Raw genomic sequence first — 54658 nt, forward strand, 5'->3', positions numbered from 1 at the left:
AGCGGCCGAACGGCTCGGCGTACGTCATCGGCGAGGCCGGCCTCACGACGGCGCTGCACGAGGTCGGTTACGTGCTGACCGAGCGCGACCCCGACTACGTCGTGCTGGGCGAGACCCGCACGTACAGCTTCAGCGCCATCACGCGCGCGATCCGGCTGATCGAGGGCGGCGCGAAGTTCATCGCGACGAACCCCGACGCGACCGGCCCCAGCCTGGAGGGCTCGATGCCGGCCACCGGGTCCGTCGCGGCGCTGATCGAGAAGGCCACCGGCCGCTCGCCGTACTACGTCGGCAAGCCGAACCCGCTGATGATGCGCTCGGCGTTGCGCCGATTGGGTGCGCACTCGGAGTCGACGCTGATGATCGGCGACCGGATGGACACCGACGTGCACTCGGGCATCGAGGCCGGGCTGCAGACCATCCTGGTGCTCACCGGCATCTCCACGCAGGAGTCGGCCGAACGCTATCCGTATCGGCCCACCCTGGTGCTGGACTCGATCGCGGACCTGATCGGGCGAACCACCGACCCGTTCGGCGAAGGCTGACGGTGGCCCGGGTGCACGCAGGGCTTATCGTCACCGGATGAGCAAGTCCACCTACGTTGTGGGCGACGTGCACGGCCACCGTGACGAACTGGCCGAGGCACTGCGCGCCGAAGGCCTGGTCGACGACGAGGACAACTGGTCGGGGGGCGAGGACCAGCTGTGGTTCCTCGGCGACTTCGTCGACCGCGGGCCCGACGGCGTCGGCGCGATCGACCTGGTCATGCGGCTGGAGGCGCAGGCGGCCGAGGCAGGTGGCCTGGTGCAGACGCTGCTGGGCAACCACGAGATCCTCGCGCTGGGGATGTACCACTTCGGCGACGAGCCGGTGCCGTCCGACTTCGGCCCGCGCAGCTTCGCCCGCAGCTGGGAAATCAACGGCGGCCTGCTGTCGGACCAGGACCGGCTGACCCCGGAGCACATCGAGTGGCTGGCCGCGCGCCCGCTTGCCGCGCTCGCCGCCGACCACCTGCTGCTGCACTCGGACACGCTCGAGTACCTCGACTGGGGCTCCACGATCGAGGAGATCAACGAGGCCGCGGGCGAGATCCTCACGGGCTCGGACCTCGAGGCCTGGTGGGACGTCTGGCGCCGGATGACGACGCGCTACGCCTTCCGCGGCCCGGACGGCGAGGAGAACGCCCAGAAGCTGATGGACGCGCTCGGCGGGTCCCGGATCGTGCACGGGCACAGCGTCATCGCCGACCAGCTGGGGATCCACCCGACGCAGATCGAAGGGCCGTTCCTGTACGCCGGCGGCAAGGCGCTGGGCGTGGACGGCGGCCTGTTCGTCGGCGGGCCCTGCCTGGTGGTGAAGCTGCCCTACGAACCGGAGTCGTGATCAGGGGAGGTCGACGATCTCCTTGCCGAGCGGCATCAGCGACACCGGGATCATCTTGAAGTTCGCGACGCCGAGCGGGATGCCGACGATGGTGAGGCACAGCGCGACGCCCGTGAAGACGTGCCCGAGCGCCAGCCACAACCCGGCGAAGACGAACCAGATGACGTTGCCGAGGCACGACGCGGCGCCCGCGTCCGGCCGGTCGACGACCGTGCGCCCGAACGGCCAGAGCGCGTAGTTCGCGATCCGGAACGACGCCAGCCCGAACGGGATGGTGACGATCAGGATGCAGCAGATCACGCCGGCGAGCAGGTAGCCCAGCGCCATCCAGAAGCCGCACAGGACGAGCCAGATGATGTTCAGCAGGACGCGCATCAGACGTGCAGCTCCCCGCTGAGGACAGTCACGGCCTGACCGGCGAGGTGGACGCGGTCGCCGTCCTGGCGCGTGCGGACGATGCCGCCGCGTGCCGAGACCTGGTGCCCGACGAGTTCGGTTTTCCGGAACTGCTCGGACCAGTACGGCGAGAGGATGCAGTGCGCCGAGCCCGTGACGGGGTCTTCGTCGATGCCGACGCCCGGTCCGAAGAAGCGGCTCACGTAGTCCGTTTCGTCGCCCTTCGCGGTGACGAGCAGCCGTCCGGTCCAGGTGTGCTTCAGCTTTTCGAGGTCGGGTTTCAGGTTTTTGACCGTTTCGGCGTCGGGCAGGACGGCGAAGAGGTTCTCGACGCCGCGTCCGGTGTATTCGATCTCGACGCCGGGGAGGATGCCGGACAGGTCGTCGTCGGTGGCCGTCGGCGGGTCGGTGGGGAAGTCCAGCTCGACCCAGCCGTCCTTCGCCGTGGCGCGGAGTTCGCCGCTCTTCGTGGTGTAGGTCTGGTCGCCGCCGAGCACGTGCGTGGTGGCGAGGGTGGCGTGCCCGCAGAGGGCGACCTCGACCTCGGGGGTGAACCACCGGAGCGACTTGGGACTTTGTGAGGTGACGACGAAGGCGGTCTCGGCGTGCTTCATCTCGGCGGCGACGGCCTGCATCCAGGTGGGGTCGGCGGGCTCGTCCAGCAGGACGACCCCGGCGGAGTTGCCGGTGAAGGCCCGGTCGGTGAAGGCGTCGACGATGAAGAAGCGCATGCCCCCAATGTAGCCAGGGCGGGCTTCTCGGACCCGCTTCTCGTGACGGGATCGGGGAGATCTAAGGGGTTTCCCCGATGGTCGGCCGCACGATCTTCTCGCCGTCGGGCCCGCGTTCGGGCTTGAGGTCGAAGACCTCGTCGTCGACGGCGTACTTGTTCTTGTGCTCTTTGTCGTCGTCCTTCTTCTTGCCGGCCGCCGCGCCCGTCGCTCCTGCTGCGCCTTTGCCCTTGGCAGCCGCGGCGGCGGTGGCCCCGCGTTCGAGCCGCTCGCCGCTCTTGCCCACGCCGCTGCCCTTGCCCACGCCCTTGCCTTCGCTTTCGCCGGCCGCTCCCTTGGGCGTGCCGCCGGCACTGCCGGAAACGCGCGACCCGGCGAAGCCGCTGCCGGCCCGTCCGGGCTTGCTGCCGCCCCGAGTGGTGTCCCCGCCGCCGGTGCTGGTGCCCCCGGGAGTGGTCCCGGGCATGGCGAGGCCGTCGGGTGTCATGCGCGTGAAGCTGCTCGCCGCGGGGGCGGCGCGGAAGTTGGTGTTGCCCGCGAAGTTCCCGGGCCCGCCGGTGCCGCTGGTGCTGCCCGGCGGCACGAAGGAGGGCGGGGTCGTGCCTGGTGCGGTCCCGGTCGTGCTTCCGGGGACGTAGCTGCCGCTGGTGCCGCTTCCGCCGATGTTCGGGGTGCCGGAGAAGCCGCCGGTCCCGCCGGTGCCGCTCGTTCCGTGGAACCCGGAGACGGAGGTGGAGTCCCCTTGCCCAAGCTGCGGCGGCGGCGCGTAGGTGGGCTGGGAGCTGGCGGTTTCGTGGTAGGTGCCGTCGAGGTTCTGCAGCACCTGAACGGCCTGCTGGTGCGCGGCGTCGGCCTGCTGCTGCTTGACCTGGATGCCGGCCATGGTGCCGCTCATGCCGACGAGGTCGCCGGAGTTGTACTGCTGTTTCGCCTTGTCGAGTTCGGCTTGCTGGTTGAAGCCGGTGGGCTCGGGCATGTTGGTCTTGGCGTAGTGCGCGGCCGCGGACTGCTGGGAGTAGTGGTTGGACGCCAGCTGCATCGCGTTGCCGGTTTGTTCCGTGTGGCCGGCGGTGCTCTGGAAGAAGCTGTTCGCCTGTTCGGCCGCTGGTCCTTGCCAAGAGCCGCCCGCCGCGGTGGCCGCGTCGCGGAACTGGTTCGAGGCATCGGCGAGCCAGTTCCCGTAGACATTGGCCACCCGGCTGCGGTCGTTGAGGTCCTCGAGGTCCAGGTTCTGGTGCACCATGTCGTATAGGACTTCGTGCGGCTGGCTCGCGTAGTTCTCGTCCGGGGCCGGTGCCCCGGAACGGAGGGTTTGCCCTTCCTGCAGGAGCTTCCCTTGCGCGACCGAATAGTCCGACGCGGCCTGCTGGGTGAGCCGTTGGCCGTCGGCCCCATGACCATGGAGCTTCTGGGCGGTTTCCGCGTAGTAGTCACCCTCGGACTGGCGATGCTGCGCCCGGTGCGGCTGACTCATGGCTGGACTCCGTATCAGTTGGTCTTCGGCAGCAGCGGCTCGATCTTCTCCGCGAATCCTTCGACGAGCTTGCAGGCGTTGGCCGTGTCCGACCCCGAAGTCACCAGTACCAGGGCTCGGGACTGCGGTTTTACGTCCAGCCAGATACCGCACTGCCCGGGCGATTGCTGGGGCTCGCGTACTTCAACCGCCGCGCGTTCGTGGACCGTGCCTTCGCTCGCTTGGCTGGGGTTGCTCACGTTGTTCTTGTAACCTCGGCCAGGTTGAAGCGAAAGCGCCAGGTCGATCGGGCTCACGTCGCCTGCCCGCGGCTTGGTTGCGGCGCAACTTTCCTTCGCGTCGGCGACAGTCGGGACCGCAGCCGGAAAACCTTGGCCAGCAAGCGCTTGGTCCAGGAGCGAGCACGGTTTCATGGAGGCGAACGGATCGTCCGGGTCACCTGCGGATGTAGCCGCGCTGGACGGATCGGTACCGGCGGCGGTTGAACTCGGGTTTGCCTGGCCGCCGACCTGACTGGTACACGCGGCCAGGGCCAGCGCCGCACAGACGGCGACGGTCAAGATCGCGGTGATGCGGTGAGAAGTCACTTTTCCTGCAGATTCTTGTTCAGGTCGGCGAACGCCACCGCGTGGGCATCTTCGGTTTCGCGATAGTTCTTTCGTGCGATCACCATCGCCTCACGCGCGTCTTCGACGCCGCGTTTCATAAGGAGGAGGTTGGGAATCAACGCCTGCGGATCGCCGTCGGCCGCAATCGCGTTGAACTCGGCTACGGTCTTAGCGTAAGTGCTGCCGCCCATGCGGGCGGCTCCAGCGAGAACATGCACGTCCCGGAGCATCTTGTCGTAGCCGTCGATGAAGAAGTCGCAAGCTTTGATGTACGCCTGGAAACCTTCCTCGTTGACCGCGAACTGACCGCTCTCCGCGAGCGACTTCAGATGGCTGCCGCCGGTGCTGACCTGCTTGGCGGCGTCGGAATCCGTCGGTCCATCGAGCAGCCCCGACAGGAAGTTCGCCCCCGCGTCCCCAGCCGCGGGTGGGGGTGTGAACGAGCCCGGTGCGCCGAATTGCGAACCGCCCATGACGCCCTCCCCGTCGTCCGGCACCACCCTGCGTGGTCCCTTCGCACTGTACTAGTGACGAACCGGCCGCGTCAGTGGTTCCTGCCACGCTCGTGGAGCCAAGCGCGCAGGTGAGAACCATCCGAAGGGGTGAACGTCACTCGCGTCTCGTCGCCTGGCAGCGACTCGCTGAACATCAGGAACCGGCCGCCGTCGTTGTCGATGAACGTCGTCGTTCCCACCGGCTTCAGCGCTCCCGCGGACCGGACCGACAGCTCCACCGTGCCGTAGCGGTGCAGGGGCCAGGCCGAAAACTCCGCCGCCAGCTCCGCTTCACGCGCTGAACCGGGGGCGATGAACGCCAGCTCCGGCAGCGGCACCGGGGGGTACGCCGGCAGCATGCCGACCAGCAGGTCGACCAGGCGGTCCGGGCGGCTCTGGGCGAACAGGACCTCCTCGCCCGAGCCCGACAGCTCCGAAAACACCCCCAGCCCGTGGCCGATCGCCGCGCGGTAGAAGACCTGGCGGGTGTCCTCCGCCGCGCGGACGATGATCAGCACGTCCGGCTGGGTCCACGCCCTCAGCGTCTGCTCGACCTCGATGTCCAGCTTGTCCGGACCGGCCAGCCCGCGCGCCCGCATCGACTCCCAGGCCGCCGCCGCGATGCGGTCGTGTTCGGCCAGGGTGCGGCCCGCGCTGCGGATTTCGAACGGGTGCCAGTTCGCCGGGAGACCGGTGCGCCGGACCGCGGTGTCGACCTCCGTCAGGCCCAGTGAGAATTCCTCCGGCACGTCCCCGAGCGTAGCGGAATCGCCACCCGCCGCTTCAGATGTCGAGCTGGCGCACGCCCGTCTCGCGCAACGCCACCCGACTGGCCGTCGCCCGTCCGCGCAGGCGGACGATCTCGTGCGGCTGCAGGCCGATCGCGACGCCGAACGCCTCCACGTCCGGGAAGCCGCCCTGGCGACGGCGCAGCTCCAAGGCCGTCGTCACGCGCGACGGCGACAGCCCCGGCAACGTCGCCAGTTCCGGGCCCGAAGCCACGTTCACATCCACCAGCGTGGAAGCCACCGCGGGAGCCGACGTCGGAGCCACCGCGGGAGCCACCGTGGGCGGCGGCGCCAACGCGGGCATCGCGGCCGGGACGTACGCCTCGACGATGTCGTTCTCCCGCAGGTCCCGCGTCGCCAGCGCGACCGTGAACACCCGCGTCCCCGCGCTGTTCCGCACCGCCACCCCGTCCCGTGCCAGCGACAGGATCCGCAGGTCCGCGGAAACGACCGTGCTGCGCTCGTTGAACGTCGTCCCGATCGGCCGCAGCACCCGCGCCGAAGACCCGGCCGTGAACGCCGCGCCGCGCCCCTCCGGCACCTCGACCGCCGCCACGACGGAGCCGTTGCCCAGGTCGGTGACGCCGTGCACCACCACGGCCCCTTCGCGCCACTCCAGGGAGTCGTGCGCGGGCTCCTGGAACGCCACCAGCGCGTCGCCGGCCATGGGCGGCACGTCGCACTGGAAGCCCAGCAACACCGTGCCCGGCCGCCCGGCAGGCAGTTCTTCCACCGGGCCGGGACCGAACAGCCCGAGCACCCGCATCGGCTCGCCGGCCGGACGTCCGCCGCGCGTCAACGCCACCAGTGCCCCGGAACGCAGGACCCCGTCACGGACGACCACCGACGCGTGGAACCCCGTCAGCTGGTCGAAACCCGGCGCGAGCACCGAAGCGAGGCCCTCCTGGCGGCTGGTGTCCGGGCCGACGGCGTCGTCGGTGTACAGCTCCAGCGAGTCGCCCTTCACCAGATCGCGCCGCCCGACCGCGACGAAGACGTCCTTGAGGAACCCGGCGTCCGTGACCGCTTCGACGTCGCTGGAGAAGAACTTCTTCCGCACCATGATCCCGAGGCGCAGGTTGTCCGCGAGGACCCGGTCACCCCGCAGCAGCCGCGCGCGGGCACCGCGGACCGCCCGGCCCGCGCTGACCTGGCCGCCCGGGAGCTCGCCGAGGCCGGGGAGGGTGACGGAGTCGTTGAGCGCCTTGCCGAACTCGATCAGCCCGACCCTGACCTCGGTCACGACGTGGCGGCCAGCGTGACGCTGATCGACTGGTCGGCGTTCACCCGCTCCGACTCCACGACCATCCCGTTCGAAGCCGCGCGCGCCTTCAGTCGCGCGAGCACCGACTGCTGCACCTGGGCGGCGTACGCCTCGTCGACCGACAGCACCAGCCGCTGCGCTTCGGCCTCGGCGAGGCCCGGGCCGTCGACGTGCGCCAGCTGGACGCCTTCGGGACCGTAGACGAACGTGATCCGGCGCCCCTCCCAAGCTGCGACGACGGAGTTGCCGTCGTCGGTGACCTGCGCCCGCAGCCCGGTGAGCGCGCGGGCGAGCAGGTCGCGGTGCCGCATCCGGGTCCGCACGGTGACGACGCCGGGCTGCGCCTGCGCGTGCGCGGCGATCGTCGCGGCGTTGAGCTGGGCCAGTGCTTCGCTGCGCAGCTTCAGCGTGACACTCATCGGTGATCCCCTTCGAGCAGCGCTTCCAGTACTTCGGTGGTGGCGAACCCGTTCACTTCGATCCCGCCGTCCACCCCGATCGTCAGTTCCAAGCGGTTCGGCGTGGTGAAGATCGACTCGTCGTAGCGGTCGGTCAGGAAGTGGAACCGCTGGTTCACCGACCCCACCCACGGCCGCTCGGTCTCCGGCCGGTCCGCCAGGAAAGGCCCGTCCACCAGCAGATCCGTCGAGTCGAGCAGCTTCGACGGCGGCAGGTCCTCGAGGACGTGCCCGGTGAACGTCATCACCGAAAGCCCCGCTTCGCGCACGGCGGAAGCGAAGTGACCCAGCGGTTCGGGCTGGTCGAACGGCTCGCCGCCGAGCAGCGTGACGCCCTCGATCCCGGGAATCGCGAGGACGTGCGAAACCAGGTCCGGCCACGGCGTCAGCGTCCCGCCGCGCGTGGTCCACGTCTGCGGGTTGAAGCAGCCGGGGCAGCGCACCGAGCACCCCTGCGTCCACACCGCGCACCGCACACCGGGACCTTCGGCCGCGGTGACGTCGACGATCCGGTGGAGGTTCAGGAGTTCCATTGCTGCTGCGACGCCGTGTTCTCGGCCTCGGCGGACGTCCGGCGGTAGTCCTCGGTGAACTCCGACGACACCGTTTCCGCGCCGAGCAGGTCCTCGAGCAGCGGGATGTAGTCGAGGCACTTGGACCCGGTCACGCCGTGCGTTTCGGCGCTGATCGAGCCGTCCTTGGCGATGGTGACGGTCACGCGATGCGTCATACGTCGATCGTCCTTCCCCTCGGGGACTCCGGCGGCGGCGCCGCGACGGGAGCGGCGGTGCCGGCCTCGGTGGAGGTGTCCGTCGCTGCGACGGCCCGGGTCTCCGCCCAGTTCCGGATGGCCAGGATCTCGTCGGCCTGGGTGACCGACAGCGGCACGGTCGACTCGACCGCGCGCACGAGGTCGTCACGGCGCAGCGGCCGCTTCTCGGCGAACGCGTCGACCAGCCCGGACAGCACGGCCTGCTCGATCTCGGCGCCGCTGTAGCCCGCGCTGACGTCGGCGAGTTCGGCGAACAGCGCGTCGTCCATCCGCAGCTCACTGGCCACGAACGGGTCGGTGACGCGCTTGGCCAGGTGGATCCGCCAGATCGCGGCGCGCTCGGGCGCCGAGGGCAGGTCGACGAAGAAGATCTCGTCGAACCGGCCCTTGCGCAGGAACTCCGGCGGCAGCGAGCCGACCTGGTTCGCGGTCGCCATCACGAACACCGGCGCCGACTTCTCCTGCATCCAGGACAGGAACGTGCCGAACACGCGCCGCGCGGTGCCGCCGTCGCCCCCGCCGCCGGCGCCCGCGAGGCCCTTTTCGATCTCGTCGACCCACAGCACGCAGGGCGCGATGCCTTCCGCGGTGCGGATGACCGTGCGGATGTTCTTCTCGCTCGAGCCGACCAGCCCGGCGAAGACGCGCCCGAGGTCCAGCCGCAGCAGCGGCAGCCGCCACATGTTCGCGACGCAGACCGCGGACAGGCTCTTGCCGCAGCCGGGGACGCCGGTGAGCAGCAGCCCCTTCGGCGCCGCGAGGTTGTACGCCGACGCGGCGGGCGTCCAGGTGCCGGTGCGCTTGGTCAGCCAGCGCTTGAGCCGGTCCAGCCCGCCGACGGCGTCGAAGCTCGTCTCCGCGGGGACGATGTCGAGCATCCCGGACCGGCGGACGGCCTGGCGCTTCTCGGCGAGGATCAGCTCGAGGTCGCTGGGGTCGAGCCCGCCGCCTTCGACCAGGGCCCTGGCGAACGCGTTCTCGGCTTCCGGCAGCGTCAGCCCGCGCGCCGCGGCGACGATCATGTCCCGGTCGTCGCGGTCGATGCTGATCCGGACGTTCTGCCGGTGCGCGGCGACCATGCTGTCGAGCAGCTCGCCGATCTGGCGCTGGTCGGGCAGCGGGAAGTCGACGACGGTCGCGTCGTGCTCCAGCTCCGGCGGCACCGGCAGGGACGGCGACACGAGGATCAGGCTCAGCGGCACCGGACGCGTCTTGAACGCGGCGGCGAGCTCACGCAGCCGCCGGACGACGTCGGGATCGGGCCGGTGCCCGCCTTCGGACACCAGCGACGGGTGCAGGTCGGCGAAGACGAAGACGGCGGGCTCGCCCCAGCCGTAGATCCGCTCGAGCGCGGCGGCCGCGGTACGGGTGTCGCTGATCGGCGGGCCGCCCGCGGGCGCGAGCCCGGTGGTCGACGACCAGACGTACACCCGCCGCGGCGTGCGAAGGCGCTGCTGGTCCTCCGCGACCGCGCGGATCTCCCGCAGCACCCGCTGCTCTTCGTGCGTCTCGACGACCAGCAGCGGGTAGCGCGCCTGCAGCAACTGGGTCAGCTCGTCGCGAAACCCCTGGCCGGCCATCGATCGCCCCCTCGAAGTCCGTCCGGACCCTACCAGTCACGCGCCGACGAGAAGGACCTCGTAGGTCGGGCTGGTGGGCGGGTAACCGCTGAAGATGTGGGAGTTGACGACGGCGAGCCGGTCGCCGATCTTCGCCGCCGAAACCGGCTGGTCGAACCGCGGATCGGTGATCGTCCCGGCCGCGGTGCCGTGGCTCAGGTCGCCGTCGAGGCACCACCGGCTGATCGTGTCGTCGAGCTGCACCGCCCAGAGCCGGCGGCCTTCCAGCACGAGACTGGCGACGCTCGGCGCGTTCACCCCCGCGATCTCCGCGCTGACCCCGGTGACCGGGTCGATCCGGTACACCTTGCCGGGCGTCGTGGCGGCCACGAGCAGGGTGTCGCCGGACGGCGTGGCGATGATGTCGTTCATGAAGAAGGTGTCGGGGGAGCCGCCCGCCCCTGGTCCGCTCAGCTGGAGGGTGCGCGGCGTGCCGAGCACGCCGGACACGTTCGGCACGAAGAACAGCTGCGGGTGGTAGGAGTCGGTGAACCAGGCGCCGTACGGGGTCACGGCCACGTCGTTGACGTAGGACGTCTGCGGGTCGCCGAAGGTGAAGTCCGCGACCTTCGCCTTGGTGCGCACGTTGTAGACGTAGGCCTTGCCGCCCTTCCCTCCGGCGACGAACAGCAGGTCGTGCCGCCGGTCCAGGTCCACCCCGGCCGCCATCGCCCCGGGTGGCGCCTCGATGAAGCGCTCGGCGGTGCCGCGCTTGACGTCCTCGCGGAAGATCGTGCCGGCGATGAGGTCGCCGGTGTAGTAGGTGCCGCCGCCGGCCGGGGTGATCCCTTCGGCGGACGTGGCACCGGGCAGCACGATCACGCTGGTCGCGGCCGACGCCGGTGCGGCGGGCGCGAGCACCAGGATCGCCGCGGCCAAAGCCAGGATTCTTCGCATCGGGTTCCCTCCCTCTTCCGAGCGAAATCCTGCCACCGATCGGGGCCGCCGTAACGGTATTTCCCGGCGACTGGCTACCGGGTACGGCGGTTCTTAGACTCGGCGCCAGTCACCGCCGACTTCAGGAGGCACCATGCCTGACGCGCCCGCACTGCCGAGCTACGCCTCGGGAACGTCCGAGGTCCCGCTGCTGGGAGACACCATCGGGGACAACTTCGACCGGACGGTGGCCGCCTTCGGGGACCGCGACGCTCTGGTCGACCGGACGGCCGGGCGCCGGTGGACCTACCGCGAACTGGCCGCCGAGGTCGACGCGCTGGCGTTGGGGCTGGTCGCGCAGGGCATCGGCAAGGGCGACCGGGTGGGGATCTGGTCGCCGAACCGGGCGGAGTGGACGTTCCTGCAGTACGCGACGGCGAAGATCGGCGCGATCCTGGTCAACATCAACCCCGCCTACCGCTCGCACGAGCTGGAGTACGTCCTCAACCAGGCCGGGATCCGGCTGCTGGTCGCCTCGGACAAGTTCAAAACCTCCGACTACCCCGCGATGGTCGAGGAGGTGCGGGAGAAGTGCGCCGCGCTGGAGCACGTCGTGATCCTGGGCAGCGACACCTGGCAGGCGTTGATGACCGCCGGTGGGGACCCGGGTCAGCTGAAGCATCTGCAGGCGGGGTTGTCGGCGGATGACCCGATCAACATCCAGTACACCTCCGGCACCACGGGCTTCCCCAAGGGTGCCACGCTCAGCCACCACAACATCCTCAACAACGGTTTCTTCGTCGGGGAGCTGTGCAACTACACCGAAGCGGACCGGGTCTGCATCCCGGTGCCGTTCTACCACTGCTTCGGGATGGTGATGGGCAACCTGGCCTGCACCAGCCACGGCGCCTGCATGGTCATCCCCGCACCCGCATTCGACCCGAAAGCGACCTTGGAAGCGGTGGCGGCGGAGCGGTGCACCTCGCTGTATGGGGTGCCGACGATGTTCATCGCCGAGCTGAACCACCCGGACTTCGCCAGCTTCGATTTGTCGTCGCTGCGGACGGGGATCATGGCGGGGTCGCCGTGTCCGGTGGAGGTGATGAAGCAGGTCATCGACCGGATGGGCATGGGCGAGGTGTCGATCTGCTACGGCATGACCGAGACGTCGCCGGTGTCGACGCAGACCCGCGCCGACGACTCGATCGAACGCCGCGTGTCCACGGTGGGGCGGGTGGGGCCGCACCTGGAGGTCAAGGTCGTGGACCCGGAGACGGGGTTGACGGTGCCGCGCGGCGAGCCGGGTGAGCTGTGCACGCGTGGCTATTCGGTGATGCTCGGGTATTGGGAGCAGCCGGACAAAACCGCCGAGGCGATCGACGCGGCACGCTGGATGCACACCGGCGACTTGGCGGTGATGGACGGTGACGGGTACCTCAACATCACCGGCCGGATCAAGGACATGGTCATCCGGGGTGGGGAGAACCTGTATCCGCGGGAGATCGAGGAGTTCCTCTACACCCACCCGGACATCCTCGACGCCCAGGTGATCGGGGTCCCGGACGAGAAGTACGGCGAGGAGCTGATGGCCTGGATCCAGATGCGCGAAGGCGCAGAGCCGTTGACCGCGGAGAAGGTCCGCGAGTTCTGTGAAGGCAAACTGGCCCGCTACAAGATTCCCCGCTACGTCCAGCTGGTCAAGGAGTTCCCGATGACGGTGACGGGAAAAGTCCGCAAGGTCGAGATGCGGGAGAAGTCGATCACCCTCCTCGGTTTGGAGAATGCTGCGGCGACCAAGCACGCCTAAACCACTCGGGACGTCCGCGCGTTGGCCCTTCGCGACTGTGCGAAGGGAGGGCAAGTGATGATCCTCAGCTGGGATTGGTGAGCTGCTGAACCCACGAGCGGTGGGGTGGGACACAAGGTTCGTACGCATGAAGGGCCGGGACGTCGGGCAACCCGCCGTTGGGACGCCACGGCGTCCCGGTCCGAAAACCCTATGCAGTCAACCAAAAGGGGATGTTTTCATGCGTACGATCCGCCGCACCATGGCCGCCGGGGCCCTGGCGCTGCCGCTGACGCTCGGCGCCGCCGGAATCGCTTCGGCCGACAGCTTCGGCAGCACCCAGGTCCAGGCCGGTCCGGACGGCGCAGCGACGCACTCGGTGCAGTCCGGCACCCACCGCGGGGGGAGCACCTTCCACGAGAACTCCACGGCCGCGGGCCCGGACGGCGTCGCGACCAGCGACAAGGCCGCGTCGGCCGACCGGCACGGCGGCAGCCAGTACCGCGAGAACGCGGGCACCGCGTCCAAGGACGGCGTGGCCACGCAGGACACCTCGGCTCGGACCGACCGTGACGGCGGTTCGCAGTACCGGCAGCACACCGGCTGGGCGGGCCAGGACGGCGCCGGCTCGAGCGACACCCACGCGAACACCGGCGACCACGACCGGGGCAGCGCGGGCGTTCTGAGCGGCACCCTGGACGCGATCGGCCTCTGATCCGCGGAAAATTCGTGAAGGCCACCTTGTGGAACCACAAGGTGGCCTTCACACACGCGCGTCACCCGACCGCGGCGGCCGCCTCGGCGATCGCCTTGGCGTCTTCCTCGCCGAACGTTTCCTCCAGGTGCTCCGGCGAGTAGTCCAGGTCGATCTGCTCCACCGGCATCCCGCGCGCCGACTCGATCGCGCCCAGCCGGCGCTGGGCCCGGTCCGCCGCGTACTGGATGATCTCCTGCGGGTCGTTGTCGAACGGCAGTTCCTCGAACTGGTCCTGCACCCACTGGATCATGTTGAGCGCGTGGGGAAGCAGCTCGCCCATCCGCTGTTGCACCGCGTCCCACAGCGAGTCGTCCGCCGCGACGTGACGGCGGCACGTGAACGTGCCCCACGCCATGTGGCGGCGCTCGTCGTCGCCGATGCGGCGGACGAGTTCCTGCATGCCCGGCAGGATGTCGTGCTGGGTGCAGATCAGCTGCCACGAGTAGTAGCCGGTCAGCGCGAGGCTGCCTTCGATCACGTGGTTGTACGTCACGCTCGCGCGGATCTGGTTGAGCGGGCTGGGATCGTCCTCCAGCGCGCGCAGCGACTGCGGGAGTTCCTCGTAGAACAGCTTGCGGTAGTGCGGGTTCTCGGCGACGTAGGGGTGGAGGTCGGCCGTCAGCCCGACGGCGTCCATCCACCGCCGGAACACTTCCGTGTGCTTGGCCTCCTCGAAGCAGAACTGCGTCAGGTACATCTCGTCGCCGAACCGGCCGGTCGCCGACATCGCGCGCATGAACGGCTGGATGTCCTCGGTGACGGCTTCTTCGCCGGCGATGAACTGCGCGACCAGGTACGTCGTGCTTCGCTGCTGCTCCGGGTTGAGCGTGTCCCAGCCTTCGCGTTCGCGGCTGAAGTCGATGTCGGCGGGGTTCCAGAACTTCTTGTTGCCCTTGACGAACAGCCGCAGCGGGAAGGAGTCCCAGTTGAGCCCGCCCTTGCGCAGCGAGGAAAAGCCGGTCCGCAGCTCGGGCAGCGTGTCGGTCATCGTGTCACTCCATTGTGGACGAATTGGCGGATGGCGGGGGCCAGCACGGCGGTGACGGCGTCGGCCGCCTCCGTCGCGGAGTGCGTCGGGAGCACCAGGTGCGACAGCGAAAGCCGCACGACGGTCTCCGCGAGCAGGGCCGCGGCTTCGGCCGACAGGCCTGGTTCGAATTCCCGGTACTGCTCGGCGGCGAGGTCCGCGGCCGCGGTCAGGATCGGCTCGCCCCGGCTCGTGAGCAGCGGCAGCAGGTCCTCGCCCGCTTCGGTGCCGAGCGCCGCCGCGACCAGGCGGTTCTCCCGCGCGTGCTCGATCGTGTAGACGACGGCGTGGTGGATGCCCGTGAGCAGCCCGTCCGCCGTTTCGAACCGCTGCCGGATCCCGTCGAGGAACTCCGCCGCGGTGCGCAGCGCCACCGCCTGGGTCAGCGCCGCCTTGTTGCCGAACTCGTTGTAGACGGTCTGCCTGCTCACGCCGGCGCGCGCCGCCACGTCGGCCATCCGCAGGCCCGCGTGACCGCGGTCCGGCAGCATCTCGGCGGCGGCGTCCAACAGTGCTTCCCGCAGGGACGCCTTCGTCCGGTCAGTGAAGCTGGTCACACCCTCACCTTGACACAGATAACCCCGCTGTCAAGACGCTGTACATGATCAGCTGACGTGTAAAACTGTCGGTGGTCGCCAGTACCGTGTGGACCGTGGGCATCACGGTGGGGTTCGACCTCGACATGACACTGATCGACGCGCGGCCGGGCATGGCCGCGGCGATGAACGCGCTCGGCGCCGAATCCGGCCTGCCGCTGGACGGTGACGCGTTCGCGGCCAACCTCGGCCCGCCCCTCGACGACATCCTGCGCGGCTTCGAAGCCCCGGAGGAGCGCATCCCCGGGCTCGTCGACCGGTTCCGCGCGCTCTACCCCGACATGGTCGTGCCGAGCACGGTCGCGCTGCCGGGCGCGGTCGAGTCACTGCGCGCGGTGCACCGGGCCGGCGGCCGCACGCTCGTCGTCACCGGCAAGTACGGGCCCAACGCGCAGCTGCACGTCGACGCGCTCGGGCTGGAGGTCGACGAGGTCGTCGGCGAGCTGTGGTCCACGCGGAAGGCCGAGGCGCTCCTGGCGCACGACGCCCGCGTGTATGTCGGAGATCACGCGGGCGACATCCGGGGGGCGCTGGCCGCCGGCGCGATCGCGGTCGGCGTCACGACGGGTCCGTGCGATCGCACGCTCCTGCTGAGCGAAGGAGCGGAGGTGGTGTTCGAGTCGCTGACGGAGTTCCCGGACTGGTTCGAGAAGACGTTCGCAGCGGTGCCCTAGTTCTTGGCGCGTGCCTCGCGGACCAGCGCGATCAGGCCCAGCAGCAGCCCGAGCGGGGTGACGACACCGGCGCCGACGGAAAGCCAGATCGGCAGGTTCTCCAAGCCGGCGGCGAACATGATGAACACGGCGAGCACGGCCAGCATGCCGATGCCGAACAAGCCGATGCCGAGGCGCATCAGGAACGGTTTGCCGGGGGTAGCCACCGCGGCCTCCTTCGACGTGGTCTTCATGACGCAGAGGGTATCCGCCGGTATCGACTTCTCCCCAGGGCATGTGGCGAGATACCCTTTACCCAGCGCGCCCTGGGTACGCCCCCGGGCGCGTTCGTCGTGAGCGGGACACAGAAGGACTGGTGAGGGAAGTGCCGACCGGCAAGGTCAAGTGGTACGACGCGGAGAAGGGGTTCGGGTTCGTCACGCAGGACGGTGGCGCCGACGTCTACATCCGCAAGGCCGCGCTGCCGCAGGGCGTCGAGGGGCTCAAGGCCGGCCAGCGGCTGGAGTTCGGCGTCGCCGACGGCCGTCGCGGTCCGCAAGCGCTCTCCGTCCGGTTGCTCGACCCGCCGCCGTCGGTCGCCGAGGCCCGTCGCCGCCCGGCCGAGGAACTGCACGGCCTGATCGAGGACATGATCAAGCTCCTCGAGCTGAAGGTGCAGCCGGACCTGCGGCGCAACCGCTACCCGGACCGCAAGCACACCAAGCAGATCGGCGAGATCATGCGCGCGGTGGCGCGGGACCTGGACCCCTAAGCCTCCAGGCGCAGGCCCCACACGTCGCTGGGCAGCAGCCCGGACTCACCGGTGCTGGAGTTCAGCACGGCCGTGTACTTCTGCACGTCGACCGCCGAGATGCGGTCGGCGGGCGTCGGCGGCGTGACCGTGTACGCGTAGCGGTCCAGCGACGTGAAGGGAATCGGGTCGCTCTGCTTGTACTCGCCCTGCGGGGTGACGTACTCGTAGACGATCTGCCAGGGCGCGTCCGCGACCTCGCCGGGCACGGAGATCTGCACGGGCTTGCCCGGGCGGACCTTCAGCGTCTTCGTGTCGCCCTTGGCGCTGCACGGCTGGGCGAGCTGCTGCGAGTAGTCGCAGGAGAGCACCGGCGCGGTGTTGATCGTGTGGCCGTCGGCGTAGAACGTGACCTCGGCCGGGCCGGGTGCCGAGCAGCCGGCCACCGCGAACCCACCGGCCGCAAGCAGGGCCACCACCCGGGAACGTCGCATGGCCGGAGCCTACCGGCGGGGCGCCGGGTCCCTGGGCAGGCCCTGGGCCGGGAAGCTGCCGGTCGGCTCGGGGCGCAGCGGCCGGTCGCCGCCGAGGCCCGGCACGAGCGAGCCGCCGCGGCGCACGAGGTACGTCTGGGTCAGGCCGACCGCCAGCACGACCGTGATGACCAGGAAGCCGATCCAGTACGTCGGCGGCAGCAGCAGGCCCGCGCCGCCGCCGAGGCACCAGGCCAGCTGCAGCACGGTCTCGGAGCGGCCGAACGCCGACGCGCGCGACTCCTCCGGCAGGTCTTCCTGGATGACGGCGTCGAGGCTGATCTTCGCGAGCGCGCTGGCCGTCGCGCCGACCAGGCCGACGATCGCGGCCGTGGCCAGGCCGGGCAGGATCGTCGCGACCAGCGCGGCCAGCACGCAGCCCGCCACGCAGCCGACGATCACCTGGTCCGGGCTGCCGAAGTGCAGGCGCGAGCCCAGCGCGTTGCCGAGGAAGCCGCCGGCCCCCGCCGCGGCGCCGATCACGCCGAGCAGCAGCAGCTGCATGAACGGCGTCTGCCCGGTGCCTTCGGTCTGCGCCTTGACCGCGAACGCGGCGAACATCATGAGGAAGCCGGTGAGCACGCGCACCGAGCCGTTGCCCCACAGCGCGACGACGATGTGGCGCCCCATCGGCTGGCGGCGTTTCTTCTCGGTCGGGTGCGCCGAAAGCGACGTCGGGACCTCGCCCTCGGTCGCCTCCACCCAGGCCGGGATCCGCATCGACTGCACGGCGGCCGCGACGCAGATCAGCGCCGTGAACCACAGCGCGCCCGCCGAGCCGGAGATCGCGTTGATGCCGCTGGCCAGCGCGCCGAACGCGCCCGCGGCGACCAGGCCGAACGTCGTCAGCCGGGCGTTGGTCTTCGAAAGCGTGATCTCGGACGGCAGCACCCGGGGCGTCACCGCGGCCTTGAGCACGGTGAACGACTTCGAGAGCACCATCATCCCGAGCGCGGCCGGGTAGAGCAGCCAGTCGTCGAAGTGCAGCGCCATCACCACGGCCATCAGGCCCTGGCCGACCGAAGACGCGCACATCGCGAGCCGCCGGCCGCGCTGCACCTTGTCGAGCGCCGGGCCGATCACCGGCGCGACCAGCGCGAACGGCGCGATCGTGATGAGCAGGTAGAGCGCCACCTTGCCCTTGCTCTCGCCGCTGGTCGCGGCGAAGAAGAGGGTGTTGGCCAGCGCGATCGCCATCGCCGCGTCGCTGGCGTAGTTCAGCATCACGGCGTAGGTCAGCGAGGTGAGACCGGACTTCTCGGCGCCGTCGGCCTTCGTCGCGCGCTGGAAGGCGCCGACGGCCTGGCCGGTCAGCTGGCGGCTGCGCATCGCCGCCACGCGCGTGACGGTGATCTTCTTCGGCAGCTTCGGCGTGCCGCCGGGCGTCCGCGGTTCTTCGCGCGGCGGCAGCGGTTCGGCCTCCGGCGGCCGCGGCTCGCCGGCGTAGCCACCGGTGTCGTAGTGCTCGTACTCGCCGCTGCCGGGGTGCCGGTCGCCCTGGTAGAAGCCGCCGGGTTCACGGCGGACGGGCTCGGTGCGGTGCGGGTCGTGCGGCGGGTACGGCCGCGCCCCGCGTGGCGGCGGCGGCCGGTGCCCCATCGGCGCGGCGGCGGTCGGTGCCTCGTTCGCGTCCGGCGCGCCGTAGTACGCGCCGCGCGGAGGCGGCGGGGGCGCGGGCCGTTCGGCGCGGGTGGGCGGCGGCGCGCTGCGGTGCTCGACGCGGGTGTGCTCCGCGGGGCCGGCCGGCGGCGGGCCCGGGCGCTCGACGCGGGTGGGCTGCGGGTTGCGGGCGGCCTCGCGCCAGTTGCGCGCTTCCGCCGCACCCGGCTCCGGCGTCCAGCGTCGCTTCGACTTGCGGCCGCGCGATCGCGAGCCGGAGCCGTCGGAGCGGGAGCCGAAGAGTGCCACGTGTCAATCCTGCCTTACCGGGGGTCGGTTCCGCCTGCTCATCCGTGCTTTGCGGGCGAGACCGGGACGAACCTCACCCGGAACGTGACCGGCCACTGCTTCCCGGTGAGCAGGAAATCGCCGGTCCCCGGGACGGCGGCGATGCCGTTGAGCACGGCTTCGGCGTCCGTCGGGTTCACCTTGGCACGCAGCTGACCTGCGTCGATCGCGCCGGTGACGTGCCCGGTGGCGGCGTCGACCCGCAGGATCGTGTCGGTGTGCCAAACGTTTGCGTAGACGTCGCCGCCGACGCACTCGAGTTCGTTGAGCTGGTCGCGCCCGACGTCGACGCTCCCGGTCACGGCGAAGGTCTTCGGATCGCGGAAGGTGAGCCGCGAGGAACCGTCGCTCATGACGAGCCGCCCGTCGGCTTGGTGGCACAGACCCCAGCCTTCGCCCTGGTAGGGCACCCGGCGCAGCTCGGCGAGAGTCTTGGAGTCGCGTTCGATGGCGACGCCGTCCTGCCAGGTGAGCTGCCAGAGCGTCGGCCCGAGCACGGTGACGCCCTCGCCGAACAGCGGCGAAGGCAGCGTGGCCGTCGTGGTGGGTGGCCCGCCGGCCGGCCCGGCGGTGAGCATCGACTGGCCGGCGAGACCGGTGCTCTCGTACAGCGTGTCGCCGGCGAACTCGAGCCCTTCGGTGAACGCGACGGGGTCGTGCGCCAAGGTCGAGACCACCTCGACGGTGAGCTGTTCCGGGCCGGGTCGTTGTTCGGGGGCACCGGCACAGCCACCGAGTGCGGCGGCCAGCAGCAGCGTGGTGAGGATCGGCGTGCGCACGTTGAACAGCCTGGCACGGGCGCCGCGGATGCGTGCGGCACAATTGGCCGCATGACTTTGCTGCTGACCCTCGACGACGGTTCCGTGCAGCGCAAACTCGCCGACGCGGTGGAGTTCGCGCGAGCTGCGGTGCTGGAGGAAGCGCCCGCGGAGCAGCTCGGCACCCACGTGGGGGTCACTCGCGAGGACGCGGTCACGGCAAGTCACCTGTTCGAGGCCCAGGTCCCCGGCTACGGCGGCTGGCGCTGGTCGGTGACGGTCGCACTGGCGGGCGACGAAGAGCCGGTGACGGTCAGCGAGGTCGTCCTGGTCCCCGGCCCGGACGCGCTGATCGCCCCGCCGTGGGTCCCGTGGGAGCGCCGGGTGCGCGCGGGCGACCTGGGCGTCGGCGACATCTTCCCGACGGACGAGAACGACCCCCGCCTGGCCCCGGCGTACCTGCAGTCGGACGACCCGGCGGTGGAAGAGGTCGCCCGCGAGGCAGGCCTGGGCCGCGTCCACGTGCTGTCCCGCTTCGGCCGCACGGAAGCGGCCACCCGCTGGCACAGCGGCGAGTTCGGCCCCCGGTCGGATATGGCGCGCAGCGCGCCGGACGTGTGCGGGACGTGCGGGTTCTTCGTGCAGCTGGCTGGTTCCTTGAGTGGTGTTTTCGGGGTGTGCAGCAACGACATCGCCCCGGCGGACGGCCATGTGGTGGATGTGGAGTACGGGTGTGGGGCGCACTCGGAGGTCGAGGTAGAGGTGACGTCCTCGGTCCCGGTGGCGGAGCTGGTGTACGACGACTCGCTGCTGGACTTCACGCCGGCGGAGTCGGAGGCGTCGGTCGAGGCGCAGCCGACGGCCGCGGAGACGGTGGCGGCAGAGGCGCAGCCGGAGACGGCGGCCGAGCCGGAGGCGTCGGCGGTCGCGGAGCCGGAGGCGGCGGTCGTGGAGACTGCGGCCGCGGAGCCGGAGCCAGTGGCGGCGGAGACGGCCGCGGTGGAGCCGGAGGCGGCGGTCGCGGAGCCGGTGGCGGCAGTCGAGACGGCAGCGGCGCCGGAGACGGCAGTCGACGTGGAGACCGCGGCGGCGGAGCCGGAGACGGCGGTCGCCGAGGCGGATGTGTCACCGGCGGAGGTTGAGCCGGAGATGGCGGCGGCCGAGCCGGTGGCTGCGGAGCCGACTCAGGCTGAAGTGACCGATGTGGCCGAGGCGACTGGTGCAGTTGTGGAGCCGGAGGTCAGTGCGGCCGAGATGGAGTCGGCGGAGCCGACTCAGGCTGAGGTGACCCACGCGGCCGAGGCGACTGGTGCGGTTGCGGAGCCGGAGGTCAGTGCGGCCGAGCCGACGGTGGCAGAGCCGACGCAAGCCGAGGTGACCGATGCGGCCGTGGCTGAGGGCGAGGATGCGGTCGCCGAAACTGCTGCGCCCGTCGAAGCGGAGTCGCCCTCGGCTGAGGCAGCTGTGGAGCCGCTCGCTGTGGAGAGCGCTGAGCCGGTTGAATCTGATGTTCCCGAGCCGGCGGAAGCCGAGCCGACTCAGGCTGAGGTCACCGATGCGGTTGCCGAGCCCGCTGTAGAGCCGCGGGAAGCGCAGGCCGAGGTCGTTGCCGAGCCGGTCTCGGTGGAAGAGCAGCCGACCGACGTGGCTCCCGAGTCCCAGGTGGCGGAGAGTGTCGCCGAGGCAGAGCCGGTCGATGAGGTCGACCTGCCCGAAGCCGCTCTTCTCGACGAGGTGGTCACCGCGGAGCCGGAGCCCGCTCAGGGCGACGTGAACGGGGCCGACCAGCGTGACGATGCTGGGCGCTGAGCCCGTCGGGGGCGATCCGTTCGGTTCCGGTCGGCTTCGTGAGGCGACGCTGCGTGCTTGGCGGGACTCGCCGACGCGGCTCATCGAAGACACCAACGTCGAGCGCGATCTGCGGGTCGGGGCCTATCGGGATCGGCTCTTCGTCGAGCTGGCCCAGAACGCCGCCGATGCCGCCATGGCCGCCGGTGTGCCTGGGCGCGTGAAGGTGTCCCTTGTGGACCGGGAACTCCGGTTCGCCAACACCGGTGCGCCGCTCGATGCTCGGGGTGTTGCTTCGCTTGCCTCGCTTCGGGCTTCCGGGAAGACCGGCGAGACCGTCGGGAAGTTCGGGGTCGGGTTCGCCGCCGTGCGGACCGTTTCCGATGAACCTCGCGTTGTCTCCCGTACCGGTGGGGTCGCTTTCTCCGCCGATCGGACCCGGGAAGCCGCCGGGATCGAGGGCGAGGTTCCCGTTCTTCGGTTGCCGTGGCCGGTGGACGGGGATGTTCCGGAGGGGTTCGACACCGAGGTCCGGCTTCCGCTGCGGGATGACGTCGATGGCAACGCTCTTCTTGAAGAACTCGCGCGAGATGTCGCCGACCTGCTGCTCGCCCTGCCTTGGCTGGCCGAGTTCGAGGTCGGGGGTCGCGTTTGGACTCGGTCCTCCGAGGACGACGTCGTCGAAATTCGTGGGCCGGTAGGGGAAAACCGGTGGCTGACCCATCGTGGTGACGTCGTCTGGGCGGTCCCGATCGGACGAAATGGCGTGCCGGAGCCGCTGACGGAAGACGTTCTGCGCGCTCCCACGCCGACTGATGACGCGCTGTCGTTGCCCGCTCGGCTGCTTGCTTCCGTTCCCGTCGAACCTTCGCGCCGTCGGGTGTTGCCTGGACCCGAACTGACTGCGGCGCTGGAGAAGGCTGCCGCCGAGTATGTTGGGCTCGTGCGGGCACTGCCGGTCGAACATCGGTTCGCGCTTGTTCCGGCGCCGGGATTTCCGAAGTCTACTGTGGACGCCAAGCTGCGTGATGAAGTGCTTGCCGTGCTTAGCAACGAGACTTGGGTGTCCACTCAGGACAAGAGTGAGGTTTCCGGCAGGCAGGCAAGGGTTCTCGACGTCGATGTTCCCGGACTGCCGGGGCTGCTCGCCGACCTCGTGCCGGGGTTGGTCAAGGGTGACGTTCCGGCGCAGGCGCTGAAAGCCGTTTCGGGGCAAGTGATCGGCATCGAAGAGGTGCTGGAAACGCTTACCGGCGTCAGCCGGGATCCCGGGTGGTGGCGCGAGGTCTACGCCGCGCTCGCGATCGCCGTCGACTCGCACGCCGTCGCCGCGTCCAAACTGGACGGTTTGCCGGTTCCGCTGTCGGATGGCCGGACGTTGCCGGGGGCTCGGGGGTGCCTGCTGGTCGAGGGGTCGGCCGAGCTACTCGAACTGCTGTCCGATGTGGACATCCCGGGACTGCGGCTGGTGCACCCCGCCGCGTCGCACCCGCTGCTGGAACGGCTGGGGGCCAAGCACGCCGACGCGCGGGAGCTGCTCAACGCCGATCAGCTGCGGGACGCCGTCGAGCGCAGTGTCGAGGACGTGCGGTCCGGATTGGACGGTACGACGCTCGCCGGTGCCGTGCTGCGGCTGGTCGCCGACTGCGGGGACGACGCGCCGCGCTGGGTCGGTGCTCTTGCGCTGCCCGCCACCGATACCTGGCGCCGGGCCGACGAGCTCGTGCTGCCGTCGTCGCCGCTGATCGACGTCTTCGACGAAGAGGTCTTCGAGGAGGACGGCGCGCTCGACGTCCTCGACGAGGACTTCGCCGAGGACTGGCCGGCCGGCACGCTGAAAGCCGCCGGGGTGCTCGACTCGTTCGCGCTGGTCGTCGACGACGAGCCGCACGAACCCGACCACGACCTGCCCGACGAAGAAACCTGGTGGGACTCGCTGCCGGAGCCGCCGTCGACGCTCGTCGCGATCCGGGACCTCGATCTCGTCGCCGACGACTCGTGGCCCGCCGCGCTGCGCCTGCTCGCCGCGCGGCCCGAAACCTGGCACGCCCTGCGCGCGCCGCGGGGGCACGCCGCCTGGTGGATCGCGCAGTACGCCGTGCTCGGGGGACTCGCGCCGAACGAATGGCGCTTGCCGGACGCCGATCTGGCCGGGCTCTACGACGAGGTGCCCGATCTCGGTCTCGGCGAGCAGCTCCTCGCGGCCGCCGGGGTGCGGGCGGAGCTCAGCCTGTCCACAGTGGAGGAAGCGGAAGACCTCCTCGACCGGCTCGCCGACCCGGATCGCGCGGTTTCGGCCGGGCTGGTGGCCCGCGCTTACGACGCCGTCGTCGAGTCGGGGCTCGGGCCGCGCGCGCCGCGGGGAGTACGGGCCGCGGACGGGACCGTGGTGGACGACGCGCTCGTGCTGGACGTGCCGTGGGTGGCCGGGGCGCTCGAGCCCGATCGGTACGTGGTCGCTCCCGAGGACCCGGAGCGGCTCGCCGACCTGCTCGACCTGCCGCTCGCGAGCACCGCGCCCGCCGAAGTGGCCAGCGAGGGCGAGTACGCGCCCTGGGCCGAGCTACCCGCGCTGAAGCTCGTCGCCGACCAGCTCGGCGTCCGGCTGCCCGACGGCGGCGTCCTGGTGCACGACCCGCTGACCGTGTCGATCCAGGGCGCCGAGCACGAAGTCCAGTGGTGGTCCGACGGCCGGCTGCACGCGGCCGACACGTCCGAGGGCCTGGCCCGCGCGTTCGCCTGGGCGGCCGGGCGCTGGCCCGACCGGCACCTGATCACCGCGTTGCTCGACGACCCCTCACCGCGGACCCTGCTCGCCTGACGCTCAGAGCCGCTGGGCCGACTTCGAGCCGCGGCGGGCGGCGGCGCGCTGCCAGCCGATGATCGCCATGCCGACGAAACCCAGCGCGAAGCCGGACAGCGCGGTCTGCACCCAGAGCCCCGATGTCGTGAAGAAGAGCACCACCAGCGCGACAGCCCAGATCGAGGTGCCTACGATCACCACCGGCGTCAGGTCGGTCAGCTTCTTGGGCAGCTCCGGCGTGTGCCGCAACGAGCCCGTAACCTCCGGTGGATTGATCGGTTCACTCACGAGGTGCAGGGTACTCCGCAGCAGCGACAGAATGGGCAGGCGAATGGCGGAGCAGGAGACGACCCGCGCGGGGACGTCCACACTGGACCGGTTCTTCAAGATCACCGAGCGGGGTTCGACGGTGTCGCGCGAGGTGCGCGGCGGCCTCGTCACCTTCGTCACGATGGCCTACATCGTGGTGCTGAACCCGCTGATCATCGGCAGCTTTTCGGGCGACGACGCGGGCGCGCACAAGGACCTCCTCGGCGGCATCCTGCCCGTCTCCCAGGTCGCCGCCGTGACGGCGCTCGTCGCCGGTGTCATGACGATCCTGATGGGACTGATCGCGAACTACCCCTTCGCCATCGCGACCGGTCTCGGCATCAACAGCCTGGTCGCGGTCACCATCGCCCCGCAGATGACCTGGCCCGAGGCGATGGGCCTGGTGGTCATCGAGGGCGTGATCATCGTCCTGCTCGTGCTCACCGGCTTCCGCACCGCGGTGTTCCGGGCCGTGCCGGCCGCGCTGAAGTCCGCGATCGCCGTCGGCATCGGCGTGTTCATCTGCCTGATCGGCCTGGTCGACGCCGGGTTCGTGCGCCGGCTGCCGGATGCCGCGCACACCACCGTCCCGGTCGGCTTGGGCATCAACGGCTCGATCGCCTCCTGGCCGACCGCGGTGTTCGTCGTCGGCCTGCTGGTCACCGGCATCCTCGTGGTGCGGAAGGTCAAGGGCGCGATCCTCATCGGCGTGCTGGCGTCGACGGTGCTGGCCATCGTCGTCGAGGCGATCGTCAAGGCCGGGCCGTCGAAGGGCACGAACCCGCTCGGCTGGAACCTCGGCTACCCGGCGCTGCCGGACCAGGTCGTCGGCCTGCCGAACCTCTCGCTGGTCGGCGACGTCTCCTTCGGCGCCTGGACGCGGCTGCCGATCATCACCGTCTGCCTGCTGGTGTTCACGCTGGTGCTCGCCGACTTCTTCGACGCCATGGGCACCATGACCGGCCTCGCGAAGGAGGCCGACCTGCTGCCGAAGGACGGCCAGCTGCCCAACGTCGGCAAGGCGCTGTTCGTCGAGGGCCTCGCGGGCGCGGCCGGCGGGTTCGGCTCGGCCAGCTCGAACACGGTGTTCGTCGAGTCGGCGTCCGGCATCGCGGAGGGCGCGCGGACCGGCCTGGCCAACATCGTCACCGGCGTGCTGTTCATCGCCGCGATGTTCCTGACCCCGCTGTACCAGGTCGTGCCGGTCGAAGCGGCCGCGCCGGCCCTGGTCGTGGTCGGTGCGATGCTGATGTCGCAGGTGCGCGACATCGACTTCACCGACTACTCGATCGCGCTGCCGGCGTTCCTGACCATCGTCGTCATGCCGTTCACGTACTCCATCGCGAACGGCATCGGCGCCGGCTTCGTCAGCTACGTCGTGATCCGCGCGGCGACCGGCAAGGCCCGCCAGGTGCACCCGCTGATGTGGGTGATCGCGCTGGCCTTCGTGGCGTACTTCGCGGTCGGGCCGCTCCAGGCCGCGTTCAGGTCCTGATCTTCAGGGCTTCGTCGAGGACGCTCCGGTCGCGCTCGAATTCGGCGGCCGGGGCGTCGAACCGGACCGTCACCAAGGCGTCGCCGGCGCCGAGGCCGACCACGGCCACCCGCCGCGGCACGCCGTCGCGGTCGTAGGTGAAGTCCCATTCCGCGGCGTCGAGGGCGGCGATCGGGGCGTGCTCGGTGACCGTGCCGCCTTGCCGGCCGGCGACCGCCTTGAGCCCGCTCAGCACGTCCTCCTGCGTGATCGGTACCCGGTCGGTCTCGAGCAGGAGGTCGCCGCGGCGGTAGCTCGCGCGCTCCTTGTCGCGGCTCACGGCCCAGCCCGACGGCACCGGGATCTCGATCGCCGCACCGGGACCGTCCGCGAGCCGGTAGACCTCCAGCGTGCCTTGGACGATCGACGGCGCGGGTGACGGCGGTGGTGGCGCGGCCGCCGGGGCGTCCTCCCTTGGCCAGAACCACGCCGCCGCGATCGCCAGCACCGCCGCGCCGACCACGGCCGAGCCCACCAGTTTCTTGTTCATCAGACCCCCAGGTTTTCCCTGGGGAGGACGCGCGGTGCGTATTCCAGGTTGCCGCTTGACGGAGATCACCCGTGCGGCCGAAGTTTCGTAAGGTATGCTAACTATATGTCCGGCGACACGCACGAACGCTCCTTGGCGAGCCGGTTGCGTCTCGCGGTGGTCCGGCTCAACCGCCGGCTGCGGGCACAGCGCGTCGGGGACGACCTCACGCTCACGCAGGTCGCCGCGCTGTCCACCCTGCACAAGTGCGGTGCGCTGACCCCGGGTCAGCTCGCCGCGAAGGAAGGCGTCCAGCCGCCCTCGATGACGAGGGTGATCGCCGCGCTCGAAGAGCTGAAGTTCGTCGAGCGGCGCCCGCACCCGACCGATGGCAGGCAAGCCATCGTCGAGTTGTCCGAGAGCGGGCTGGCTTACGTGCAGAAGGCGATCTCCGTGCGGGAGGCCTGGCTGGACCGGCAATTGGCGGAACTCGGCGACGAAGAGCGCGAAGTGCTCTCCAAAGCCGCCGAAATCATCGACAGGATGGCGGGGAACTAACCACGGTGACGGCCACGGGTAGCGAAACGAAGCGTTCGATCGAGACCACTGCTACCCAGGACTCGGCGCCACCGGCGTCCGCCTCGCCGCCATCCCCGTCCAAGCGCGGCAGCATGTTCGCGTCGCTGCGGGTCCGCAACTACCGGCTGTTCTTCACCGGCCAGGTCATCTCGAACATCGGCACCTGGATGCAGCGCATCGCCCAGGACTGGCTGGTGTTCACCCTCAGCGGCAACAACCCGATCGCCCTCGGTATCGCGGTCGCGCTGCAGTTCGCGCCGACGCTCTTCCTCTCGCTGTGGGCCGGCGTCCTCGCCGACCGCGTCGACAAGCGACGCCTGCTGACCTGGATCCAGGCCGCCGCGTGCTCGCAGGCCGTGGTGCTCGGCGTCCTCGACATCACCGGGCTCGTCGCGCTGTGGCAGGTCTACGTCCTGTGCTTCACGCTCGGGATCACGGCGTCGCTCGAAGTGCCGACGCGGCAGTCGTTCGTCGCCGAGATGGTCGGCCGGGACCAGATCGCGAACGCGGTCGCGCTGAACTCGTCGATCTTCAACATGGCCCGGATCGTCGGGCCGGCGATCGCCGGGTTCGCGATCACCTGGATCGGCACCGGCTGGCTGTTCATCGCGAACGCGCTCAGCACGGTCGCGGTGATCATCGGGCTGCTGATGATGAACCCGGACAAGCTGTTCCGCGTCGCGGCGGTACCGCGCGAGAAGGGACAGCTGGTCGAGGGCCTCCGCTACGTCCGGCGGCGTTCCGACCTGATGACCGTGATGGTGCTGGTGCTGTTCGTCAGCACGTTCGGCATCACCTACTTCAGCTCGCTGCCGATCGTCGCGGCGAACGTCTTCCACACCGCCGCCGACGGCTACGGCCTCCTTTCCACCCTGGTCGCGGTCGGCACGTTCACCGGCGCGGTGATGTCCGCCCGCCGCGGCACCAAGGGACGGCCGCGGGTGCGGCTGATGCTGATTTCGGCCTTCTTCCTGGGCGTGTTCGAACTGGTCACGGCGTTCATGCCGACGTACCTGACCTTCGGCCTCGGCCTGATCCCGCTCGGCTTCGCGACGATGACGTTCCTCAACACGGCGAACGCGCTGGTGCAGACGTCGGTCAGCCCGGAGATGCGGGGCCGGGTGATGGGCCTGTACGTGCTGGTCCTGATCGGCGGCAACCCGATCGGCGGGCCGATGGTCGGCTGGATGGCGGACGCCTTCGGCGGGCGGTCTCCCTTCTACATCGGCGGAGCGGTTTCGGCGCTGGCCGCGGTCGTGTGCGCGGTGGTGCTGATCCGGCGGGGTGGCGTTTCCTGGCCGGTGCAGCGGGGGTTCGGGCTGCGGGTGCTGAAGCGGGCGAAGGTCTAACGGCCGAGCAGTTGCGGTAGCAGGGACTCGGCCCAGGCCCGCAGTTCTTCGTCGGACTTCCTCGGCGACAGCCACGCGAGCTGCACCTGTTGCGGTGACTCGTCGGTGAGCTGGATCGTCACCGACGGGTTCCGCACCGAAGCGGGCCGACCGCCGATCGTGTCCGGGAGAGACTGCGTGAGCCGCTCCTCGCTCGACGCCTGGACCTTGAACTCCTCGTCCGCGCGGTATTCGCAGCGGCCGTCGTGCTTCGGGACGAACTCGTCGAGCGGACGCCCGGTGGACCGCGAGAGCGCGGAGCACAGCTGCCAGGCGATCATCGGGGTCGGCGCGTCGACGATGCCGCTGCCGGGCGGGATGTCCGCGGTGCGGACCGGGATCTCGTCGCCGAGCCCGCGCGGCAGCGCGGGCCCCGGCTTGGTGATGGCGGCGACGAGGCCCTCGCCGATGCCGCGCACGAGGTTCGGCAGGTCGCGGGGCAGCTGGTCCCACACGTGCTGCTCGAGCGAAACCTCCAGCACGGGTTTGGCCCAGCTCGGCGGGTTCGGACCGGTGAGCACGATGACCGCGGTCGCTTGCCTGGCGTCCGAGTAGATCGTGGCTTCACGGCCGCCGACGGCGGTCCGCTGCGGCTTCCCGAGCGGGCGCACCAGCGTCCCGTCGCTGAGCTCGGCTTGCACCCGGAGGGTCTTGGTGACGACGGTGCAGCCGGACACCAGCCACACCTCACGCAGGACCGAGTCGCCCAGCAGCTTCGCCCAGGTCTGTTCGGGCAGTGCCGAACAGAGCACGTGGCCCGACGTGTAGTCCGGCAGCGCCGCGGCCAGCTCGCCGGTGGGCATGGGTGCCTCCCGGACCGGCTGCGCACCCGTTTCCGGCCACGGGCTGGGCAGTTCCTTCGGTGGCTCGGGCAGCGCGACGGGCTGGACGAAGATGCGCATGACCAGCCAGGCCCCGCCGCCGTGCACGACGATGAAGGCCAGGACGGCGACGACGATCAGCGCCGCGGTGAGAGTCGAGTTCCCCCTTGTGTTCACGCTGTGACCGTAACGACACGCACCGACAAAATCCGGCGGTTTCCGCAGGCAGTGTCACTCGAACGAGTGAGATGTGCGTCTCCGCGGCCTGACTCTTGCCTCGGGAGATGAGGTTAGGCTAACCTCATACATGTCCGCTTCGTGGTGGGAGCGGCAGTCAGTTCGGGAACGGACGGAGCCCCGGCCCTGGGAACCCCAGGCCGGGGCTTCGTTCACGTCAGGGCAGTGTCGGGCTGAGCGTCCCGCTCGTCAAGGGACTCCCACCCGGTGGGGTCGGCAGGCGCTTCAGCGGCATGCCGAAGTAGACGCGGTAGGCCGTCCTGATCGCGGCTTCGGTCGGCAGCACCACTTCGTTCCGGACGCCGTCGACCGTCTCGATCAGCTTGTCGCCCGAGAGCGTCACGCGGCCCTGGGACGTCGGGCGCGAGCACGTCAGCGAGCGCGTGAAGTGCGACTCGGGGGACGTCGACTGCCACCACGCCATCGGCACGAAGTCGATCAGCGGGCGCGGGCGGCGTTCGAGCCGGTACTGCGGCTTGCCGTCCAGCAGTACGTCGACGTCGCCGTCGGGGGTGTCCAGCAGCAGGAACTCGCCGTCCGGGTCGGGCTGGGCGTCCACGCCGGACAGGCGCAGCGGGTGTCGCGAGAAGCGGCCGAAACCGACGTCCACCAGCCACGGCTCGTCGAGTTCGACGACGATCGCCGCGTGGTCCAGGGGTGGGCCGAGGGTGCCGTCGGGGCGGAAGACCTGCGCCGCGTGCAGGGTGGCGGAGTAGCCGAGCTCGCGCAGCAGTGCCGCGAAGAGGCCGTTCAGCTCGTAGCAGAACCCGCCTCGCCGGCGGCGCACGATCTTCGCGAACAGCGCCGCTTCGGTCAGCTCGACGGGTTCGCCCAGGTGGATGCTCAGGTTTTCGAACGGGACCGCGGCCAGGTGACGCTCCTGCAGGTGGCGCAGGGTCGCGAGGTCGGCCGCGGCGGGGTGCCGCACCCCCAGCCGGTCCAGATACGCGTCGACGTCCATGCGTCCAGCCAAACACCTCGACCGCACTCGAGGTCAAGCGATTTCACCCGCCGACGAAAACGGGGCCCTCCCGTTCAGGAGGACCCCGTTGGCGAGACAGCTCAGCCGAGCAGCAGGCCGTTGCCGCCGGCGACGGCGTTGTCGAAGCGCTTGGAGATCTCCGCCCAGTTGAAGATGTTCCAGAGAGCCTTGACGTAGTCCGGCTTCACGTTCTTGTAGTCCAGGTAGAACGCGTGCTCCCAGACGTCGACCAGCAGGATCGGCACGGTCGGCAGGATCAGGTTGTTGTGGTGGTCGCGCAGCTGCTGGGTGATCAGCGTCTTGCCGATCGGGTCCCAGGAGAGCGCGCCCCAGCCGTTGCCCTGGATCGTGGTCGACACGGCGGTGAACTGCGCCTTGAACTTGTCGAAGGAGCCGAACGCCTCGTCGATCGCCGCGGCCAGCTCGCCGGTCGGCTTGTCGCCGCCTTCCGGCGACAGGATCTTCCACCACACGACGTGGTTGGCGTGGCCGGCCAGGTTGAAGGCCAGCGTGGTCTCCAGGCCGACGATGTTGCCGAAGTCGTTCGCTTCGCGGGCGGCTTCGAGCTTCTCGAGCGTGTCGTTCGCGCCCTTGACGTAGGTCGCGTGGTGCTTGCTGTGGTGCAGCTCGTTGATCTCGCCGGAGATGTGCGGCGCGAGGGCGCCGTAGTCGTAGTCGAGATCGGGCAGCTCGTAGCGGGCCATTGGCCCTCCTTCTGTCTTCGACACAAGTTTCCGGTATCGAACCTAGTAGCACACGCCTCTCCGTGGCGAACGGGGGCGCGTCGTGGTCACCGCGTGGGATGACCGGCTCGTAGGTGGCGTACCCGAGGGCCCGCCACCCGAAACCGAGCCTGCTACCTGGACTTAACTGGAGGTCAACGAGCTGTGATGACGATCATGCGACGCGGTATTCGGCCAGCCGCTCGGCCAGCTCGTCGAAGACGGCGACGTTGCACTCGAACGCCACCAGCGTCTCGTCGATGACGCGGGCCCGCTCGGCTTCGTCCCACGGCGCGTTGTCCAGCTTCGCGCGGTACTGGTCCCGGAACCGCGGGGCGCTGCCGATCTCGTCGAAGTGGTAGAAGAGCGCGCCCGCCTCGGCGACGTCGTACTGGCGCTCCAGCAGCCGCCGGATGGCCTGGCCGCCCGCGATGTCGCCCAGGTAGCGCGTGTAGTGGTGCGCCACGTACCCGCCGGCCCACGAAGACGCTTCGCGCACCCGCGCGACGTACGCCCGCGTCGAAGCGAGCGGCGAGATCACCGACCGCCAGTCCGGGCCGACCAGGTGCGCGAGGTCGCGCTCGAGGTTGGGCAGCCGGCGGAGCTCGTCGAAGACGAATTCGCCCCCGACCGGGTGACCGGCCATCGCGTCGCTCGCCGCCTCGATGGCGCCGTAGATGAAGTAGTACTGGATCGCCAGCTGCGTGTAGCCCGCTTGCGACAGCTCGCCGCCGAGCAGGGCGCGCATGTACGTCGAGTAGTTCGCCTTCTCGTGCACTTCGAGCGTCGACGCGCGCAGCGTCGCCGAGAACGGGCGGGCGTCCGTGGTCACCGACATGGGCAGGCCTCCCGGCGATCGATCTGACACGCTGTCAGAAAGATCGTAGGGCACAATCCCGGCTTAGGCTACCCTAAATCGGCGCGCCGACCGCCCGGAGCACGAACCGCACCGCCGCTTCGATGACGTCTTCCAGCTGCTCGGGCGGGCCGTCGACCAGGGTCCGGTTGCCCAGTGCCGCGGTGATCATCGGGATCAGCACGTCCGGGTCCTCGGCGGGCCAGCGCCCCAGGTCGACGCCGCCGGTGAGGATCGCGCGCAGCCGGTCGGTGATCGGGTCGGCGTGCGCGCTGATCCGCCGGTACGCCGCGGGGGCCAGTGCCGACGCGAGCGCCGTGCCCGGCGGCATGTGGTACTCCGCCAGCACCCGCAGCTGCAGCCGGACGAAGGTGGCCAGCTGCTCGGCCGGATCGGCCTGGGCCTCGACGGCTTCGGTCAGGCGCGTGACGTACCGGGCGGCCTCGTCCTCGACGAAGGCGACCAGCAGGCTCTCCTTGTCGGGGAAATGGTTGTACAGCGCGGTCCGGCCCACCCCGGCGGCCGAGGCGACCCCGGCGAGCGTGATCGCGTCGAAGCCGCGTTCGTAGAGCTGGGCGCGCAGGACGTCGAAGACCCGCGTGCGGACCTCGCGGCGGTGCGCTTCGAGCGACTCACCGAGAATCTTCGGCATCCGCCCAGGCTAGCCTCAATCGGCGACGGGCCAGGTGTGCACCGGTTCGCCGGCCTCCGACAGCTCCAGGTACCGGCCCAGCATCAGGCTCAGCGCGGCTTCCCGGTCGAGACCGCGGTCCTGCGCGCGCAGGACGTAGTCGCGCTGCCAGGTCGCCCCGGTCCGCCGCGCGAGGCAGCGGCGTTCGATGATCCCGAGGTAGCGCTCGCGGGCTTCGTCGGAGACGTCGGAGCGGCGCAGCCCCTCGTGGGCCAGCGGCAGCAGCACGCGCAGCGCCAGCTCGTCCGGCGGGATCCAGCCGATGCCCGGCCAGTACAGCTGCGCGTCGAACCCGCGGCGCGCGCCCGCGTAGAGGTTTTCCTCCGCCGCCTGGAAGGACATCTGGCTCCACACCGGGCGTTCCGCCTCGGCGAGCGCGCGCTGGGCGCCGTAGAAGAACGCCGCGTTCGCGACCGTGTCGACGACCGTCGGCCCGGCCGGCAGCACCCGGTTCTCGATCCGCAGGTGGGGCAGGCCGTCGACGACGTCGTACACCGGGCGGTTCCAGCGCCAGATCGTGCCGTTGTGCATGCGCAGCTCGGTCAGCTTCGGCGCCTGGCCCGCGTCGAGCGCTTCGATCGGGTCCTCGGCGTCGGTTTCCGGGAGCAGGCCGGGGAAGTAGCGGACGTTCTCCTCGAACAGGTCGAAGATCGACGTGATCCAGCGCTCGCCGAACCACACGCGCGGCCGCACGCCCTGGTTCTTCAGCTCTTCCGGCCGGGTGTCGGTCGCCTGCAGGAACAGCGGGATGCGCGTCTCGTGCCACAGCGCCTTGCCCAGCAGGAACGGCGAGTTCGACGCCAGCGCGATCTGCAGCCCGGCCAGGCACTGCGCCGCGTTCCAGTGCGCGGCGAACTCCTCCGGCGCGACCTGGAGGTGCAGCTGCACGCTGGTGCACGCGGCCTCGGGGAGGATCGATTCGGCGTAGCTGCGCAACCGCTCCGGCTGCTGGCCCGGCAGCGGCGCGCCTTCCATCGCGAGCACCGTGCGCTCGCCGCGCGCGGCGAAGATCTGGTCGTTCAGCGTGGAGTACCGGGTCTTGTTGGTGAGCCACTTCTGGTCGAAGTGCTCGTGCTTCAACGTCGGCAGGATGCCGATCATGGCCAGCGCCGACCCGGTGTCCCGCGCTTTGGACGCCGCGGTGGCGAGATAGGCGCGGAGGTCGTCTTCGAGCTGCAACGCCGAATCGCCGGCCAGCGGCCGCGGCGGCACGTTCAGCTCGATGTTGTGCTGGCCCAGCTCGGTGGTGAACGACGGGTCGTCCAGCGCTTCCAGCACGGCGGTGTTCGTCATCGACGGGCGCAGCTCGCGGTCGACCAGGTTCAGCTCGACTTCGAGGCCGATGTTCTTGCGGGGAAACGAAAAACTGCCGTCGGTGAGCATGCGGGCCAACGTGTCCAGGCAGCGCTGCACCTTGCGGCGGTACTTCCCGCGGTCCAGCGTGGTGAACGATCGAGCCGCGAGGTCCATCCCCATGACCATCCCTGCTTCGTGCGTCGGCGTGGAACTAGGACGTGTTTCAAGTCCTGGCGGACAACCGTTACACAGGCGATGCACCCGTGCTAGCGGCCAAACTGGTGCTCTCCGTCACGAGCGGTTAACCGAAAGCAAAATGGACCCGTTCGTACCACCCGCGCCAGGACGTTCGGACCAGTCGGGCGCCCGGCAAGCGGGTGACAGACTGGGCGGATGGGCGTGATCCACATCGACGATTCCGGCGACCCGCGGGTCGACGACTTCCGCGACCTGTCCACTGCGGACCGGCGGCCGGACCGGCCCGGTGGCCGGGGTTTCGTCATCGCCGAAGGCACCGTCGTGGTGTCCCGGCTGCTGGCCTCCCGGTACCCCGTGCGGGCGCTGCTCGGGGTCGAGCGGCGGTTCGCCGAACTGGCGGCCGAACTCGAGGGAATCGAGGCGCCCCAGTACGTCGCGTCCGCGGAAACGATGGCCGACGTGGTCGGGTTCCACCTCAACCGCGGGATCCTCGCGGTCGCCGACCGGCCCGCGCCGCTCACGGTTTCCGAAGTCGTGGACGGCGCCGGCACCATCGCCGTGCTGGAAGGCGTCGGTGACCACGAAAACCTCGGCGCGCTCTTCCGCAACGCGGCCGCGCTCGGCGTCGGCGGGGTGCTGCTCGGACCCGGCTGTTCCGACCCGCTCTACCGGCGCAGCGTGCGCGTCTCGATGGGACACGTGCTGCGCGTGCCGTTCGGGCACCTCGCGGACTGGCCGGGCGGGCTCGACGACCTGCGGGCGCGCGGGTTCGCCGTCGCGGCGTTCACCCCGCGGCCGGGGTCGATCCCGCTGCGTGAACTGCGCGCGCACGCGCCGGGACGGGTGGCGCTGCTCTTCGGTGCCGAGGGTCCCGGGCTGACCGAAGCGGCGCTGGCGGCGGCGGATCACGCGGTCCGGATACCCATGCCGGCCGGAGTCGACTCACTGAACATCGCGACCGCCGCCGCCGTCGCCTTCTACGAACTGGCTCCGAATGGCTAAGGTGATCCCCTGGTCTGGGCGAAAGGACACCATGGAGCTGCGGATCCGCGGCGAGCGCGCCGTGCTGGCCGGTCCCGGCGGGGAGCACGCGCGCGAGGTGGACCCGCACAAGCTGGCGATCGGCGCCGACCTGGCGCAGGCCCTGCACGAGTGGGCGCGCGTCGCTTCCGCCGTCTCGGCCGAATCCGGCGAGGAAGCGGGCGCGGTCGTCTCGCAACGCGGCCGTCAGCTGGCCGGCCGGCTCGCCTCGGTGATGGGCACGACCGTCCGGTTCGTCGACCCGGTGACGGGCGCCGACACGGTCGTCGAGCCGCCACCGCGGGAGCCCGAACCCGGCCACCGGCTCGTCCGGACGGTGCTGGGCCCGGTCGGGCCGCCCGGCGAACCGACCCCGTGGCTGACCGGGCTGACGGTGTCGGCGTTCATCGCGGCGGTGGTCGTCGTGGCGATGCTGGCGCTGGCTTCGACGCTGGCCAGGGAGACGAGCGGGTGGCTGGCGCTGGTGGCGTCGGTCGTCGTGACGGCCGGGATCGCGCCGTCGCTGTGGCTGGTGCGGCGGACGCCGATCCTGCGGTGGGCCGCGTACGGCGCCGCGGGCGGTGTGGTGCTCGCGTGGATCGGCGTGCTGGTGATCGCCTTCGGCGGCGCTTGATGAGCGGGCCGCTCGACGCCTTGCGGAAGCTCTGCCTCGCCCTGCCCGAGGCGACCGAGCGGCTCAGTCACGGCTCGCCGGCCTGGTTCGTTCGCGGCAAGAAGACCTTCGTCATGTTCCACGACGACCACCACGGCGACGGCAGGCTCGCCTTCTGGTGCCCCGCTCCGCCCGGCGCGCAGGAGGAACTCGTGCGCACCGAGCCGGAGCGGTTCTTCCGGCCGGCGTACGTCGGGCACCGCGGGTGGGTGGGCGTGCGGCTGGACGTCGACGTCGACTGGGGCGAAGTGGACCGGATCGTGCGCGAGGCCTACCGGCAGGTGGCGCCGAAGACGCTCGCGGCGCGGGTGGACTAGCGCCCAATGTGGCGTTCGGTGCGTTGGACGCACCGAACGCCACATTGGGTGCGTTGGACGCAACCAACGCCACATTGGGGCGCTTGGGACTCAGCCGCGCTGCGAGCGGACCCCGAGGAGCACGTCCTCCCAGGACGGCACGATCGGGTGGTTCTTCTTGACCTTCGGGCGCGCTTGCTCGGCCGTGTCCTCTTCGGGATCGGCCGGGACGCGCGGGATCTCGCGGGTGTCGTCGTCCGGGTCCGGCTCGGCCGACGGGAGTTCGGCGCGCTCGGGCGCGACCGAATCCAGCGTGGGCTGGAACTCCGCTTCGCGGGCCGGGTTCAGTGCGCGGACCGTCCGGGGTGGGCGGTACGCGTTCGGGTCCAGCAGGACCTCGGCGTTCTCGTCGAGCGCCGTGACCGTGCCACCGTGCGCGCCGGGGGAGAACGCCCAGTGCGCGCGGTTGTCCGACCGGCCGGCCTTCCACTGGAGCACGACGACCCAGCGGCCGTCGTCGCCCTTCCACGAGTCCCAGGTGGCCTGCGAGTAGTCGTGCCCGCGGACGCCGAAGCCGTACGCGACGACCTCGCCGAGCGTCTGCACGTCGGGCCCGTCTTCGCGGACGGGGTGGGCGCTCTGCGCCATTTCGGCGGTGCGCGAGCGCTCCAGCAGGACGGGGTAGGCGAAGCGTTCGACGCGCTGCACCGAAATGCCGGCGCCGTTCGCGACCTGCTCGACTGACTCGCCGGCGCGGATTCGCGCCTGGATCTCGCGTGGCCGCATCTGGCTCTCCAACTCGATTTCGATCTGGCCGAGGCGGGTGATGTCCCCCCGCGCCGCCGCACGCAGTCGCTCATCAGCCGGGAGCAGGAAGCGAGTGCGGCTCGCCGGGTCTTCGAGCACGATGGACTTGCCGTCCTCGTGCAGCCCGACCACTCGCAGCGCCCGCATTGTTCTCGCCTCCCCGATCTTCTTCACCGTTGTGGGTGCCCACGTTAGAACGGCGCGTCGACTTGACGTGCGAGGCGCGCCGAGTCCGTGCCGAACTGCCCACTGTTCATTTCACGACGCTGGCATCATGCGTCACCCAGGTCAGCGGCTGCTGTGTGACACGCCGGACACGGTCAGTCACGATCGAGTGGATCACGAGGGCGGGAGGCGGACCGTCACCGTGAGGCCGCCGCGCCGGCCCGGCTGGGCCTCGGTGTAACCCCCGTGGGCCTGGGTCACCGAGCGGACGATCGACAGGCCGAGCCCGGCGTTGCGCGTGTCGCCGGTCCGCTCCGACCCCACGCGGCGGAACGGCTCGAACAACGTCGGCACGGCGTCGGGCGGCACCACCGGGCCCGAGTTGCGCACTTCCAGGGCCGGGTCCCCGCGGACCTCGACGTACACCCAGCCGCCCGAAGCGTTGTAAGTGATCGCGTTGACCACCAGGTTCGTCACCAGGCGCTCCAGCAGGACCGGGTCGCCCGCCACCACCCGCGGCCGCAGGCGCGTCTCGACCGTCACGCCTGCTTCGGACGCCGCCGCGGCCGTCGCCCGGACCACCGAAGCGACCACCGCGTCCAGCCGGACCGGGGCGCGCGCGTGCAGGCCGCGGTCGCTGCGCGCGAGGACCAGGAGACCCTCGATCATCCGTTCGCTGCGTTCGTTCGTATGGAGCAGGTGCGTGCCCAGCTTCCGCAACTCCGGCGTCACTTCCGGGTCGGCCATCGCCACTTCGATCAGCGTCCGTTGCACGGCCAGCGGCGTCCGCAGCTCGTGCGACGCGTTCGCGACGAACCGCTTCTGGCTGTCGAACGATTCCGCGAGCCGGTCGAGCATGCCGTCGAACGTGTCCGCCAGCTCCTTCAGCTCGTCGGGCGGGCCTTCCAGGTTGATGCGGCGGTCGAGCTTGCCGGCCTCCAGCCGCCGGGCCGTCGAGGTGATGTCGTGCAGCGGCCGCAACGCGCGGCCGGCCATCAGCCAGCCGAACAGCACCGCCAGGCCGGCCGTCGCCACCAGCGCGATCCCCGAGCCGACGAGCAGCGTGGACAGCGTCGAGGAGCGGTAGTCCGCCAGCGAGCCGGTCAGCAGCCGGGCCGCCACGCCCGACGACGGCAAGGCCGCGTCCGCCGGGACGCCGTAGGTCAGGTCCGCCGAGCCGATCGTCGTCGACGCGACCCGGGTCGGGTCCGGCAGCGTGCTTTGCACCAGCAGGTAGTTGATCACCACCAGCACCAGCCCGGCGAGCAGGAACAGCGCGCCGTACCAGGCGGTGAGCTTCGCGCGGACCGAGAAGCCGTTCACGGCGTGCCGAACCGGTAGCCGGCGCCGGGCACGGTTTCGATCACCGGCGGGTCGCCGAGCTTGCGCCGCAACGTCATCACCGCGACGCGGACCGCGTTCGTGAACGGGTCCGCGTGCTCGTCCCACGCCTTTTCGAGCAGCTCCTCCGCGCTGACCACCGTGCCCTCCGCCCGCATCAGCACCTCGAGCACGGCGAACTCCTTCGGCGAGAGCAGCAGGAACCGGCCGTCGCGGGCGGCCTGGTGGCGGGGCAGGTCGAGGACGACGCCGCCGCGTTCGAGCACCGGCGGCAGCGCCGGCCGCGCGCGCCGCGACAGCGCCTGGACGCGGGCGACCAGTTCGGCGAACGCGAACGGCTTCGTCAGGTAGTCGTCGGCGCCGAGGCCCAGCCCGGCCACCCGGTCGGTGACGTCGGCGGCCGCGGTCAGCATCAGCACCCGTGCCTCGCCGCCCGCACGGACCACCGCGGCGCAGACGTCGTCGCCGTGCACCCCCGGCAGGTCGCGGTCCAGCACCACGACGTCGTAACCGTGCACGCCGACCCGCTCCAGGGCCTGCGCGCCGTCGTAGCAGACGTCGACGGCCATCGAAAACCGCCGCAACCCCTCCGCGACCGAGTCGGCCAGCAACCGCTCGTCCTCCACCACCAGCACGCGCACCGCCCCAGTCTGCGCAGGGAGGCCATAAGGACCGCATAAGCGACGTCGCTTAGCGCGCCCGAATGCCCCGCTCCGTAGACCTGGCACCCGACCGGAACGAAAGGAGCGAGCCGATGCGGACACGGATCGTCGTCGCGGCGATCGGGGCGGCCCTGCTGCTCGCGGGCTGCGGCGGCCAGGGGGACGACGCGGCGAAGGTGGCTTCGATCTCGACGCCGCCGAAGTCGGGCGGGCCCACCGCCGCCGACAACAGCGGCAAGAGCGACGAAGACAAGATGCGCGACTTCGCCAAGTGCATGCGCGAGCACGGCGTCGACATGCCCGACCCCAAGCCGGCGGGCGACGGCGGGGGCATGGCGATCACGCTGGGCGGTGAAGGCGCCGACGGCACCAAGATCGAAGCCGCCCAGAAGGAGTGCCGGCACCTCATGCCCAACGGCGGCGAGATGAAGCCGCCGAGCGCCGAGGAGCTCGACAAGATGCGCAAGGACGCCAAGTGCATGCGCGAGCACGGCATCGACATGCCCGACCCGGACCCGAGCGGCAAGGGGACGATGCGGGTAGGCGGCCCGGGCGACGACCCGAAGAAGTTCGAAGAGGCCGCGAAGGCGTGCGGCATGGGCATGAGCGCGAAGGCGGCGCCGGCGAAATGAGTCACGTCACCGAACTCAAGCCGCGCCGTCGCGGCCGGACCCGCTGGTTCATCGCGGCCGCGGTCCTCGTCGTGGTGCTGGGCACCGGCTCCGTCGTGATCCTGACCCGGGTGTCGAGCGCGACGCCGGTCAAGGAGGCGGCGCCGCCGCCGGTGGAGACCGCCGAGGTCGTCAAGACCGACCTCAGCGAAGAGGAGGAGGCCGACGGCACCCTCGGCTACGGCGACGAGGCGTCCGTCCAAGGGCGCAAGCCCGGCACGATCACGTCGCTGCCCGCGGCCGGGGCCAAGATCGGCCGGTGCCAGGCGGTGTACGGAGTGGACGCGAAGCCGGTACCGCTGTTCTACGGCACGCTGCCGTTCTACCGCGACCTCGCCACCGGCGCGGACGACGGCGCTGACGTCAAGCAGCTGGAGGAGAACCTCAAGGCGTGCGGCTTCGGCGGGTTCGGCACGCCGGACAAGAAGTTCACCTCGGCGACGGCGGCCGCGCTGAAGAAGTGGCAGAAGTCCCTCGGCCTCGAGCAGACCGGCGCGTTCGGGCAAGGCGACGTCGTGCTCGCGGCCGGTGAGGTCCGGGTGTCGTCGCTCGCCGCCAAGCCCGGTTCGCCGGCACAGGGCGAGGTGCTCAAGACGACCGGGACCGTCCGGTCGGTGCAGGTGAAGCTGGAGGCGGCCAAGCAGGACCTCGCCCAGCAGGGCGCGAAGGCGGCCGTGACGATCAACGGCAAGACGACGGCCGGCACGATCACCGACGTCGGGCGGTCCGCCGTCGAAGGCAAGGACGCGGCGGGCAACAACGACGGCAAGCCCACGATCACCGTCACCGTCCGGCTCGACGACCCGGCCGCGGGCGGCACGCTCGACTCGTCGCCGGCGAGCGTCCGGTTCACCAAGGACGTCCACCAGGGCGTGCTGGCGGTCCCGGTCGGCGCGCTGCTCGCGCTCGCCGAAGGCGGGTACGCGGTCGAGGTCGACGAGAACGGCAAGCGGCGGCTCGTGGCTGTCCAAACGGGACTGTTCAGCGGCGGCAAGGTCGAGGTCACCGGCGACGGACTGACCGCGGGCATGCGGGTGGTGACGACGTCGTGACGCCCGTGCTGCGCGTGCACGACGTCACGCGCACCTACCCCGGCGGGGTCGCCGCGCTCGACGGCGTCTCGCTTTCGCTGGAGGACGGCGAAATGGTCGCGATCGTCGGGCCGTCCGGCTCCGGCAAATCGACCCTGCTGCACCTGATGGGCACGCTCGACCGGCCGTCGTCGGGACGGATCGAGCTGCACGGCCACGACGTCGCCGCGCTGCCGGACCGCAAGGTGTCGGCGCTGCGGTCGCGCTGGATCGGGTTCGTGTTCCAGCAGTTCTTCCTCGACGAAGGGATGAGTGCGGTGGACAACGTGTGCACCGGCCTGCTCTACGCCGGGGTGCCGCGACGGCGGCGGCGCGAGCGGGCGCTGGCCGCGCTCGACCGCGTCAAGCTGGGGCACCGGGCGTGGCACCGGCCCGGCGAGCTGTCCGGCGGGGAACGCCAGCGCGTCGCGATCGCCCGCGCGGTGGTCAACGAGCCGTCGATCCTGCTGGCCGACGAGCCGACCGGCAACCTCGACACCGGCACCGGCGCGTCCGTGCTGGCGCTGCTCGGCGAGCTGTCGGCGGAGGGCACCACGATCGTCGTGATCACCCACGACCGGGAGATCGCCGCCGGCATGCCGCGCCGGATCGAGCTGCTCGACGGCCGCCTGCGGCTGGACACCGGGCTGGTGGGTGCGCGATGACCCTCGTGACGCTGCCGGAACCGGCCCGGCTCAAGCCGCCGGACGTCGTCGCGCTCGGCGCGCACGGCATGCGCACCCGGCCGGTGCGCGCGGTGCTTTCCGCGCTGGGCATCGCGATCGGCGTCGCCGCGATGGTCGCGGTGCTGGCGATCCCGGCGTCCGGCGCGCAGGCGCTGCACGACCGGCTGGCCGCGCTCGGCACCAACCTGCTGACGGCCGGGCCGGGGCAGACGTTGTTCGGGGACACCGCGACGCTGCCGGACGACGCCGTCCCGATGGCCAAGCGGATCGGGCCGGTGCAGGCGGTCAGCGGCACCGGGACGACGTCGGCGAACGTGCGGCGCAGCGACAAGATCGCGCAGAACGACTCGTCCGGGCTCGCCGTGTACGCGGCCCGGCCGGACCTGCTGGGCGTGCTCGGCGGCAAGGTCCGGGCGGGCGCGTTCCTGACGGCGGCCAACCAGGACTACCCGGTGGTGGTGCTGGGTTCGCAGGCCGCGGCCCGGCTCGGCATCGACCACATCGACCCGGCCCGCCCGCCGCAGGTGCTGATCGGGACGCAGTGGTTCACCGTGACGGGGATTCTGGCGCCGATGCCGCTCGCCCCGGAGATCGAGCGGTCGGCGCTGGTCGGCTGGGACGTCGCGAAGCGGCTGCTCGGCTTCGACGGCCATCCGTCCACTGTGTACGTCCGCGCCGAGGAGTCCCAAGTGGACAGTGTGCGCACGGTGCTGGCGGCGACGCTGAACCCGCAGGCGTCCAACGAGGTCGAGGTGCGCCGGCCGTCGGACGCGCTCGCCGCGCAGAAGCTGACGGACACCACGTACAGCGCGTTGTTCCTCGGGCTCGGCGGGGTCGCGCTGCTCGTGGGTGGCGTCGGGGTGGCGAACACGATGGTGATCTCGGTGCTGGAACGGCGGCGCGAGATCGGGCTGCGGCGCGCGCTCGGGGCGACGAAGCGGCAGGTGCGGGGGCAGTTCCTGGCGGAGTCGGTGCTGTTGTCCGGGCTGGGCGGTCTGGCCGGGGTGCTGGCCGGGGTGCTGGTGACGGCGGGGTACGCGTTGAGTCAGGGGTGGCCCGCGGTGCTTCCGGTGGGGGCGCTGGCCGGTGGGGTGGGGGTGGCGGCCCTGGTGGGCGCGGTCGCGGGGGCCTATCCGGCGGTGCGGGCGGCTCGGCTGCCGCCTACGCAGGCGCTGGCCTGAGCCGGTCCGCCCGGTCGGCGCCGGGGCGTCTTGAATGAGTCATTCAGGTCACCAGGGGTCCTGAATGACTCATTCAAGACCTTTGCGAGGGCGGGTGCAGGGGTACACGGAATGCCGGGTGGCGGGTTACACGTCACCCGGCATTCAGCACGTTGGAAGATCTCCCACCCGATCGGCCCGCGTTGAATGGGCACCGGGATGGGTGATCGAAGGGGTGGGCGGATGCGAGTCGAGGCGAACCGGCGGGACTTCCTGCGATGGCTGGCTACCGCGGGAGCCGGGCTGGCCGCCGCCGGGATCGCGCCCGCGGTGTTCGCGCAGGAGGCCGCCGCGGCCGGGAGTGACGTCGTCGTGGTCACCGGGGTGACCGTTGTCGACGGTACCGACGGGCCGGCCCGGCCGGACTCCGCGGTCGTGCTCGTCGGGGATCGGATCGCCTGGGTCGGGCCCGCCGCCGAAGTGCCTCGTCGCGGGACCGCGCGGGTGATCGACGGGCGCGGCCGGTTCCTCGTGCCCGGTCTCTGGGACATGCACACGCACGGCATCGAGATGGAAGACGTGTGGCCGCCGCTGTTCCTGGCCAACGGCGTCACCGGGATCCGGGAGATGCAGGGCTACGACGAGAACCGCGTCACCCGGGACAAGATCGTCCGCGGCGAGCTGCTCGGCCCGCGCGTGGTGCTGGGCAGCGCGATCATCGACGGGCCGGTGTCCCTGCTCGGTCCGCCGGTCGAGCGGGTCGCGAACGCCGAGGAGGCGCGGGCGGCGGTCCGGACCGCCGCGGCGCAGGGCTCGGACTTCATCAAGGTGTACTTCTACCTGCCCCGCGAGTGTTTCACCGCGATCGCCGACGAGTGCGACCGGCTCGGCCTCACCTTCGCCGGGCACTGGCCGTACCGGATGCGGCAGCTGGAAGCCGCTCGCTACGGGCAGCGCAGCTTCGAGCACTCCTTCGGGCTGCCGATCGCGACCTCGGGCCGCCGCGACGAGTTCCTCGCCCGGCTCGACGCGAAGCCGTTCGACCCGAAGGCCCCGCGCGACTTCTTCAACCTCGCCCGCGAACTCGACCGGCAGGCCGCCCAGGCCTACGACCCCGGCACGGCCGCGCGCCACTTCGCCGGGCTCAACGCGTTCGGCACCCGGCTGACCCCGACATTCGCGGTCAACCGCGTCATCTCCAGGCCCGCCGACACCTACGCGCACGACCCGCGGCTCAAGTACATCTCCCAGGACATCCGCGACTACTGGGCCGACCGGCTCCGGCTCTTCACGCCGGTCACGCCCGAGCAGGTCGCCCAGCAGGAGGACTACTTCCAGGCGCAGCTGCGGCTGACCGGGGAGGCGTACCGCGCGGGCGTCGGCATCCTCGGCGGGACCGACTGCCAGAACCCGTACGTCTTCCCCGGCTTCAGCCTGCACGACGAGCTGGACTTCCTGGTCGAGGCCGGGCTCACCCCGAAGCGGGCGCTGCAGACGGTGACCCGCGACGCGGCCGCGTTCCTCGGCCGGGCGGACAGCGTCGGGACGATCGGTGCCGGCAAGGCCGCCGACCTGGTGCTGCTGGACGCCGACCCGCTCGCCGACATCCGCGCGGTCCGGCGGATCGACACCGTCGTCACCGCGGGCCGCGTGCTCGACCGGGCTCGGCGGGCCCGGATGCTCGCCGACGCCGAAGCCGCGGCGAGCCGGCCGCCCTCGGCGAAGGCCAGGTCAGTGCGCTTGCCGGTGCGCGGCTGCTGCTGAGCGCCCGGTAATCTCGGCCGGTCGGTCACCGGGCTGAGTGGGGGTAGGCGTGTCGGCGCGGAAGCTGGTGGCGGGGCTCGCGGTGCTCGAGGTCGCCGCGGTCGTCCTGGTCCTCGTCCTGAAGCGGTTCGACGGCCTCGACCTGGAGGTCTACCTGGGCGGCGCCAAGGCGCTGGCCGCGCAGGGCTCGCCGTACGACGCCTGGGTGCCGACCACGCACCAGATCCTGCTGCCGTTCACGTACACGCCGTTCGCCGCGGCCGTGTTCCTGCCCGGCACGCTGCTGCCGTTCGCCGTGACGATGAAGCTGGTCAGCATCGCGTCGATCCTCGCGACCGGGGTCGTCGCCTACCTCTACGTCGCGACGCTCAACGGCTCGCTCACCGACGCCTCGAAGGTCAACGGCCGCGTGGTGGCCGCACTGGTCGCGATCGGCGCGCAGCTGGCCGGCGCCCTGCTGGAGCCGGTGCGCTCGACGCTGGGGTTCGGGCAGATCAACGCGCTGCTCATGCTGCTGGTGGTGCTCGACGTCCTGCTGCCCGGCGAGCGGAAGCGGACGAAGGGCCTGCTGATCGGCGTGGCCGCGGCGATCAAGCTGACCCCGGCCGTCTTCGTCGTCTACTTCCTGTTCCGCCGCGACTTCAAGTCGGCCGCGCGGGTGGTCGTCGGCTTCCTCGCGGCCGGGGCGCTGCTGTGGCTGGTCCGGCCGTCGGCGTCCTTCACGTACTGGACGAAGCTCGTCTTCGACGCGGGCCGCATCGGCGGCGTCGACTACGTCGGCAACCAGTCGCTGCACGGCCTGACCGCGCGCGCCGGCCTGCCGGAGTTCGTGTGGGTGCTGGCCGCGCTGGCCGTGATGGCCCTGGTCGCGGTGATCATCGTGCGCGCCGCGGAGCCGGTGCTCGGGCTCACCGCCTGTGCGCTCGGCGGGCTGCTGGTCTCGCCGATCTCGTGGACCCACCACTGGACGTGGTGCGTGCCGATCCTCGTCCTCGCCGGGTGGTACGCGTGGCGCTTCGACCGGGCGGTCCGGTGGGTGGCGGCCGCGGTCGTCGTCGCGGGAGTGGCGTTGTTCATCGTCGGCCCGATGTGGTTCGCGCCGCGCCCGGCGCCGTCTCCCGGCTGGTGGCTGGCCACGGAGTCCTACGAACTGTTCGGCCTGCTTCTGCTCGCCCTCGCCGCCGTCGCCGCACCCCGCCTGAAAGCCGTGAATGCCACATCGAGGGACGTAAAGGCCCTCGATGTGGCATTCACGGACTGACGGTCAGGACAGGCGCTCGACCACGTACTCGATGCTCTGCGTGAGCTTCGTGATGTCGTCCGGGTCGATGGCCGGGAACAGGCCGACGCGCAGCTGGTTGCGGCCCAGCTTGCGGTACGGCTCGGTGTCGACGATCCCGTTGGCGCGCAGCACCTTCGCCACCGCGGCGGCGTCGACGTCGTCGCTGAAGTCGACCGTGCCGACGACCTGCGAGCGCAGGTCCGCGTCCTTCACGAACGGCGTGGTGTAGCTCGTCTTCTCGGCCCACTCGTACAGCCGCGAGGACGAGTCCTTCGTGCGCGAAGTCGTCCACTCGAGGCCGCCCTGGCCGTTCATCCACTCGATCTGCTCGGCGAGCAGGAACAGCGTGGCCACGGCGGGGGTGTTGTACGTCTGGTCCTTGCGGGAGTTGTCCAGCGCGGTGGTCAGCGACAGGAACTCGGGGATCCAGCGGTCGCCGCCGCCGATCTCGCCGATCCGCTCGACCGCGGCCGGGGAGGCCAGCGCGATCCACAGCCCGCCGTCCGCGGCGAACGACTTCTGCGGCGCGAAGTAGTAGACGTCGAAGTCCTCGGCCTTGACCGGGAGGCCGCCGGCGCCGGAGGTGGCGTCGATCGCGACCAGCGCGCCTTCGGAGCCTTCCGGACGGCGAACGGGGACGGCGACACCGGTCGACGTCTCGTTGTGCGCCCAGCCGACCAGGTCCGCGCCGGCTTCGTAGGCGATGTCCGGCGCGCTGCCCGGCTCGGCCTTGACGACGATCGGGTCGGCCAGGAACGGCGCGCCCTTGGTCACGGTGGCGAACTTCGAGGAGAACTCGCCGTAGGTGAAGTGCTGCGCGCGCTCGCGGACCAGGCCGAACGCGGCCGCGTCCCAGAACGCGGTGGTGCCGCCGTTGCCGAGGATCACTTCGTAGCCCTCGGGCAGCGAGAACAGCTCGGACAGGCCGGCCCGGACGCGCCCGACGAGGGACTTGACCGGCTTCTGCCGGTGCGACGTGCCGAGGTAGGTGGAGCCGGACTCCGCCAGTGCGCTCAGCTGCTCGGCGCGGACCTTCGACGGTCCGCAGCCGAAGCGGCCGTCGGCCGGCTTGAGGTCTGCGGGGATGGTCAACTCAGCGTCGGTCATGTGGCCAGTCTCTCAGGTCGGGATCGGGCTGCTAACAGAGGTGGCCAGGTGTCCGACATGTGGAATCGATGAAGCCTCGTTGGTACTTTTTCGCCTGGTTCGCGGTGGTGGCCGCGGTGCACCTCGTCGTCGAGGGCTGGACCGACACCACCGCCATCGGGCTGCCGGTCGGCTTCGCGGCGACACTCGTGCTCGTCTTCGTTCCCCGGCTGCCGTGGTGGGCGACCGGCGAGGAACGTCCGGACCGCGTCCGGCGCGTCCGGCTGCGGAAGCGGTCGTGGGTGCCGGTGCGGCTCCTGGCCCGCACCGCGACGGCCTGGACCGCGGGGATCCTCGCCGTGGCCGCCGAGGTGGCGGCCATCGTCTTCGACGGCGGCTGGCTGCCGTGGCTGGTGCCGGTCCCGAGCCTGCTGGTCGTGCTCGGCTTGGTGGGCTGGCGGTCCGACCTCGCCGAAGTCGCGCGGTGCCTGAAGAGCGACCGCTGGACGCCGATCGCGGCGGCGGCGTTCGACGTGCGGCCGGGCGAGCCCGTCGACGGCTGGGCCGTGCTGCCCGGCGACGTGCGGATCAAGTTCCACCTGGACGCGGCACCGGCCGACGTCGCCGCCGAGCTGGCCGGGCGTCGCCGGCTGTGGCTGGCCGGGTGGCCTTCGGAGCAGCTCGTCATCGGCTGTCCGGAGGGCGAGCACTACACCGTCGGGCACTTCGGCGTCCACCACCGTGACCGGAAAAACACGGTGTCCGCGGGTCGCACGGCCCGGTAGGTTGGCCCGCCATGACGACTGTGCAGCAGAACTTCCCGGTGCCGCCCCAGGTGCTGTGGAACGCGCTCCCCGCCGGGGTGACGGCGATCGGCGGGCAGGGCCCGTTCTACGACGCCCAGCGCGGGTACGTCACCTGCCGCACCGGGATGACCTTCCTCAGCTGGGGCCAGGTCATCACCGCGATGGTGTCGCCGTCGGCGCCGGGTTCGACGCTCACCGTCCAGACCCAGCTGAAGTTCGGGGTGTTCGACTGGGGCGAGGGCAAGCGCATCGCCACCCGGTTCGCCGCCGCCGTCGCGTACGCGACGGGCGCTCCCGCGCTGACGTGAGGGCCCCGCTCACCACCACGCTGGGGGTGTGAGCGGGGCCCGGCTCCTCAGCGCCAGTCTTCGACGCCGCCCGGGATCGGCGCGGCCGGGTCGTACGGCGTGCGCGTGAAGATGAACGTCGCCAGGTCGAGGTGGGTGGCCACGCCCTCGGCGTTCCGGCCCACTTCGAGCGTCTCGCCGGCGTAGTAGCCGTCGAGGCCGACGTAGGTGTCCTTGCCGGTCGCGCGGAAGCGCGAGCTGCGCCCGGCGCCCTCGACCGGCGCCAGCAGCAGCTGCTCCTCGCCCTGGACGCGCAGGTGGTACGGCGTCGGGCCCCAGTGCCAGAGCCCGGTCAGCGCCAGCAGTTCCGGGGCGACGGTGGCGGGCTCCCACTCGGCGGCCGGCCGCGGTTCCAGTTCGTCGGTCGTCGTGATGAGGTCGAGGCAGAGCTGGGTGATGCCGACCCCGGACGTCGAGTTGGCGAGCACCAGCGCGCCGGTCTGCGCGACCGGGTCGACCAGCGTGACGGCGAGGAAGCCGGGCATCGAGCCGGTGTGCCCGGCCAGCCGGCGGCCGCCGTAGCGCACGAGCATCAGGCCGAGCCCGAAGCCGGTCGTCCACACGTCGGTGTCGTCGACGGTGATCACGGTCCGCATTTCCTCGATGGTCTCCGGCGCGAGGACCCCGCCGCCGTGGCCGCCGAGGAACGCCGTCCAGCGGCCGAGGTCCTTCGCCGTCGACCACAGCTGGCCGGCGGGGGCCATCGCGCCGGCGTCCGGGCTCGGCTCGGGCAGGAGGACGTCGGCGAAGGGGTGCACGGCGAAGCCCTCGGCGTGCGCGCCGGTCGGGTGCGGGGTGGTGCGGCTCATCCCGAGCGGGCCGAGGATCTCCTCCTCCAGCACGGAGAGCCAGCCCTTGCCTCGGTGGCGCGAAATGAGTTCGCCGAGCACGCCGTAGCCGACGTTCGAGTAGTGGAACCGCGCGCCCGGCCGGTGCTTGGTCGCGCCCTCGGCGAGGCTGCCGGCCAGCGCGTCCCAGTCGGCGCCCGGGGTCCGCTCCCACCACAGGCCCGGCGACTCGGACGTCAGGCCGGAGGTGTGGGACAGCAGCTGGGCGATGGTGGCGGCGCCGAACGGCGTGCCGGGGACGTGCTTTTCGAGCGGGTCGTTGAGGTCGAGCAGGCCTTCGTCGCGCAGCCGCATGACGGCGGTGGCGACGACGGTCTTGGTGATCGAGCCCAGCCGGTACTGGGTGTCGGTGCCGGGCCGCGTGTCCCCGACCCGCCCCCGGCCACCGGACCAGACGATTTCGCCGTCCCGCACCACGGCGGCGACCAGCGACGGCGCCCGGCAGGCGGCCTGCTCGTGGGCGATCCGGCGGAGCAGGGCGTGTTCGGTCGACTCAAGCATGGGGGCATTCTGCCGCGCGGAGGCGGGAGAAGCAGGTCCCGGGGTTCAGCCGAGCAGGTTCCGCGCCATCGCGGTCGTCACCGCGGCCGTGCGGTCCGAGACGCCGAGCTTGCCGAAGACGCGCAGCAGGTGCGTTTTCACCGTCGCCTCGCTGATGTGCAGGGCGCGGCCGATGTCCGCGTTCGTCCCGCCCTTCGCGACCAGCCGCAGGACCTCCACCTCGCGCGCCGAAAGCGTTTGCGGCTCGGGGTGGCGGACGCGGTTGACCAGCTTGCCCGCCACCGACGGCGCCAGCACCGTCTCGCCGCGGGCCGCCGCGCGGATCGCGTTCGCCAGTTCCGTGCGGGACGCGTCCTTCAGCAGGTAGCCGGACGCGCCGGCCTCGACCGCGCGCAGGATGTCGGCGTCCGTTTCGTACGTCGTGAGCACGACGACCCGCCGGGCCGGCCGGTCGCGCAGGATCCGCTTGGTGGCGCCGACGCCGTCGAGGCCGGGCATCCGCAGGTCCATCAGCACGACGTCGGGCTCGGCGACCCGGTCGAGCGCGACGGCTTCGTCGCCGGAGCCCGCTTCGCCGACCACCGTCAGGTCGGGTTCGGCTTCGAGCATGCCGCGGAGGCCTTCGCGGACGACCGGGTGGTCGTCGACCAGCAGGACGCGGATCAAGCGGGCACCTCCAGGGTGAGTTCGGTGCCGCTGGGGCCACTCCGGACGGTCAGTCTGCCACCGACCTGTTCCGCGCGGGACCGCATGCCCCGCAGCCCGTAGCCGTCGGCGTGGTCGGGGTCGAAGCCGGCGCCGTCGTCGCGGACGGACAGCCGGACGGCATCGTCCACAACGGACAGCGTGATCGAGACCGCCGACGCGGCCGCGTGCCGCCGGACGTTGTTGAGTGCTTCCTGCGCGCCCCGCAGCAGGACGACTTCGCCGGCCATCGGCAGCACGGGCAGCGCACCGTCCACTTCGTACCGCACGGCGAGGCCCGCCTCGTCCGCCAGCCGGTCGGCCTGCCGCCGGACGGCGTCGACGAGCGAGCCCGAAGTGAGGTCGGCCGGGGCCAGCGCGGCGACCATCGCGCGGGCCTCGGTGAGGTTGTCGCGCGCGGTCCGGGTGGCCAGCCCGGCGTGCCGCCGCGCCGCGGCCGGGTCGGTGTCCACTTCGGACTCGATGGCCTGTGCGAGGGTGACGATGCTGGTGAACCCCTGCGCGAGGGTGTCGTGGATCTCCCGTGCGAGGCGTTCGCGCTCGGCCGCGGTGCCCGCCTCCCGGGAGAGGCGGGCGACTTCGGCCTGGCTCGCTTCCAGCCGCGCGATCAGGTCCGCCCGCGACCGGCTCTCCTCGATGACGTGCAGGATGAACTTGCCGGACAGGATCCCGAACACGACCAGGATCGCGGTCATCGGCAGCAGGATGTGCAGCGTCGGCCCCCGCAGCCCGTTGTTGACGATCGCCGACGCGGGGCTCAGCAGGATCGCGATCGTGGTGAACGCCGCGGCCGGGCGGAACTCGAGCGTCGAGAACAGCAGCGGGCACACCATGAACAGGATGAAGCTGGCCGTGGTGGCGGCGAACATCGAGACCGCGACGAGCGCCAGCACCACGAGGGCCAGCGTCCACCGCTGCGGGAGGTGGCCGTCGTCGCGGACCACCCCGCGGCCCCAGAGCAGGTAGGTGAGCGCGAGCGCGGTGAGCGCCCCGACCGCGACGGCGGTGCGCACCGGATCGGCTTCGTCCAGCACCACCAGCACCGTCGTGGCCAGGTACGCCACCGCGAAGAGGATTTCCCAGAGCCAGTTGAACCGGTCCCAGGCGTCCGTCACTTCGCGTCGGTCCACCGGAACGTCAGCCGCGCCAGCACCGCGCCCACCACGCACCAGATCCCCAGCACCAGCGCCACCCGCGGGAGCTCCCATGACCCAGCCATCTCCATCCGCACCGCGGCGTCCGGCAGGAACACCGACCGGAAGCCCTGGCAAATCCACTTCAAGGGGAAGAACGACGCGATGTCCACCATCACCTTCGGCAGGTTCGTGATCGGCGAAACGAACACCCCCGAGATGAACTGCAGCACCAAGTAGAGCATCTGCACGATGGCGACCGCGCCGTTGGTGGACTTGGCGAGCGCGCTGATCGCGATCCCGAGCAGCGTGCAGGAGACGATGCCGAGCGCGAACACCCACAGCAGCGTCAGCCACTTCGCCGGGTCGGACGGCAGTTCGAGCCCGAAGAGCAGCACCGCGACGCCGGCCATCAGCACGGTCTGGGCCAGGCTGGACACCGCGACCAGCACCATCTTGCCGATGAAGTAGGACGCGGGCGGCATCGGCGTGCCGCGCAGGCGTTTGAGCGCCCCGGTTTCGCGGTCGCCGGAGACGCCGGTCGCGATGCTGTTGAACGACGTCGAGACGATGCCGGAGCCGATCATCCCGGCCGCGAGCAGCTGCCCGGAGGTGACGCCTTCGAGCGCGGTCGGACCGTCCAGGATGGACCCGAGCAGGATCATCAGCACCGCGGGCAGGGAGAAGGTGAAGACCACCTGTTCCTTGTGCCGGAAGAACTGCCGCAGCTCCGTGCCGCCGCGGGCGAGCCCGAGTGACAGCGGGCCGGGGAGGGCGAGCGTGGTCATGCCTTGTCTCCGATCAGGTCCAGGTAGACGTCCTCCAGGCTCGGCCTGGTCACGGTGAGGTTGGCGAGCTCTCTACCCCCAGCGGAGAGCTCGGTGACGAGTTTCGTCGGGTACGCCGTGCGCTCGACGTGCTCGCCGCGTTCGTCCACCCACCGCACGGTGGCTTCGGCGGCGGCCCGGCCCCCGAGGTCGCGCGGGGTGTCCTGCGCGACGATCTCGCCGCGCGCGATCACGGCGACGCGGTCGGCGAGCGCCTCGGCCTCGTCGAGGTAGTGGGTGGTGAGCAGGATGGTGGTGCCGTCGGCGGCGAGGTCGCCGATGAGCGTCCAGAACTGCCGACGGGCCTCGGGGTCGAACCCGGTGGTGGGCTCGTCGAGGAAGAGCAGCTCGGGCCGCCCGACGATGCCCAGCGCGACGTCGACGCGGCGCCGCTGGCCGCCCGAGAGCGACTTGACCCGCGCTTTCGCCTTCTCGGTGAGCCCGACCTTGTCGATGACTTCGTCGGGGTCGCGCGGGTCGGGGTAGTACTTCGCGAAGTGCCGCACGGTCTCCGCGACGCTCAGCTCGGCGGCGTCGTTGGCGGTCTGCAGCACGATGCCGATCCGTGATCGCCAGGCGCGGCCGGCCTTGCCGGGGTCCTCGCCGAGCACGGTGACCTCGCCGGCGGTGCGCTGCCGGTGGCCTTCCAGGATCTCGACGGTCGTGGTCTTCCCGGCGCCGTTCGGGCCGAGCAGGGCGAACACCTCGCCCCGGGCGATGTCCAGGTCCAGCCCGGCCACGGCCAGGTGACCGGGGTACTGCTTGCGCAGGCCGCGCACGCTCACTGCTGTGGTCATGGCTCCAGCCTGGCCCCCCGGAGCCTTGATCGGGAGCAACGCTCAGCTGAATCCGGCTGTCCACCGTTCGGTGGACACGGTCGTCGGCCGCGGCCGCTTGGTTCCACGGGAAACCACGAAAACGCTGTCATACAAGCAAAAACGGCGCGAATGCATGAACGGCGAACCGCCACCAGCCGCCGCGCGGGTGAACGACGCTGTTGACAGGTTGTCTAACATGACGGAATGTCTCACAAGTGGGTGACCGCCAGCGACGGTGTCCGCCTCTCGGTCCACATCGACGGCCGCGACGACGGCCCTACGGTCGTGCTCGTGCACGGCTACCCGGACAACAGCTCGATGTGGGACGGGGTGGCCGCCGAGCTGACGGCGAAGCACCGCGTCGTCACCTACGACGTGCGCGGGGCCGGGCAGTCGGACAAGCCCTCAGGTCGCTCGTCCTACCGGCTGGACCAGCTGGCCGACGACCTGCGGGCGGTCGTCGAGGCGGTGCAGCCGGCCGGGAAGGTGCACCTGGTCGCCCACGACTGGGGCTCGATCCAGACGTGGCACGCCGTCACCGGTGACGGGCTGCGCGGGCGGATCGCGTCCTACACGTCGATCTCCGGGCCGAGCCTCGACCACGCCGGCTCCTGGTTCCGCGCGCAGCTCACGCGCCCGACGCCGAAGCGCCTCAAGAACGCGCTGAGCCAGTTCCTGCACTCGTGGTACATCCTCGCGTTCCAGCTCCCGCTGATCCCGGACGTGCTGTGGCGCACCGGCCTGCTGGGCAAGCAGATCCAGCGGATGGAACCCGACGCGGCGGCCCCGGAGAAGTCCGACGGCCGGCACGGGCTCGAGCTCTACCGCGCCAACATGTTCACCCGGCTCTCGCGGCCCGCGCCGAAGCCCGCCGACGTCCCCGTGCAGGTGCTCGCCCCGACCGGCGACGCCTACGTCACGACGCCGCTGCAGACCGAGGTCGCCCGCTGGGTGCCGGACCTGCGGATCCGCCGGGTCGTCGGGACGCACTGGGTCACCCGCGCCAAGCCGGCGGTGGTCGCGCGCGCCGCCGCCGAGCTGATCGAGTACGTCGAAACCGGCGCCGAAAGCCGGGGCCTGCGCCGGGCACGCGTGGGGGCCGGCCGATTCGAGCACAAGCTGGTCGTCGTCACCGGCGCCGGCAGCGGGATCGGCCGGGCCACCGCGCTCGCGTTCGCCGCCGAGGGCGCCGACGTCGTCATCACCGACATCGATCCCGCGGCGGCCGCGGAAACCTTGAAGCTGCTGGAAGACCACGGCGTCGCCGAGTACACAGTGGACTCTTCGGACGGCGACGCCGTGCACCGCTTCGCCCGCGATGTGCGGGAGAACCACGGCGTGCCGGACATCGTGGTCAACAACGCCGGCATCGGGATGTCCGGCCCGTTCCTCGACACGTCCGTCGAGGACTGGGAGCGCGTCATCGACGTCAACCTCTGGGGCGTGATCCACGGCTGCCGGGCGTTCGCGCCGATGCTCGCCGAGCGCGCCGAAGGCGGCCAGATCGTCAACCTCGCGTCGGCGGCCGCTTATCTGCCGTCGAAGATCCTCACCGCCTACGCGACGACGAAGTCCGCCGTGCTGACGCTGAGCGTCTGCCTGCGGGCCGAGCTGGCCGAGCACCACATCGGCGTCACGGCCGTGTG

Annotated in this window: 58 protein-coding genes (2 of these 58 cut by a window edge); 23 read left to right on the forward strand and 35 right to left on the reverse strand. The window is 71.0% G+C overall.

Annotation, left to right across the window (positions count from 1 at the left end; genetic code table 11):
• Window positions 1-545 carry the 3' portion of an HAD-IIA family hydrolase gene (locus H4696_RS38275; RefSeq protein WP_086860844.1) on the forward strand. 250 nt of this gene lie to the left of the window's left edge, so only the last 545 of its 795 coding nucleotides appear in the window; the start codon falls outside the window, past its left edge; its stop codon occupies window positions 543-545.
• A 37-nt stretch (window positions 546-582) separates the two neighbouring features.
• Window positions 583-1383, forward strand: coding sequence for a metallophosphoesterase (locus tag H4696_RS38280; RefSeq protein WP_086860842.1), 801 nt, complete (start codon window positions 583-585; stop codon window positions 1381-1383).
• Here the strand turns inward: H4696_RS38280 and H4696_RS38285 are convergent, their stop codons facing one another.
• The 12 genes from H4696_RS38285 to H4696_RS38340 form a co-directional block, all read right to left on the reverse strand.
• Window positions 1384-1758 (reverse strand): YccF domain-containing protein, encoded by a 375-nt coding sequence (locus tag H4696_RS38285; RefSeq protein ID WP_086860840.1) that lies wholly within the window; start codon window positions 1756-1758, stop codon window positions 1384-1386.
• Window positions 1758-2510: a PhzF family phenazine biosynthesis protein gene (locus H4696_RS38290; RefSeq protein ID WP_086860838.1), complete on the reverse strand. Its 753-nt coding sequence runs from the start codon at window positions 2508-2510 to the stop codon at window positions 1758-1760. Before H4696_RS38290 ends, H4696_RS38285 begins: the two co-directional genes overlap by 1 nt.
• Window positions 2511-2571: 61 nt before the next feature.
• Window positions 2572-3984, reverse strand: coding sequence for a hypothetical protein (locus tag H4696_RS38295; protein ID WP_086860836.1), 1413 nt, complete (start codon window positions 3982-3984; stop codon window positions 2572-2574).
• Window positions 3985-3998: 14 nt separating this feature from the next.
• Entirely contained in the window at window positions 3999-4544 is a 546-nt protein-coding gene (locus H4696_RS38300; protein WP_158104320.1) for a DUF3558 family protein, read from the reverse strand.
• A gap of 23 nt (window positions 4545-4567) precedes the next feature.
• The gene (locus H4696_RS38305) at window positions 4568-5092 is read right to left on the reverse strand and encodes a hypothetical protein (protein ID WP_249027011.1); all 525 of its coding nucleotides are present in this window, start codon (window positions 5090-5092) and stop codon (window positions 4568-4570) included.
• Window positions 5093-5136: 44 nt separating this feature from the next.
• Entirely contained in the window at window positions 5137-5835 is a 699-nt protein-coding gene (locus tag H4696_RS38310) for an ESX secretion-associated protein EspG (RefSeq protein WP_249027010.1), read from the reverse strand.
• Between the two features lie 34 nt (window positions 5836-5869).
• Entirely contained in the window at window positions 5870-7117 is a 1248-nt protein-coding gene (locus H4696_RS38315; RefSeq protein WP_086860832.1) for a ComEA family DNA-binding protein, read from the reverse strand.
• Entirely contained in the window at window positions 7114-7557 is a 444-nt protein-coding gene (locus tag H4696_RS38320; RefSeq protein WP_086860830.1) for a hypothetical protein, read from the reverse strand. The genes H4696_RS38315 and H4696_RS38320 overlap by 4 nt, the downstream gene beginning before the upstream one ends.
• On the reverse strand, window positions 7554-8129 hold the full coding sequence (locus tag H4696_RS38325; protein WP_086860828.1) for a 4Fe-4S single cluster domain-containing protein: 576 nt from the start codon (window positions 8127-8129) through the stop codon (window positions 7554-7556). Before H4696_RS38325 ends, H4696_RS38320 begins: the two co-directional genes overlap by 4 nt.
• Window positions 8117-8326 carry a DUF2997 domain-containing protein gene (locus H4696_RS38330; protein ID WP_086860826.1) on the reverse strand — a complete coding sequence of 70 codons (210 nt, stop codon included), beginning with the start codon at window positions 8324-8326 and terminating at the stop codon, window positions 8117-8119. Before H4696_RS38330 ends, H4696_RS38325 begins: the two co-directional genes overlap by 13 nt.
• Window positions 8323-9948 carry an AAA family ATPase gene (locus tag H4696_RS38335; RefSeq protein WP_192782767.1) on the reverse strand — a complete coding sequence of 542 codons (1626 nt, stop codon included), beginning with the start codon at window positions 9946-9948 and terminating at the stop codon, window positions 8323-8325. The genes H4696_RS38330 and H4696_RS38335 overlap by 4 nt, the downstream gene beginning before the upstream one ends.
• Window positions 9949-9984: 36 nt before the next feature.
• Window positions 9985-10884 (reverse strand): SMP-30/gluconolactonase/LRE family protein, encoded by a 900-nt coding sequence (locus tag H4696_RS38340; RefSeq protein ID WP_086864677.1) that lies wholly within the window; start codon window positions 10882-10884, stop codon window positions 9985-9987.
• 133 nt (window positions 10885-11017) lie between these two features.
• Between H4696_RS38340 and H4696_RS38345 the strand changes: the two genes are divergently transcribed.
• Window positions 11018-12670 (forward strand): AMP-binding protein, encoded by a 1653-nt coding sequence (locus tag H4696_RS38345; protein WP_086864678.1) that lies wholly within the window; start codon window positions 11018-11020, stop codon window positions 12668-12670.
• A 220-nt stretch (window positions 12671-12890) separates the two neighbouring features.
• Complete coding sequence (locus H4696_RS38350; protein ID WP_086864679.1) at window positions 12891-13364, forward strand: hypothetical protein; 474 nt, start codon at window positions 12891-12893, stop codon at window positions 13362-13364.
• A gap of 61 nt (window positions 13365-13425) precedes the next feature.
• On the opposite strand, the gene H4696_RS38355 is transcribed toward H4696_RS38350, so the two are convergent.
• Complete coding sequence (locus H4696_RS38355; RefSeq protein ID WP_086864680.1) at window positions 13426-14394, reverse strand: R2-like ligand-binding oxidase; 969 nt, start codon at window positions 14392-14394, stop codon at window positions 13426-13428.
• Window positions 14391-14990, reverse strand: coding sequence for a TetR/AcrR family transcriptional regulator (locus H4696_RS38360; protein WP_086864681.1), 600 nt, complete (start codon window positions 14988-14990; stop codon window positions 14391-14393). Before H4696_RS38360 ends, H4696_RS38355 begins: the two co-directional genes overlap by 4 nt.
• Before the next feature lie 95 nt (window positions 14991-15085).
• Here H4696_RS38360 and H4696_RS38365 point away from each other — a divergent pair, with 95 nt between their 5' ends.
• Window positions 15086-15703, forward strand: a complete 618-nt coding sequence (locus tag H4696_RS38365) for an HAD family hydrolase (RefSeq protein ID WP_192782768.1) — start codon at window positions 15086-15088, stop codon at window positions 15701-15703.
• Here H4696_RS38365 and H4696_RS38370 read toward each other — a convergent pair.
• On the reverse strand, window positions 15700-15936 hold the full coding sequence (locus H4696_RS38370) for a hypothetical protein (RefSeq protein WP_169735041.1): 237 nt from the start codon (window positions 15934-15936) through the stop codon (window positions 15700-15702). The genes H4696_RS38365 and H4696_RS38370 overlap by 4 nt on opposite strands.
• A 131-nt stretch (window positions 15937-16067) precedes the next feature.
• Here H4696_RS38370 and H4696_RS38375 point away from each other — a divergent pair, with 131 nt between their 5' ends.
• On the forward strand, window positions 16068-16454 hold the full coding sequence (locus H4696_RS38375; protein ID WP_086861937.1) for a cold-shock protein: 387 nt from the start codon (window positions 16068-16070) through the stop codon (window positions 16452-16454).
• Here the strand turns inward: H4696_RS38375 and H4696_RS38380 are convergent.
• The 3 genes from H4696_RS38380 to H4696_RS38390 are packed head-to-tail and all read right to left on the reverse strand — an operon-like array spanning window position 16451 to window position 19692.
• Complete coding sequence (locus H4696_RS38380) at window positions 16451-16927, reverse strand: DUF2771 family protein (protein ID WP_086861936.1); 477 nt, start codon at window positions 16925-16927, stop codon at window positions 16451-16453. The genes H4696_RS38375 and H4696_RS38380 overlap by 4 nt on opposite strands.
• Window positions 16928-16936: 9 nt before the next feature.
• Window positions 16937-18874: an MFS transporter gene (locus H4696_RS38385; RefSeq protein WP_192782769.1), complete on the reverse strand. Its 1938-nt coding sequence runs from the start codon at window positions 18872-18874 to the stop codon at window positions 16937-16939.
• A gap of 38 nt (window positions 18875-18912) precedes the next feature.
• Entirely contained in the window at window positions 18913-19692 is a 780-nt protein-coding gene (locus H4696_RS38390) for a glutaminyl-peptide cyclotransferase (RefSeq protein ID WP_086861490.1), read from the reverse strand.
• 51 nt (window positions 19693-19743) lie between these two features.
• Between H4696_RS38390 and H4696_RS38395 the strand changes: the two genes are divergently transcribed.
• Window positions 19744-21480 carry a DUF3027 domain-containing protein gene (locus H4696_RS38395; RefSeq protein ID WP_086861489.1) on the forward strand — a complete coding sequence of 579 codons (1737 nt, stop codon included), beginning with the start codon at window positions 19744-19746 and terminating at the stop codon, window positions 21478-21480.
• Window positions 21467-24280 carry a sacsin N-terminal ATP-binding-like domain-containing protein gene (locus H4696_RS38400; RefSeq protein WP_086861491.1) on the forward strand — a complete coding sequence of 938 codons (2814 nt, stop codon included), beginning with the start codon at window positions 21467-21469 and terminating at the stop codon, window positions 24278-24280. Before H4696_RS38395 ends, H4696_RS38400 begins: the two co-directional genes overlap by 14 nt.
• A 3-nt stretch (window positions 24281-24283) precedes the next feature.
• On the opposite strand, the gene H4696_RS38405 is transcribed toward H4696_RS38400, so the two are convergent.
• A complete protein-coding gene (locus tag H4696_RS38405) occupies window positions 24284-24511 on the reverse strand; it encodes a DUF2530 domain-containing protein (protein ID WP_086861488.1) in 228 nt (75 codons plus the stop codon).
• An 82-nt stretch (window positions 24512-24593) separates the two neighbouring features.
• On the opposite strand from H4696_RS38405, the gene H4696_RS38410 reads away from it, so the two are divergent.
• Complete coding sequence (locus tag H4696_RS38410; protein ID WP_086861487.1) at window positions 24594-26066, forward strand: NCS2 family permease; 1473 nt, start codon at window positions 24594-24596, stop codon at window positions 26064-26066.
• Here the strand turns inward: H4696_RS38410 and H4696_RS38415 are convergent.
• Window positions 26056-26595, reverse strand: a complete 540-nt coding sequence (locus tag H4696_RS38415) for a hypothetical protein (RefSeq protein ID WP_086861486.1) — start codon at window positions 26593-26595, stop codon at window positions 26056-26058. The genes H4696_RS38410 and H4696_RS38415 overlap by 11 nt on opposite strands.
• Window positions 26596-26700: 105 nt before the next feature.
• Between H4696_RS38415 and H4696_RS38420 the strand changes: the two genes are divergently transcribed.
• Both H4696_RS38420 and H4696_RS38425 read left to right on the forward strand, forming a co-directional pair.
• Window positions 26701-27132, forward strand: coding sequence for a MarR family winged helix-turn-helix transcriptional regulator (locus H4696_RS38420; protein WP_086861485.1), 432 nt, complete (start codon window positions 26701-26703; stop codon window positions 27130-27132).
• A gap of 113 nt (window positions 27133-27245) precedes the next feature.
• Window positions 27246-28502, forward strand: a complete 1257-nt coding sequence (locus H4696_RS38425; protein ID WP_086861484.1) for an MFS transporter — start codon at window positions 27246-27248, stop codon at window positions 28500-28502.
• Here H4696_RS38425 and H4696_RS38430 read toward each other — a convergent pair.
• The 6 genes from H4696_RS38430 to H4696_RS38455 form a co-directional block, all read right to left on the reverse strand.
• Window positions 28499-29539 carry a hypothetical protein gene (locus H4696_RS38430; protein ID WP_086861483.1) on the reverse strand — a complete coding sequence of 347 codons (1041 nt, stop codon included), beginning with the start codon at window positions 29537-29539 and terminating at the stop codon, window positions 28499-28501. The two genes, H4696_RS38425 and H4696_RS38430, sit on opposite strands and share 4 nt — an antisense overlap.
• A gap of 217 nt (window positions 29540-29756) precedes the next feature.
• Window positions 29757-30560: an arylamine N-acetyltransferase family protein gene (locus H4696_RS38435; RefSeq protein ID WP_086861482.1), complete on the reverse strand. Its 804-nt coding sequence runs from the start codon at window positions 30558-30560 to the stop codon at window positions 29757-29759.
• Window positions 30561-30661: 101 nt separating this feature from the next.
• Window positions 30662-31285, reverse strand: coding sequence for a superoxide dismutase (locus H4696_RS38440; protein WP_086861481.1), 624 nt, complete (start codon window positions 31283-31285; stop codon window positions 30662-30664).
• 193 nt (window positions 31286-31478) lie between these two features.
• Window positions 31479-32141, reverse strand: coding sequence for a biliverdin-producing heme oxygenase (locus H4696_RS38445; RefSeq protein ID WP_086861480.1), 663 nt, complete (start codon window positions 32139-32141; stop codon window positions 31479-31481).
• Between the two features lie 73 nt (window positions 32142-32214).
• Entirely contained in the window at window positions 32215-32811 is a 597-nt protein-coding gene (locus tag H4696_RS38450; RefSeq protein WP_086861479.1) for a TetR/AcrR family transcriptional regulator, read from the reverse strand.
• A gap of 15 nt (window positions 32812-32826) precedes the next feature.
• The gene (locus H4696_RS38455) at window positions 32827-34326 is read right to left on the reverse strand and encodes a glutamate-cysteine ligase family protein (protein WP_192782770.1); all 1500 of its coding nucleotides are present in this window, start codon (window positions 34324-34326) and stop codon (window positions 32827-32829) included.
• 213 nt (window positions 34327-34539) lie between these two features.
• On the opposite strand from H4696_RS38455, the gene H4696_RS38460 reads away from it, so the two are divergent.
• From H4696_RS38460 to H4696_RS38470, 3 genes are read left to right on the forward strand one after another with little or no spacing between them, the layout of a single operon-like run.
• Window positions 34540-35346 carry a TrmH family RNA methyltransferase gene (locus H4696_RS38460; protein WP_086861477.1) on the forward strand — a complete coding sequence of 269 codons (807 nt, stop codon included), beginning with the start codon at window positions 34540-34542 and terminating at the stop codon, window positions 35344-35346.
• A 31-nt stretch (window positions 35347-35377) separates the two neighbouring features.
• Window positions 35378-35998 (forward strand): DUF2537 domain-containing protein, encoded by a 621-nt coding sequence (locus H4696_RS38465; RefSeq protein ID WP_086861476.1) that lies wholly within the window; start codon window positions 35378-35380, stop codon window positions 35996-35998.
• A complete protein-coding gene (locus tag H4696_RS38470; protein WP_086861475.1) occupies window positions 35998-36354 on the forward strand; it encodes an MmcQ/YjbR family DNA-binding protein in 357 nt (118 codons plus the stop codon). The genes H4696_RS38465 and H4696_RS38470 overlap by 1 nt, the downstream gene beginning before the upstream one ends.
• A gap of 90 nt (window positions 36355-36444) precedes the next feature.
• On the opposite strand, the gene sepH is transcribed toward H4696_RS38470, so the two are convergent.
• The 3 genes from sepH to H4696_RS38485 form a co-directional block, all read right to left on the reverse strand.
• Window positions 36445-37287, reverse strand: a complete 843-nt coding sequence (sepH, locus tag H4696_RS38475) for a septation protein SepH (RefSeq protein WP_086861474.1) — start codon at window positions 37285-37287, stop codon at window positions 36445-36447.
• A gap of 192 nt (window positions 37288-37479) precedes the next feature.
• Window positions 37480-38628 carry a sensor histidine kinase gene (locus tag H4696_RS38480; protein WP_086861473.1) on the reverse strand — a complete coding sequence of 383 codons (1149 nt, stop codon included), beginning with the start codon at window positions 38626-38628 and terminating at the stop codon, window positions 37480-37482.
• Complete coding sequence (locus H4696_RS38485; protein WP_086861472.1) at window positions 38625-39287, reverse strand: response regulator transcription factor; 663 nt, start codon at window positions 39285-39287, stop codon at window positions 38625-38627. The genes H4696_RS38480 and H4696_RS38485 overlap by 4 nt, the downstream gene beginning before the upstream one ends.
• A 113-nt stretch (window positions 39288-39400) precedes the next feature.
• On the opposite strand from H4696_RS38485, the gene H4696_RS38490 reads away from it, so the two are divergent.
• The 6 genes from H4696_RS38490 (at window position 39401) to H4696_RS38515 (ending at window position 45920) form a co-directional block, all read left to right on the forward strand.
• Window positions 39401-39940 carry a hypothetical protein gene (locus H4696_RS38490; protein WP_086861471.1) on the forward strand — a complete coding sequence of 180 codons (540 nt, stop codon included), beginning with the start codon at window positions 39401-39403 and terminating at the stop codon, window positions 39938-39940.
• Window positions 39937-41031: a peptidoglycan-binding protein gene (locus H4696_RS38495; RefSeq protein ID WP_192782771.1), complete on the forward strand. Its 1095-nt coding sequence runs from the start codon at window positions 39937-39939 to the stop codon at window positions 41029-41031. The genes H4696_RS38490 and H4696_RS38495 overlap by 4 nt, the downstream gene beginning before the upstream one ends.
• Window positions 41028-41714 carry an ATP-binding cassette domain-containing protein gene (locus H4696_RS38500; protein WP_192782772.1) on the forward strand — a complete coding sequence of 229 codons (687 nt, stop codon included), beginning with the start codon at window positions 41028-41030 and terminating at the stop codon, window positions 41712-41714. Before H4696_RS38495 ends, H4696_RS38500 begins: the two co-directional genes overlap by 4 nt.
• A complete protein-coding gene (locus H4696_RS38505) occupies window positions 41711-42916 on the forward strand; it encodes an ABC transporter permease (protein ID WP_192782773.1) in 1206 nt (401 codons plus the stop codon). The genes H4696_RS38500 and H4696_RS38505 overlap by 4 nt, the downstream gene beginning before the upstream one ends.
• Before the next feature lie 222 nt (window positions 42917-43138).
• Window positions 43139-44659: an amidohydrolase family protein gene (locus H4696_RS38510; protein ID WP_086856326.1), complete on the forward strand. Its 1521-nt coding sequence runs from the start codon at window positions 43139-43141 to the stop codon at window positions 44657-44659.
• 37 nt (window positions 44660-44696) lie between these two features.
• Window positions 44697-45920 carry a glycosyltransferase 87 family protein gene (locus H4696_RS38515; RefSeq protein WP_249026833.1) on the forward strand — a complete coding sequence of 408 codons (1224 nt, stop codon included), beginning with the start codon at window positions 44697-44699 and terminating at the stop codon, window positions 45918-45920.
• A gap of 3 nt (window positions 45921-45923) precedes the next feature.
• On the opposite strand, the gene serC is transcribed toward H4696_RS38515, so the two are convergent.
• Window positions 45924-47048 carry a phosphoserine transaminase gene (serC, locus tag H4696_RS38520; RefSeq protein ID WP_086856325.1) on the reverse strand — a complete coding sequence of 375 codons (1125 nt, stop codon included), beginning with the start codon at window positions 47046-47048 and terminating at the stop codon, window positions 45924-45926.
• Window positions 47049-47116: 68 nt separating this feature from the next.
• On the opposite strand from serC, the gene H4696_RS38525 reads away from it, so the two are divergent.
• Together H4696_RS38525 and H4696_RS38530 are read left to right on the forward strand one after the other, a co-directional pair.
• The gene (locus H4696_RS38525) at window positions 47117-47812 is read left to right on the forward strand and encodes a hypothetical protein (RefSeq protein ID WP_192782774.1); all 696 of its coding nucleotides are present in this window, start codon (window positions 47117-47119) and stop codon (window positions 47810-47812) included.
• An 11-nt stretch (window positions 47813-47823) separates the two neighbouring features.
• A complete protein-coding gene (locus H4696_RS38530; RefSeq protein WP_086856324.1) occupies window positions 47824-48141 on the forward strand; it encodes a hypothetical protein in 318 nt (105 codons plus the stop codon).
• A gap of 47 nt (window positions 48142-48188) precedes the next feature.
• On the opposite strand, the gene H4696_RS38535 is transcribed toward H4696_RS38530, so the two are convergent.
• The 5 genes from H4696_RS38535 to H4696_RS38555 are packed head-to-tail and all read right to left on the reverse strand — an operon-like array spanning window position 48189 to window position 52991.
• Window positions 48189-49529, reverse strand: coding sequence for a serine hydrolase domain-containing protein (locus H4696_RS38535; RefSeq protein ID WP_086856323.1), 1341 nt, complete (start codon window positions 49527-49529; stop codon window positions 48189-48191).
• A gap of 45 nt (window positions 49530-49574) precedes the next feature.
• Window positions 49575-50195, reverse strand: a complete 621-nt coding sequence (locus tag H4696_RS38540; protein ID WP_086856322.1) for a response regulator — start codon at window positions 50193-50195, stop codon at window positions 49575-49577.
• Window positions 50192-51349, reverse strand: a complete 1158-nt coding sequence (locus H4696_RS38545; protein WP_086856321.1) for a sensor histidine kinase — start codon at window positions 51347-51349, stop codon at window positions 50192-50194. The genes H4696_RS38540 and H4696_RS38545 overlap by 4 nt, the downstream gene beginning before the upstream one ends.
• On the reverse strand, window positions 51346-52155 hold the full coding sequence (locus tag H4696_RS38550) for an ABC transporter permease (protein ID WP_086856320.1): 810 nt from the start codon (window positions 52153-52155) through the stop codon (window positions 51346-51348). Before H4696_RS38550 ends, H4696_RS38545 begins: the two co-directional genes overlap by 4 nt.
• Window positions 52152-52991, reverse strand: coding sequence for an ABC transporter ATP-binding protein (locus H4696_RS38555; protein ID WP_086856319.1), 840 nt, complete (start codon window positions 52989-52991; stop codon window positions 52152-52154). The genes H4696_RS38550 and H4696_RS38555 overlap by 4 nt, the downstream gene beginning before the upstream one ends.
• A gap of 240 nt (window positions 52992-53231) precedes the next feature.
• On the opposite strand from H4696_RS38555, the gene H4696_RS38560 reads away from it, so the two are divergent.
• Window positions 53232-54658: the 5' portion of an SDR family oxidoreductase gene (locus tag H4696_RS38560; RefSeq protein ID WP_192783115.1), read on the forward strand. 268 nt of this gene lie beyond the right edge of the window; 1427 of the gene's 1695 nt are visible here — the first part of the coding sequence; its start codon is at window positions 53232-53234; the stop codon falls past the right edge of the window.

It is taken from the genome of Amycolatopsis lexingtonensis, from assembly GCF_014873755.1.
In the GTDB taxonomy this organism is placed as follows: Bacteria; Actinomycetota; Actinomycetes; order Mycobacteriales; family Pseudonocardiaceae; genus Amycolatopsis; species Amycolatopsis lexingtonensis.

Excerpts from the sequence above, each read along its gene's own strand:
- H4696_RS38280 (WP_086860842.1), top strand. The coding sequence starts at position 583 with ATGAGCAAGTCCACCTACGTTGTGGGCGACGTGCACGGCCACCGTGAC.
- H4696_RS38285 (WP_086860840.1), bottom strand. The coding sequence starts at position 1,758 with ATGCGCGTCCTGCTGAACATCATCTGGCTCGTCCTGTGCGGCTTCTGG.
- H4696_RS38290 (WP_086860838.1), bottom strand. The coding sequence starts at position 2,510 with ATGCGCTTCTTCATCGTCGACGCCTTCACCGACCGGGCCTTCACCGGC.
- H4696_RS38295 (WP_086860836.1), bottom strand. The coding sequence starts at position 3,984 with ATGAGTCAGCCGCACCGGGCGCAGCATCGCCAGTCCGAGGGTGACTAC.
- H4696_RS38320 (WP_086860830.1), bottom strand. The coding sequence starts at position 7,557 with ATGAGTGTCACGCTGAAGCTGCGCAGCGAAGCACTGGCCCAGCTCAAC.
- H4696_RS38325 (WP_086860828.1), bottom strand. The coding sequence starts at position 8,129 with ATGGAACTCCTGAACCTCCACCGGATCGTCGACGTCACCGCGGCCGAA.
- H4696_RS38330 (WP_086860826.1), bottom strand. The coding sequence starts at position 8,326 with ATGACGCATCGCGTGACCGTCACCATCGCCAAGGACGGCTCGATCAGC.
- H4696_RS38335 (WP_192782767.1), bottom strand. The coding sequence starts at position 9,948 with ATGGCCGGCCAGGGGTTTCGCGACGAGCTGACCCAGTTGCTGCAGGCG.
- H4696_RS38340 (WP_086864677.1), bottom strand. The coding sequence starts at position 10,884 with ATGCGAAGAATCCTGGCTTTGGCCGCGGCGATCCTGGTGCTCGCGCCC.
- H4696_RS38345 (WP_086864678.1), top strand. The coding sequence starts at position 11,018 with ATGCCTGACGCGCCCGCACTGCCGAGCTACGCCTCGGGAACGTCCGAG.
- H4696_RS38350 (WP_086864679.1), top strand. The coding sequence starts at position 12,891 with ATGCGTACGATCCGCCGCACCATGGCCGCCGGGGCCCTGGCGCTGCCG.
- H4696_RS38355 (WP_086864680.1), bottom strand. The coding sequence starts at position 14,394 with ATGACCGACACGCTGCCCGAGCTGCGGACCGGCTTTTCCTCGCTGCGC.
- H4696_RS38370 (WP_169735041.1), bottom strand. The coding sequence starts at position 15,936 with ATGAAGACCACGTCGAAGGAGGCCGCGGTGGCTACCCCCGGCAAACCG.
- H4696_RS38380 (WP_086861936.1), bottom strand. The coding sequence starts at position 16,927 with ATGCGACGTTCCCGGGTGGTGGCCCTGCTTGCGGCCGGTGGGTTCGCG.
- H4696_RS38395 (WP_086861489.1), top strand. The coding sequence starts at position 19,744 with ATGACTTTGCTGCTGACCCTCGACGACGGTTCCGTGCAGCGCAAACTC.
- H4696_RS38400 (WP_086861491.1), top strand. The coding sequence starts at position 21,467 with ATGCTGGGCGCTGAGCCCGTCGGGGGCGATCCGTTCGGTTCCGGTCGG.
- H4696_RS38410 (WP_086861487.1), top strand. The coding sequence starts at position 24,594 with ATGGCGGAGCAGGAGACGACCCGCGCGGGGACGTCCACACTGGACCGG.
- H4696_RS38415 (WP_086861486.1), bottom strand. The coding sequence starts at position 26,595 with ATGAACAAGAAACTGGTGGGCTCGGCCGTGGTCGGCGCGGCGGTGCTG.
- H4696_RS38420 (WP_086861485.1), top strand. The coding sequence starts at position 26,701 with ATGTCCGGCGACACGCACGAACGCTCCTTGGCGAGCCGGTTGCGTCTC.
- H4696_RS38425 (WP_086861484.1), top strand. The coding sequence starts at position 27,246 with ATGTTCGCGTCGCTGCGGGTCCGCAACTACCGGCTGTTCTTCACCGGC.
- H4696_RS38435 (WP_086861482.1), bottom strand. The coding sequence starts at position 30,560 with ATGGACGTCGACGCGTATCTGGACCGGCTGGGGGTGCGGCACCCCGCC.
- H4696_RS38440 (WP_086861481.1), bottom strand. The coding sequence starts at position 31,285 with ATGGCCCGCTACGAGCTGCCCGATCTCGACTACGACTACGGCGCCCTC.
- H4696_RS38445 (WP_086861480.1), bottom strand. The coding sequence starts at position 32,141 with ATGTCGGTGACCACGGACGCCCGCCCGTTCTCGGCGACGCTGCGCGCG.
- H4696_RS38450 (WP_086861479.1), bottom strand. The coding sequence starts at position 32,811 with ATGCCGAAGATTCTCGGTGAGTCGCTCGAAGCGCACCGCCGCGAGGTC.
- H4696_RS38455 (WP_192782770.1), bottom strand. The coding sequence starts at position 34,326 with ATGGGGATGGACCTCGCGGCTCGATCGTTCACCACGCTGGACCGCGGG.
- H4696_RS38460 (WP_086861477.1), top strand. The coding sequence starts at position 34,540 with ATGGGCGTGATCCACATCGACGATTCCGGCGACCCGCGGGTCGACGAC.
- H4696_RS38465 (WP_086861476.1), top strand. The coding sequence starts at position 35,378 with ATGGAGCTGCGGATCCGCGGCGAGCGCGCCGTGCTGGCCGGTCCCGGC.
- H4696_RS38470 (WP_086861475.1), top strand. The coding sequence starts at position 35,998 with ATGAGCGGGCCGCTCGACGCCTTGCGGAAGCTCTGCCTCGCCCTGCCC.
- sepH (WP_086861474.1), bottom strand. The coding sequence starts at position 37,287 with ATGCGGGCGCTGCGAGTGGTCGGGCTGCACGAGGACGGCAAGTCCATC.
- H4696_RS38490 (WP_086861471.1), top strand. The coding sequence starts at position 39,401 with ATGCGGACACGGATCGTCGTCGCGGCGATCGGGGCGGCCCTGCTGCTC.
- H4696_RS38495 (WP_192782771.1), top strand. The coding sequence starts at position 39,937 with ATGAGTCACGTCACCGAACTCAAGCCGCGCCGTCGCGGCCGGACCCGC.
- H4696_RS38505 (WP_192782773.1), top strand. The coding sequence starts at position 41,711 with ATGACCCTCGTGACGCTGCCGGAACCGGCCCGGCTCAAGCCGCCGGAC.
- H4696_RS38510 (WP_086856326.1), top strand. The coding sequence starts at position 43,139 with ATGCGAGTCGAGGCGAACCGGCGGGACTTCCTGCGATGGCTGGCTACC.
- serC (WP_086856325.1), bottom strand. The coding sequence starts at position 47,048 with ATGACCGACGCTGAGTTGACCATCCCCGCAGACCTCAAGCCGGCCGAC.
- H4696_RS38525 (WP_192782774.1), top strand. The coding sequence starts at position 47,117 with ATGAAGCCTCGTTGGTACTTTTTCGCCTGGTTCGCGGTGGTGGCCGCG.
- H4696_RS38530 (WP_086856324.1), top strand. The coding sequence starts at position 47,824 with ATGACGACTGTGCAGCAGAACTTCCCGGTGCCGCCCCAGGTGCTGTGG.
- H4696_RS38535 (WP_086856323.1), bottom strand. The coding sequence starts at position 49,529 with ATGCTTGAGTCGACCGAACACGCCCTGCTCCGCCGGATCGCCCACGAG.
- H4696_RS38550 (WP_086856320.1), bottom strand. The coding sequence starts at position 52,155 with ATGACCACGCTCGCCCTCCCCGGCCCGCTGTCACTCGGGCTCGCCCGC.
- H4696_RS38555 (WP_086856319.1), bottom strand. The coding sequence starts at position 52,991 with ATGACCACAGCAGTGAGCGTGCGCGGCCTGCGCAAGCAGTACCCCGGT.